Origin of the sequence: Bacillus cereus group sp. MYBK245-2 (genome assembly GCF_051916145.1) — a bacterium.
GTDB lineage: Bacteria > Bacillota > Bacilli > Bacillales > Bacillaceae_G > Bacillus_A > Bacillus_A pacificus.
The window spans coordinates 173,015-221,963 of the sequence record NZ_JBQAGB010000008.1; the positions used below are offsets into that span (position 1 = coordinate 173,015).

Below are 48,949 nucleotides of genomic sequence, written 5' to 3' on the forward strand. Positions count from 1 at the left end.
ATAAGACCGTTACCAATACCTGCACCTAATGCTGATAAACCAATTGCAATTGCAGCTGCGATTACACCTAAACTCATTTAATTTGTCCTCCTTTGTATTATAAAAAAATAAATTTTTTCTTACTTAAATTATATTAATGGTCATGACTTACTTTATGAGCCATATAAACCATCGTTAACATAACGAAAATAAATGCTTGGATTGATCCAACGAATACACTGAATCCCATCCATGCTAACATCGGTACAAGTGCACCTAATGCTCCAAGGAATGATGCTCCGCCCAACTTAGCAAGTAATCCTAATAAGATCTCACCTGCATAAATGTTACCAAATAAACGAAGACCTAACGTTAATGTGTTAGCAAACTCCTCAATAACCTTTAATGGGAATAAGAATTTCATAGGTTGGAAATAACCTTTTACGTATTCTTTCGTACCCTTCATCTTAATTCCATAATAATGGGTGAGGGTAACTACCATCACGGCTAATGTTAATGTAACTGCTGGATCAGACGTTGGTGATCTCCACCATGCAATATGTTCACCAGCTTCAGTTGCTGAATACATGAATGGTAAACCAAGGAAGTTCGATACGATGATAAACATGATAAGCGTAACGCCAAGCGTTAAGAAACGTCCACCTGTTTTCCAGTCCATCGTACTATTGATAATCCCTTTCACGAAGTCAAACACCCATTCCATGAAGTTTTGCATTCCTGTTGGGCGAAGGGCTAAGCTGCGAGTTCCGATAACAGCGATTAAGAAAACAATAACTGCTGCTACAGTAACCATCATAACTGATGACAAATCGAACGTTAAACCTAGAAATTCAACTAATTTACCGTGTTCCACTAGTAATTCACCTCTCTTCCCTGCTCTTATACTCTAAATAAAGAAAATCTATGATCATGACAAGGTATCCTGTCAGCAATCCTACACCTAAGCCCCACATCGCAATTAACTCTTGATATTTGGCTGCAAATAAAATTAATAACCCAATCGTGGCGAATCTTGAATATGTACTTACCGCTGTCGCCTTAAACTTCACGTTTTCTCCATTTGTCACGCGATCCAACAGCTTGTCTGTTCTACGTGCAATGATGCGCAAACTAAGAAAACTGAAAATCGTCCCGATAATCAGTCCAAGAAATACATCCTTGTAAGAGGTGAATCCCCATCCTAGCACTAGAAGCGCAAGCAAGTAGTACATATATTTCTTTTGTCTTTGGACAAGTCCATGTACGTCTATCATCATTGCTCTCCCGAATAGTAATGTCGAATGAGTCGAATCATTGCGTATACCCCTGTTCCTAATCCGAGTAATAACCCTATAATAAGAAACAATGGAAACGTTCCAACCTTATTATCAATCCACTGCCCACCAAAGATCCCAACAAGAATAGAACCGACTAACTGAGCAAGAATACCTGACATTAAAGCATAAGCTTTTATATGGCTGCGATCGTTTTTTTGCAAGGATTCATCCCTCCAATATGTAACCCTCATTCACGATGTGTTAATAATAACTCATTTTTTTGCATAAATCCTATACAAAATAAAAAGTTTACATTTTCGTCACGGAATAGATGTATTTTTGTCACTGAAAGCCCTACCATCTATCCCCGTTGTTAGCATACAATAGGGTATTAACAGTGTCAACGAGAAATCGTAAAAAATCAAAAAATTTGAGTATTAGTCATTTCCTCCCAAAAATGAAAACGTTCCCCTTCTAAATACTGGTTAGAGATATGCAATTTCTAACAGTTTTCTCTTTATAATAGAAGGAAATGTTCACAAGTTTGTCACTATTATATTTTTACGATATAACGCTTTCCTTCCATAATATAGTGCTCTTTAGACGTAAGACTTCTATATTATATGTGATGTGTATGCAACTTATGTTGTATATACTATGTATATTTATCCTCTCCCCTCCCCCTACTTGCTTACATCAAAAAAAGACGAGCTGAGGAATCCCCCTGCTCGTCAGTTGTCTTACTTCGTTCCGAATAAACGGTCACCAGCATCACCAAGACCTGGTACTACATATCCGTGGTCATTTAATTTCTCATCTAATGCTGCTACATAAATATCAACATCAGGATGTTCTTCTTGTACTACTTTTACTCCTTCTGGAGCTGCAACGATACACATTAATTTAATTTGTTTTGCGCCGCGCTTTTTCAGAGAGTTAATTGCTTCAGCTGCAGAACCACCTGTTGCTAGCATCGGATCTAGTACGATAAAGTCACGCTCTTCTACATCCGTTGGAAGTTTCACATAGTATTCTACCGGTTGCAATGTTTTAGGGTCGCGGTATAAGCCAACGTGTCCTACTTTTGCTGCTGGAATTAATTTCAGAATTCCATCAACCATTCCTAAACCTGCACGTAAAATCGGAATTAAACCAAGTTTTTTACCAGCGATCACTTTTGTTGTCGCTTTGCTTACAGGCGTCTCAATTTCAATGTCTTTAAGTGGAAGGTCGCGAGTAATTTCAAAAGCCATTAAGCTTGCTACTTCGTCCACTAATTCACGAAAATCTTTCGTACCTGTATTCTTGTCGCGAATATATGTAATCTTATGTTGAATTAACGGGTGATCAAATACATACAGTTTTCCCATGTGAATCTCTCCTTTAGATGATATTCATGCGTTTGCACGCTTTTTTACACTATTTACGATTGTAAAGAAAACGCTACTAATATTCAAGGGCAAATTTGGAAAAGTCATGATTTCCGATGAATCTATCTAGTATCTTTACCAATTATGGGAGCTGTATCCTTCATTATATCGCCAAAATTTATTCATCATTTGTATACATACTTAAAGAACAATATATGTCCACAAAAAAGACTGCTAAAACAATTATGTCTCAGCAGCCTTCTTCAATCTATTATAGATCTGTGTACATTGGGAATTTGCTCGTTAACGCTTCTACACGCTTACGTGCTTCTTCTAATGCAGCTTCATTTTCATGATTTTTTAATGTGTAAGCAATAAGTGACGCAATTTCATCCATTTCTTCTAAACCGAAACCACGAGATGTTACAGCTGCTGTACCGATACGTACACCACTTGTTACAAATGGGCTTGCTGTTTCAAATGGAATTGTATTTTTGTTCACTGTAATACCAACTTCGTCCAATACGTGCTCTGCTACTTTACCTGTGATTTCTAGGTTACGAACATCAATTAGGATTAAGTGATTGTCTGTTCCACCAGAAACAAGTGTAAGTCCTTCTTTTTGAAGACCTTCAGCTAAGCGGTTCGCATTGTTAATGATATTTTGTGCATATGTTTTGAAATCATCTTGAAGTGCTTCACCAAACGCAACAGCTTTTGCAGCGATTACGTGCATAAGTGGACCACCTTGAATACCAGGGAAGATTGATTTATCAATTTGTTTTGCAAATTGCTCTTCACATAAAATCATACCACCACGTGGACCACGTAATGTTTTATGTGTTGTTGTTGTAACGAAATGTGCATGTGGCACTGGATTTGGATGTAAACCAGCCGCTACTAAACCTGCGATATGTGCCATATCAACCATTAAGTATGCGCCCACTTCATCTGCAATCTCACGGAATCGTTTGAAATCGATAACACGAGGGTATGCACTTGCACCTGCAACGATTAATTTTGGTTTATGTTCTTTCGCTTTTGCTAATACATCATCGTAATTAATACGGTGAGATTCAGCATCCACGCCATACTCTACGAAATTATATTGTACTCCACTGAAGTTAACAGGGCTTCCGTGTGTTAAGTGACCACCATGAGATAAATTCATACCAAGTACTGTATCGCCTTGCTCTAAAATCGTGAAGTATACTGCCATGTTCGCTTGTGCACCAGAATGCGGTTGAACATTTACGTGCTCTGCGCCGAAAATTTCTTTCACGCGATCACGTGCGATATCTTCTACTACGTCTACATGTTCACAACCACCATAGTAACGTTTCCCAGGATATCCTTCAGCATACTTATTCGTTAAAACAGAACCTTGCGCCTCCATTACTGCTTCACTTACGAAGTTTTCCGAAGCAATTAACTCAATCTTCGAACGCTGTCTTCCTAGTTCTGCCTCAATTGCAGCAAATACCTTTTCATCTTGACGTTTTAAATGATCCACCAAAATCCCCCTTTTCTGAACGAATTACATCGATTCCCAACAGTTTTTTCTTATTTATTCAGAAAAAACGAAAATTCAGGTTGTAATTCTTTCGAACCTTCATGTTTTCAACTACATTCTAACATGACTTTCTATATCATAAAAGAAAAAAAAGACCGAAAATCGGTCTTTTCTTTCTTCTATAATAAAGTCAGACAACATACCTTATTCATAACTTTAACGGCAAGTGATAGTCTCTTCCTTCGCCGCATAAACAGCACGTGCTCCACCAATTAGCTTTCCACGTGTTGTTGCCATCGTTACATGTGCACTTCCAATTTCCTTCACACTAGTACGAACCGGAACAGCTACGTGCTTTAAATGCATACCGATAAATGTATCACCAATATCCATTCCCGCATCTGCTTTAATAAACTCAATTACTACCGGATCTTTCAAATTGTGATAAGCATATGTTGCTAATGCACCACCTGCTGATCTAACAGGCGTAACTGTTACAATTTCAAATTGATATTTCATCGCCAACTCTTTCTCAACTACTAAAGCACGGTTTAAATGCTCACAACATTGAAACGCCAACTCAATACCTGTTTGTTCTTGAAATTGTTTTAACTCAGAAAAAATCGCCTCTGCTACTTCCATCGTTCCTGATGTCCCAATTCTTTCTCCTAGCACTTCGCTCGTACTACACCCCACTACAAAAATTTGACCACTTTGTAATGAAGCTTGTTCTTGGAAATCAGAAAGCGAAATTTGTAGCTGTTCTCTTACCTTTACGATTTCTGTCATTACGCCTCTTCCTTTCACAGGTTGGTTCACCAAATTATATTTCCTACTGCTTCTAGTTAGAATCTATTACTTTGCTTCGTATGTTTTAATTTTTCCTACGCGGTTTTCGTGACGGCCGCCTTCAAATTCAGTTGTTAACCAAATTTTTGCGATGTCACGTGCTAGACCAGCACCAATTACACGCTCGCCCATTGCTAACATGTTTGTATCGTTATGCTCTCTCGTTGCTCTCGCACTGAAAGTATCATGAACTAACGCACAACGAATACCATTTACTTTGTTTGCAGCAATTGACATACCGATGCCTGTCCCACAAACTAAAATACCACGATCTACTTCGCCATTTGCTACCATTTCCGCTGCTGGAAACGCAAAATCAGGGTAATCAACAGAACCAGCTTCACATTCACAACCTAAATCAATATATTCAATATTTAACTCTTCTAATAAACTTACAAGTTCTTTACGGATATTCATACCGCCGTGATCAGATGCTACTACTACTTTCATTTTTACCCCTCCAAAGTTTCAATCCATTATCTTCATTCTCACTTAATCCTTTAATGGGACGAAGTGATCTCCAATATCGTATTATACACGAAACATCAACCTTCTGAATGTTTTTTCAGTAAAGTTTGTACAAGTTTTTCCATCTCTTCTAATGTTTCTTTATAAATAGAGAGAGATCCGCCGAATGGATCTGAAATATCCTTACTCATCCCCTCAGTTAGTCCATATAATGTATCTACTTTCCCTTCAACACTCGGATAATGCCCAAGGATAATTTCCTTATGGTTTTCCGTCATTGTTACTATAATATCTGCCCAATCAATTAAGGCTTCGTTTACCTGCTGTGAAGCATGATCGATTGCAATTCCCTTTTCAGCTAAAGCTTCTTTTGCATGTACCGACGCATCACTTCCAGGATAGGCGAAAACACCAGCAGATTGCACTTCAAACTTACCTTCTCCATAATGGCGCAGTAACGCCTCAGCCATCGGACTACGGCATGTATTTCCAGTGCAAACAAATAATACTCGTTTCATCTAAACCCACCCCTTTTCTCTATTTCCTTCCTTTTATCATAGCGTACATTACAATAGAACAAAAGAAATGTGAATATACGAAAGGCGCATTTCTCTTATATTTTTTCTAAGAAAAATGCGCCTTATCCACATATATGTGAAACCCTATTTCCAAGTGCCCAAAGTATTTTACCATATATAAGGAACAGACTACAAAACAAAATAAGGAATCCATTTCATACGAAACGGATTCCTTTCATGTGATAATTATTTCATTGTAACTTTCATTACTTCTGTTGAACCTTTTGTAGCAGTTACACCTACAGTTGTCTTAATAGACTCAGCTGCATCTGTGTTTGTAATAACGATTGGAGTAATTGTGCTTTTCGCTTTTTCACGAATTAATTCTAAGTCGAATGAGATTAATTTATCTCCAGCTTTTACAGCTTGTCCTTCAGAAACGTGAGCTTCGAAACCTTCACCTTCCATTTTTACAGTTTCTAATCCAACGTGGATTAAAATTTCTGTACCGTTTTTCGCTTTAATTCCAATTGCATGTTTCGTGTGGAATAATTGTACGATTTCGCCATCAACTGGAGATACAACTACACCTTCAGTAGGATCGATTGCAACACCGTCACCCATCATACGACCAGCGAATACTGGATCTGGTACTTCTTCAATATTTTTCACTGCTCCAGTTAATGGAGCTACGATTGTTTCTTCATTTGTTTTTGAACCAAGACCGAATAATTTTTTAAACATAGGATAGTCCTCCTTATAATTTACCTAAAAGTTTATAGGGCAATCTCTATTAAAGATCAGAATAAACGTAAGACCTCATACTTCGAATATTATACTGTAAAAACGCTTTCGAAATAAATTACGTCATTACTACTAGACTCTTATTGTAGCGTCTCACAAAATTCCAGTCAATTCTGATTGTCTGAATAACAATAAGAAGTTAACTTCTACTTATATTTTCTCTTTTTTTACCCAACTTGTCTAGAGGTCTTTACTACATTTTATTTTTTGTTGTTAATTTGTAAAATTTTTTTCAAACTTTTTTCGAAATCCACTTGACTAAAGTAAGTAACTATTTTATTATTACTTACGTAAGGTAAGTTAATAACTTTTAGGAGGTTTTCAAAAATGATGGATTTCGGTCTTCTTATTATTCGTCTTATTATAGGTATTACATTCATGGGTCATGGTGCTCAAAAATTATTTGGTTGGTTCGGCGGTTACGGTTTAAAAGGAACAGGTGGCTGGATGGAATCAATCGGTTTACGCCCTGGTGTATTTATGGCATTTATGGCTGGCGCAACTGAATTATTAGGTGGTTTCTTATTCGCATCAGGTATTTTCACTGCAATCGGTTCATTATTTATCGTTGGAACAATGTTAATGGCGATATTCACTGTTCATGGAAAAAACGGTTACTGGGTAACTCAAAATGGATATGAATATAACTTAATGTTAATCGCTGTTGCTATCGGTGTAGCTTTAATCGGTCCTGGCGCATACGTTTTACTATAATTTTTATCTTGAATTCGAGATTATTTAGGTGGAACTTACTTCATTGTGGTTGAAGTAAGTTCTTTTTATGTAATAAAAATATTATTTTCAGCAGGAGTTTTCCACTAACATCTTGTAAACAAACAATAAGTCGTCATATTTAGAAAGGGGATTTCAATCATGTTATCCATTAATCCAAATGAACAATCGGAAAAAGAGAATTACAAATTATTAACGGGAAGTATCATCCCACGCCCTGTCGCATTTGTTACTTCTGTAACAAAAGACGGCGTATTAAACGGCGCACCATATAGTTACTTCAACATCGTTGCTGCAAATCCACCACTTATTTCAGTTTCTGTACAACGAAAAGCTGGAGAAAGAAAGGACACTTCCCGAAACGCAATTGAAAAAGGGGAATTTGTCGTACATATCTCTGATGAATCATACGTAGCGGCAATTAACGAAACAGCAGCTAATCTCCCTCCAAATGAAAGTGAAATTGAACTAGCAAAATTAACACCAATTGAAAGTGATGTCATCTCCGTTCCAGGTGTAAAAGAAGCAAATATTCGAATGGAATGCGTACTAGAACGCGCAATCCCTCTCGGCGGAACAGAAGACTCACCGGCTTGCGATCTACTAATCGGACGCGTCGTTCGTTTCCACGTCGCAGACCACCTATACGAAAATGGACGCATTCATGCAGAAGGACTAAAACCAGTAAGCCGCCTAGCAGGACACAACTACGCAAAACTAGGAGAACAATTTGAATTAGTGAGGCCAGTTTAAAAGCGGAAGCGGCTCGCTCAGAATCGCAGGACATTAGAACTCTCGACCTTGAAGCGCTTTTTGCTTCGAGCGAGAGAGTGAAATGGCCGGAGATTCTAGCCGCTGGAGCTGGATAATAGCTAAAAGTGGAGGCGACTCGTTCAGCTCTGACCAGTTAAGGTTCTTAGATGCGAAGATCTGGCCACTGGAACTGGATAGGAAGCGTCCCCTCAGAATGGAAGTAACAATAATATAAAAAGGTGTACCAAATTAATTTGGTACACCCCTTTCATAGAAGAAGAAAAATAATTTTTCAGTATTGGTCATCGACCTCTTTTACCATTATTGGTCATCGGTAAAAAGTAACAGTGTGATCGGTTATTGGATGATTGGTTGTCCTTTGGCCATCACAAATCTCATTTTTACAAAAGTGGTCTTCTTCTATGCCTTGAAGCAGAGTCTCACCACTTCAAGGTTTAAAAGTATTTTTCACCATCAAAGTCTAGTTCAATGGCATAGTTTTTCGCATTAATTAAGTTAGATAACCTATTAGCTTGTCTCTCTAACTCTAAACCTTTTACACGATATACTTCTGGATCAAACATGGCTACTTTTACAAGCGATGATGTTTCACCGTAAGAATATACATGTTCTTCTTTCTTACTCACGCCAAACTCTTTACACTTTCGAGCTTTTGCACGTAACTGCGTTGCAAGTTCTATCGCTTCAACAATCGTTATATTCTCTCCGTTGAAATTCACTTCATTTCGGATATTTGCTTCATACATTAATTTATCTAAAAGACGAAAATCAGCGCGAACTTCATCAAGTTCCTGTTCAACTTGTACCAATGTACGCGTCTGTTTTGGAAGTATATCACCTTTTTCAATTTCAACAAATCCAATTTGGTTCATCTCTTCTTCTAATTCATGTATTCTTTTCGATAATACACTTTTTAATTTTACAGCTTCTGCCAAAGAAATGTTAGACATAGTATCCCCCTTATATCTCTTCTTTCTGCTCCTCTAAAGTAGGTACTTTCTCTTTTTTCGGTTTCCCAAGCTTAATTACGAAGAAGTAAAGGGAAAGCAATGTAATAAGAAAAACAATTAAAAACGGGTATGGAGAATAAAAAGCACGCGCTGCCTCCGTTTTCCCCGCAACAAACTTCAATGACTCAATATCTAAAAACTCAGCAAACATTTGTACACCGAGCATACTAAACCAAAAAACAAAAAAACTAATAATAACACCAAAAACTTGCTTCAACCTCGTCATCCATCTCATCCTTTCTATATTGTAATTTTTTAGCGCAATCAGTATAGTACAAACAAAACTATGCACAGAAAGGAACTATCCTATCATTCGCGAATTAATTTAATCCAACCTAAAACTGAAATTTGTAAAATAATACCCCAAATAATAAGCAGTCGTAACCATCTCGGAAAAAAAGTTACAAATCGAATATACCATTCCAATAACTTGTTCATAACGCCCTCCCCCTAAAATTATATAGGAAAAAGGAGATATAATCCAAATCCAACCAAAATGATACCACCTACTATCTCGCCATATGTACCGAGCATATCTTTCGCATGTCTCCCAATGAATAGACCAATCCACGCTAATAACATACTAACAAATCCAAAAAGTAATATCGTAATAATTGTCTGCGCCCCATAAATACCAAGACTAAGACCTACTGAAAAACTGTCTATACTAACCCCAAATGCAAATACGAATAAACTAATTCCAATAGGGGCCGTTCGAGTCTCTTCATTCTCCAAGATAGATGAATATACAATATAAAATCCTAATCCGATTAATAAAATAGCACCAGCAAAATGTGCAATGTCTCCATACTGTTCTGATAAAAAACGACCTAATACCATCCCTATAAATGGCATGATAATATGAAATATCCCTATCGTCACACCGATATACAGGATTTGTCTTATCTTTAAGGTCATCATTCCCATCCCAAGACTTACCGAGAACGCATCCATCCCTAAGGCGAATGCCATAATTATTAAAGGTATTAGCTGTTCAAACGTCATTCATGTCCCTCCTCGGACGTGCTACTTCAAAATATGCTTATCCGAGGAGAAATATTCTGTTTGCTAATCGTACCTTATCATTCGGTAATAATTTGATGTCCTGCCGCTTTTGTTAATCGATTCATAATAGCATTCCCTATTCCTTCATTCGGGAATGATTCACTAAAAATAACATCCACTTCACTTGCATCAAACGTTCTAAGTACATCATATAATTTAGTCGCAACGCTAGCTAAATCGCTTCGAACACCACAAGACAATACAACATCCGCGTTATATACGTGCTGATACTCTTCTGTCGTTAATACACCGACTTTGAATCCTTCTTCCTTCTTCTCATCCGCAAGGCGTTGAATAAATTCACGTGAACCTTCAACAATACTTAGCGGCGCTTTCGGTGCATAATGTGTATATTTCATTCCAGGTGATTTCGGTTTTTCCTTCTCATCCTTTAAAGCCGGATCTAAAGAAACCGTGCCGATTACCGATTCTAATTGTTCTTTCGTAATCCCACCTGGGCGTAATATCGTTGGAACAGCGCTCGTACAATCAATTACAGTCGATTCAACACCTACTCCGGTTGCACCACCATCTACAATACCTGCGATTTTCTCATTTAAATCTTCATATACGTGAGATGCTAACGTCGGACTTGGACGACCTGAACGATTTGCACTAGGTGCTGCAACAGGTACATTTGCCTCTTCAATAAGAGCAAGGGCTACTGGATGATCAGGCATTCTTACTCCAACCGTATTAAGTCCTGCCGTTACCTTCTCTGAAATTCCTTCTTTTCTAGGTAAAATAATTGTTAAAGGGCCCGGCCAAAAATGCTCCATTAACGTTTCTGCAACTGGCGGAATTTCCTTCACAATCCCATCTAACTGCGATTTTGTACCGATGTGGACAATAAGTGGATTATCACTCGGTCTTCCTTTCGCCTCAAAAATTTTCGCAATCGCTTCATCATTCATCGCGTTTGCACCTAGTCCATATACCGTTTCTGTAGGGAAGGCAATCGCCTCATTTTCCCTTAATAATTTTGCTGCTTCTTGTAACTGTGGATAATATTTTTTTCTTTCCACAACATTATCCACAACCCACATATTTGTATGCATTTTTTCCCACGTCCTTTTCTACCCTGAAATACTTGTCTATTTTTAGTTTACTATGAGATTTATCCAAAAGACAAACAAGGTTTATCCACAAAATGTGGATAAACCTAATTAATCCGTGGATAACTTTGTGAATAGCTGACAATTTAGTATTATTGCATTTGGCTCTTTTATATTTTTACAAAAGTGTTCTAACTGTCGAATTCCCTCTGGTACGTTCTCTTTCTCTATCGTAACAAAGTCAAAAAACTGAAAGATCGTTATAGATTGTGGATGATTTGTTAGTAAGTACAATTGTCGAATATTTTTTTCTTTCATATACTGCAAAAACATTTCAAAAAAATATAAGAAAGTCTGTTTATCCACATTAGGTGTGAATAAACAAGAACGAATCAGTGCGTTTTCTTCACTTTGTTCATATCCAATGACTGCCCGTATTTCTTCCGCCTCTTCCAAAATCATAAACTGCGCGTACAACTCATTTATTTTATCATCTTTTTTATTAGCTTGTCCGAAAAAAGAATGCAATCTTTCCACATCTGCCTTCGTCGCAAAATATACCTTCTTCATAATAAATCCCTCCTCTTTTTTATATATGAGAAGGGATTTACAAATAGTACTATTTAGAGAATAAAGATGTAAAAGCTTCTACAATAAATAACTTAACTTCCGGCTTTTCTTCTTCCTCCTCTACTTTTACATACTCATTTCGCTTTTCTTGTTTTTGTTCCACAGGTTTCTCCACTTTTTCCACAGTTTTTGTTTCCTCTTTACTTACAGGTTGTTCTTCTACTTTCGTTTCATTTTTTACTACTTTCTTTTCAGAAGCTGTTACTTTTTTTGCGACTTCCTGCTTTACAACTTTCTTTTCCTTCACCTCATCTCCTTTTTTCTCTTCTGCATTTACTACTTCTTCATCATCTATTTGTTTCACTTGCTCCTCTTCAGGAGATTCAGCCTTCACAACATGTTCTTCTTTCCTTACAGCTGTACCACTTGAAAAATCTAAGAAACACATCGGTGGAAATAGTACACACCACCAGTTTGCCCCTTCACCTTCCCCAATTGTAATTAAGACTGCTTCATATTCCCCTGCCGGATAAATAAAATTCCCATATACCTTTGTAGGAAACTTTACATTTTTACTGAATTTCACTTGAAATGAATCTTTACTTCCTTCTTTTTTCAACGTATTTGCTACTGTTTTTTCGATTTCTGGAATATGACTTTGAATGACCTTGCGTGCCTCTTCAAATGAAGTTAAATCAGCTACCCATCCATCAATTTGTGCTTTTACTTCATCACGCACTTTACGCTTTAACGCCTGGTCTTTATCTGAATCACTATTTGCTAAAATCCGTAATCGAACGGCCTCTTTCGGAATAACTGAAGGCCCTTTCGCATCAGCTTTCATATATCCAAACTGCACAAGTAACTGTGCACCAATTAATAATAGAAGAAGATAAGCAATAACTTGTTTTTTCATTTCCTCCACCGTCCCTTCTACAAACAGTGTGGACAGACTTTCATCTTTCTAAACTATTAAATTCAAAATCTATATGAATTTTTCCACAAAAAAATAGAGTAAGGTGTAAACCTTACTCCATCTCCGCAAATACCATACGATCTTTTCCATTAATATCAAAAACAACCTCAACATGAGCATGTGGAAATGCTTGTTGTAACAGCCCTTTCACGTCCTCACCTTGCCCTACTCCAATTTCAAATGCGACAATTGCTTTCTTCTGCAACACATTCGGCAACTCTTCCATAAAGCGGCGATAGAAATCTAGTCCGTCTTCACCACCAACAAGCGCTCTCTTTGGCTCATGCTCTTTCACCACGGGAGAAAGACCACGCCAATCTTCTTCCGGTATATATGGAGGATTTGAAACAACAACATCTAACTTTTGACCCGTTTCATAAAATGGTGATAATAAATCACCATGATAGAACGTTACTTCTGCGCCCAAAGTTTTCGCATTTTCTTGTGCAACTTCAATCGACTCCTGCGCAATATCTACCGTATACACATGAAGATTTTTATTTTCCAAAGCAAGCGTAATCGAAATCGCTCCACTACCTGTACCGATATCTGCTACATGTAGTTTCTCATCACCAAAATGACGCTCGATTCTTTCTAACACTCCTACTATAAGCTCTTCTGTTTCCGGTCTTGGTATTAATACTTCTTCATTCACAAAGAACGATCTTCCATAAAACATTTCATGACCAATCATATATTGAATAGGAATACCTTCTACATGCTTGTGGATAAACTCTGTAAAACTTTTTTCTTGTTCCGCAGTTATTTCTTCACGCATGTTCATCAATAATCCTGTTCTATTCGTCTTTAATACATGACAAAGGACAATTTCTCCCGCATTTTCATCTCGTCCATTCTCCTGTAAAAAAGAAGAAGCCCATTTCAGGGCTTCATAGACACGCATTACTCAGCTGCCTCCATCCTTTGAGCCTGATCTTCCATTACTAAGGCATTGATGAAATCATCTAACTTACCTTGTAAGATTTGATCTAACTTTTGAATCGTTAAACCGATTCGATGGTCTGTAACACGGTTTTGCGGGAAGTTATACGTACGAATACGCTCTGAACGATCACCCGTACCAACAGCTTGTTTACGGTTTTGATCATACTCAGCTTGTGCTTCTTGTCTAAACTTATCATAAACACGTGCGCGTAATACTTTCATCGCTTTTTCTTTATTCTTAATTTGTGATTTCTCATCCTGACATGATACAACTACACCAGTCGGTAAATGCGTTAAACGTACCGCTGACATCGTTGTATTAACGCTCTGTCCACCAGGTCCACTAGAAGCGAATGTATCAACACGAACATCTTTCTCATGAATATCAATTTCTACTTCTTCTGCCTCTGGTAATACAGCTACAGTTGCTGTAGATGTATGGATACGTCCACCAGATTCCGTTTCAGGAACACGTTGTACACGGTGAGCGCCATTCTCGAATTTCAGCTTCGCGAAAGCACCTTTACCGTTAATCATAAAGATAATCTCTTTATATCCACCTAACTCTGTATAGCTAGCCTCGATAATCTCCGTTTTCCAACCTTGCACCTCAGCGTAACGGCTATACATACGGTATAAGTCACCAGCAAATAAAGCGGCCTCGTCGCCACCAGCAGCTCCACGAACCTCAACGATAACGTTCTTATCATCGTTAGGGTCTTTTGGTACAAGTAAAATTTTCAGACGCTCTGATAATGTTTTTTCTTGTGATTCTAACTCAGAAACCTCTTCTTTTACCATTTCACGCATTTCTGCGTCTAACTTATCTTCTAACATTGCTTTCGCATCTTTTAATTGCTCACGAACATCCTTATACTCACGATACACCTCTACCGTTTCCTGTATATCAGACTGTTCCTTTGAATATTCACGAAGCTTATTTGAATCACTAATAATTGCTGGGTCGCTTAGCAATTCATTTAACTTCTCATAACGATTTTCTACAGCTTGCAAACGATCTAACACATCATTCACCTCTACATCCTAGTATCTAATACAAATAGTATATGGTACTTACTCAAAAAAACGCAAATTATATTTAAAAGTGGTGGTAGCTCATTCAGCTCTGACCAGCTAAGGTTCTTTCGACCTAACGGTGCTTTTTACCTTTCGGGCGGAAGGTTCTTAGCTGCGAAGAGCTAGCCGCTGGAGCTAGATATCACAACTTAAAGCGTAGGCAGCTCACACCACTCACACTCTCTATTCTGAAAAAAACCCGCCTTGCGCAGCGAGTTTTACTTATCTTTGTTTGTAGGAACTGCATGACAATGACGACAGCGTGGTTCATACGATTCTGAAGCACCAACTAAAATAATCGGATCATCAAATGCCGCTGGTTCTCCATCAATTAATCGTTGTGTACGACTTGCCGGAGATCCACATGCAGAACATACTGCTTGTAGTTTTGTTACATGTTCAGCAATCGCCATCAGCTGAGGAACTTGTCCAAATGGTAGACCACGGAAATCTTGGTCTAAACCAGCTACAATGACACGATAGCCACGATTTGCCAATACTTGCACCACTTCCACAATGTCCCCATCAAAGAATTGCACCTCATCGATTGCAATTACATCCATTTCTTCAGTGATATGTTCAAATATATCTTTTGAAGCTGAAACAGGAACTGCTTTTACCTTTAATCCGTTATGTGATACAACGTCTTCTTCACTATAGCGATTATCAATACATGGTTTAAATACAATTGCATGTTGTTTCGCAAATTGCGTACGACGCACACGGCGGATAAGCTCTTCTGATTTACCAGAAAACATACTACCGCAAATCACTTCAATCCAACCGTTCTGATTTATTAAGTACATGAAGCTCTCCTTTCATCTACTTTTTAATTAAAAGTAGGGTAAAGGTATAATATTTTCGCAAAAAAAACAGACAAGCGAATAGATACACTTGCCTGTTTTATGTTTTTATTACTTAAGACCGTATTTCTTATTGAAGCGGTCAACGCGTCCGTCTGCAGTAGCAAACTTCTGACGTCCAGTGTAGAATGGGTGAGAATCAGAACTGATCTCAACTTTTAGTAATGGATAAGTGTTACCATCTTCCCACTCAACAGTTTCGTTAGATCCTCTAGTAGATCCGCTTAAGAATTTGAAGCCTGTGTTTGTGTCCATGAATACAACTTTCTTGTAATCTGGGTGAATTCCTGCTTTCATTCTTTTCATCTCCTTCCGCCCTGAATCATTTTCGAAACAGAGTTTTTCATCTTCAGCTGCATACACAACTATATTGATGAAACACATATGATGAAATTATAACAAGGCTAACTTCATTTTGCAACTACCTGTTTTTGTCTTTTTAATTTTAAAAGTAGAAGCGGCTCGCTCAGAATCGCAGGCTATTTAGAACTCTCGACCTTGAAGCGCTTTTTGCTTCGAGCGAGAGAGTGAAATGACCGGAGATTCTAGCCGCTGGAGCTGGATAACACCTTAAAGTGGAGGCAACTCATCCAACTAGAACCAACTAATGCCCTTCCACTCATCTCTCTTTAAGATCACCTAAAAAACATAAAAAACTCGCTTACCATAAAATAAGCGAGTCCCAATCTTTTCCCTTTACTTCGTTGTTACATATCTTTTCGAATCTGCAACAATGTTTTGTAAAAATTCTTCATTTGTCTTTGTTTGACGAAGTTTACGTAAGAAACCTTCAACAAAGTCTGGTGTATCACGCATTGTTTTACGAATACCCCATAGCTTGTCTAAATGTTCTTTCGGAATTAATAGATCCTCTTTACGTGTACCAGAACGGCGAATATCAATTGCCGGGAAGATACGACGCTCAGCTAATGAACGATCTAAGTGAAGTTCCATATTTCCAGTTCCTTTAAATTCTTCGTAAATTACATCGTCCATACGAGATCCTGTATCAACAAGCGCTGTTGCTAAAATCGTTAAGCTACCGCCTTCTTCAATATTACGTGCAGCTCCAAAGAAACGCTTCGGTCTATGGAAGGCAGCTGGGTCGATACCACCCGATAATGTTCTACCACTTGGCGGAATAACAAGGTTGTAAGCTCGCGCTAAACGGGTAATACTATCCATTAAAATGATAACATCTTTTTTGTGCTCTACAAGACGCATTGCACGTTCTAACACAAGTTCCGCTACTTTAATATGATTTTCTGGTACTTCATCAAAAGTAGAGCTTACAACATCTCCTTTAACAGAACGTTCAATATCTGTTACTTCCTCTGGACGCTCATCAATTAAAAGGACAATTAATTCAGCTTCCGGATGATTTGTTGTAACACTGTGTGCGATTTCTTTTAATAGACTAGTTTTACCAGCCTTTGGAGGCGCGACAATTAAACCACGTTGTCCAAATCCAACTGGTGCAATTAAATCCATGATGCGTGTCGGTAACTTTTTCGGTTCCGTTTCCAATTTCATTTGGCGATCTGGGTATAATGGTGTTAATGCAGGGAAATGCACACGCTCTTTTGCTGACTCTGGATCATCTCCGTTTACAGCTTCAACTTGTAATAATCCAAAGTAGCGTTCATTTTCTTTCGGAGGTCGTACTTTACCAGAAACCTTGTCTCCATTACGTAAATCGAAACGACGAATTTGCGAAGCTGAGATATAAATATCTTCTGAGCTTGGAGAGTAGTTGATAGGACGTAGGAATCCAAATCCTTCTGATTGAATAATTTCTAATACGCCTTCCATGAAGAAGAAACCTTCTTTTTCTGCTCGAGCTTTTAAAATGGCGAAGATTAACTCTTTTTTCGTTAATTTGCTATAATACGAAATTTTAAATTCTTTCGCAAGCTCGTATAACTCTTTTAATTTCATGTTTTCTAATGCTGCAATTGACAAATTCATTCAGACACCACACTTTAACGTTATTCTCTTTTCACATGGGTAAAGGGAAAAAATACGGAAGGCAAATAATTAATAATGAAAGGCAATAAGTTCAAGTAGGGTAATATTCACTATTGTAACCCTTTTATCTAGTTTTAATCAATACGTTGAAACACAAATACAAGAAGCGAAGACAAGAAAATTTGTCTTCGCTTTTTATTTAATCTAGTTTCATCAGCTAGAATGGTCGGTGGCTTCACTTCTTCCCCCTCCCATTCTGAGCGAGCCGCTTCCACTTTTTATTTAATAACCAAGTTCGGTTTTTTATTTAAGCTGTGACGTCCGTCTACGAAGCGTACTGTGCCTGATTTTGCGCGCATAACAAGGGATTGTGTTGTTCCTACGCTACCTTTAAATTGAACGCCGCGTAATAGTTCTCCGTCTGTTACACCTGTTGCTGCGAAGATTGCATCGTCACCTTTTACTAAGTCCTCCATGCGAAGGATGCGGTTGATGTCGTCTATACCCATCTTTTTGCAACGCGCCAATTCAGCTTCGTTTTGTGGTAATAATTTCCCGTGAATTTCTCCACCTAAACATTTTAATGCAACTGCCGCTAACACACCCTCAGGCGCACCACCAGAGCCGAATAAAATATCTACACCTGTACGATCAAATGCTGTGTTGATTGCGCCAGCTACGTCTCCATCATTAATCAATTTAATGCGAGCACCAGCTTTACGAATTTCTTCAATAATTGCTTGATGACGTGGACGGTTTAAAACTGTCGCTACAACATCTTCAATATCTTTGTTTTTCGCTTTCGCAACTGCACGTAAGTTATCGATAATAGGCGCATCAATATCGACCGCCCCAACCGCTTCTGGGCCAACCGCGATTTTATCCATGTACATGTCAGGAGCATGTAACAAATTACCATGATCTGCAATTGCAATAACAGCAAGAGCATTCCATCCACCAGCTGCTACAATGTTTGTCCCTTCTAAAGGATCAACTGCAACGTCTACACGCGGACCATATCCTGTACCTAATTTTTCTCCGATATATAGCATTGGTGCTTCATCCATTTCACCTTCACCAATTACAACTGTACCTTTCATCGGAATTGTATCAAATACATCACGCATAGCTGATGTTGCTGCACCGTCTGCCTCATCCTTTTTCCCGCGTCCCATCCAACGCGCTGATGATAAAGCTGCAGCCTCTGTTACACGTACTAACTCCATAGATAAACTTCTTTCCACGATAATCCCTCTCCTTTAAGCCTTTATATTTCTGCCGTATTTTGTGAACCGTGTTTTTCTATAAAGTGTACTTCCGCCAGTAGTGATGCTTCGCTTCCCCCTCGCGGAAGTATCACTTATGCGTTCTTCATTTCTTCAATTTCTTGCTTTGTCATTTGTTCTCGCCAAATGTTTGCACCAAGCCCTTTAAGCTTGTCTACTATATTTTCATAGCCACGATCAATATGCTCAAGTCCGGTTACTTCTGTAATTCCATCCGCCATCAATCCTGCAATAACAAGGGCTGCTCCAGCTCGCAAATCACTCGCTTTCACTTTTGCACCTTGTAATAAAACAGGACCAGTTACGATAGCTGACCGACCTTCTACTTTAATTTGCGCATTCATACGACGTAATTCATCAATATGTTTAAAACGTGCGCCATAAATCGTATCCGTTACAACACCCGTTCCATGCGCCTTTGTTAAAAGCGTTGTAAACGGCTGTTGTAAATCTGTTGGGAAACCTGGATATACAAGCGTTTTTATATCAACGACTTTTAATCTTCTATCACCGTTCACTGTAATTTGGTCATCATTCGTTTCAACTTGGACACCAGCTTCTCTTAATTTTGCGGTAACTGACTCCAAATGCTGAGGAATAACATTATCAACTGTTACTTCTCCTCCTGACGCAGCACCTAAAATCATATACGTACCCGCTTCAATACGATCTGGAATGATCGTATGATGACAACCGTGCAGTGAATCCACACCATCAATTCGGATTACATCTGTACCAGCACCTTTAATACGTGCTCCCATGCTAGTTAACAGTGTAGCTACATCAATAATCTCTGGTTCTTTCGCTGCGTTTTCAATAACAGTTCTACCTTTCGCTCGTACAGCTGCTAGCATAATATTAATCGTAGCTCCTACACTAACAACATCTAAATAAATACGTGCCCCTCGTAGTTCATCTGCTCTTAAATAGATAGCACCTTGTTCATTCGTAACATGTGCACCTAACGCTTCAAACCCTTTAATGTGCTGATCAATTGGCCTCGGTCCTAAGTGACATCCACCTGGAAGCCCAATAACAGCTTTTTTAAAACGGCCAAGCATCGCACCCATTAAATAATAAGAAGCACGCAATTTTTTCACTTTTCCATTTGGTAAAGGCATTGCAACCATGTTAGAAGGATCGACTACCATCTCTTCCTCCTGTCCATAAGTCACTCTCCCTCCAATTTCCTCTAGTAAGTCTCCTAACATTTTCACGTCCGAAATATTAGGGACACCACCAATAGTTACTGGAGTATCTGCTAAAATTGTCGCTGGAATTAGTGCAACGGCGCTGTTCTTTGCACCACTCACGCGAATTGTTCCATTTAAAGCTCTTCCGCCTTCAATTAGCAATTTTTCCATATTGAGCTCCCTTCTTGTGAATGTATTTACTTTCTATATTTTTATAGAAAGCTCCCCCTTAAGAATCTCAATTACTTTTCCATCCCAAAACTCAATAAATAGGAAACCATTATCTTCATTTCTCCTGTAATACAAAAAGATAAAGATTAACTATTTATCGAATTTACTTTATCAATTTAGATACGTTATCACATTTATTAATAGGACTATGCACATTATTTTCTATTTCAAAAACAAAATGATAAAATCTTTAGACTTGTTCACGCTTTCATTATACAACGAAAGGAAACCGTCTAAAAGAGTAGACGGTTTCCAAAACGGAATTTTATTCTTACGCTTTACCGTTAGAACCGAATTCGCGAATTTTACCAATAACAGTTGCTTTGATAGCGTCGCGGCCAGGTCCGATAAATTTACGAGGATCGTAAACTTCTTGGTCTTTGTTTAATACTTCACGAACAGCTTTTGTAAACTCAATTTGGTTCTCAGTGTTTACGTTGATTTTTGAAGTACCTAAAGAGATAGCTTTTTCGATATCAGCAGTTGGGATACCAGTACCACCGTGTAATACTAAAGGTACGCCAGTGAAGTCACGAACTTGTTCCATTTCAGCGAATCCTAAGTTAGGCTCACCTTTGTAAGGACCGTGTACAGAACCTAAAGCTGGAGCTAGGCAATCGATACCTGTTGCTTCAACAAGGTGCTTACACTCAGCTGGGTCAGCGTAAATTACGCCTTCAGCGATTACGTCGTCTTCTTGTCCGCCAACTGTTCCAAGCTCAGCTTCAACAGATACGTTACGAGCGTGTGCGTATTCTACTACTTTTTTAGTAGTTTCTACGTTTTCTTCGAATGGGTGGTGAGAAGCGTCGATCATTACAGATGTGAAACCTGCATCGATTGCTTCTTTACATTTTTCGAAGCTTGAACCATGGTCAAGGTGAATCGCTACAGGAACAGTGATGTTCATTTCTTCGATTAAAGCTTTAACCATAGCTACAACTGTTTTGAAACCAGTCATATGACGAGCTGCACCCTCAGATACACCTAGGATTACAGGAGATTTTTCTTCTTCCGCAGCAGCTAAGATAGCTTGAGTCCACTCTAAGTTGTTCATGTTGAATTGACCAACTGCGTATTTTCCTTCTAGTGCTTTGTTTAGCATTTCTTTCATAGAAACTAAAGGCATGGTGAATCCTCCTAAAAAACGTTTTTTGTATCCGATAAGTTCTTATCGCTGGTAGTATGACCAGAATAAGGTAAAATATGTATATCTACATACCGGACTTTTTTCTACACTCAATAGGATAACAACTTGTACTCAAAAACTCAACCGTATTCACCTGCACAATAGTCCATGTAAACGCTTTTTTCCATATTTTTTATAAAAAATTCATTTTTAAGCCTCTACAGCGAGCTCATTTCTCACCGCTTGACGAATTTCATCAATATCAAATGGTTTAGCAAAATGCATTAAAGCACCTAAATCTTTTGCTTCTTGGATCATATCAAGCTCTCCATAAGCAGTCATTAAAATCACTTTAATACTCTCATCAATTTCTTTTACATGCTTTAAAATCTCTATACCATCCATACCTGGAATTTTCATATCTAACACAACTAAATCTGGATTATCTTTTTTCACGATATCTAAAGCTTGAAATCCATTCGCTGCTTGGAATGTCTGATAACCTTCTTTTTGGAACACTTCATGTAATAACACACGAATGCCATATTGATCATCAACGATTAAAATTTTCCCTTCCATAACTCCCAACCTTTCTATGTAAGTACAAGATTTAAAGCTTCTTATATCTTAACGATTAATTTTCGCTATTCTTTACCAAATTCCTTCCTATTTCTTTCTTATTTTACCGTTTCCCATTTTGTTATGCCACCTTCGATTTCACCTTTCTAAAAAAATAAACTATAATGAAAGCCGGTAAACACGTACGAAGGGAGTAACATTATGTTAAAAATTTTTTCAACCCAATTAAGCGGTTATTTCTCCAGAGTTTCTCAAAAAGAGGAAATGAATATAGAAGATAGCGCCCGTCTACTTGCTCAAGCATTAGTTGGCGAAGGTTTCATTTATTTACATGGTACAAATGAAATGGAGGGCGTTGTTGCTGAAGCGCTATTCGGTGCTGAACCAATGAAGCAAGCAAAACGACTATTTGAAAATGGTAAGGAAGTAGAAGTAACTTCTGCAGATCGTGTACTTCTTATTAGCCGTTTTTCAACAGATGAAGAAGTTGTAGCAATAGCAAAAAAACTTCAAGCAGATGGACACTCTATTGTCGGCATTTCTGCTATTCAAGAAGGCAATGAATCACTAGAACAATATACAGATGTACATATTGATACGAAATTGTTAAAAGGGCTTATTCCAGACGATGAAGGTAATCGCTACGGATTCCCAAGCTTAATGATAGCTTTATTTGCATATCACGGAATCAAATTTACAATCGATGAAATGTTAAATGAATATTAAAAAAAGCGCCCTATTTCAGGCGCTTTTTTATTACTTGCTCTCTTTATTCGTAATAGACGCTCTTACGAAGTCATGGAACAATGGTTGTGGACGGTTTGGACGAGAAACAAGTTCTGGGTGGAACTGTGCTGCTACGAACCAAGGGTGATCTTTCAATTCAACGATTTCAACTAAACGGCCGTCTGGGCTTGTACCAGAGAATACAAATCCTGCTTTTTCCATATCCGGACGGAATTGATTGTTGAACTCATAACGATGACGATGACGCTCATATACAACCGGCTCATTGTAAGCGTTGTAAGCATTTGTTTCTTCAGCAAGCTTACATGGGTATAGACCAAGACGAAGTGTACCACCTAAGTCTTCTACATCTTTTTGTTCTGGTAATAAGTCGATGATTGCATAAGGTGTGTCAGGGTTGATTTCAGAAGAGTTAGCTCCTTCTAATCCTAATACGTTACGTGCGAATTCGATTGATGCAAGTTGCATACCTAAGCAAATTCCTAGGAATGGAACTTTGTTTTCACGAGCATATTGAATTGCAACGATTTTACCTTCTACACCACGATCACCGAAGCCACCTGGTACAAGGATACCATCTGTGTCTCCTACTAATTCTTGTACGTTCTCTGCTGTTACGTGCTCAGCATTTACCCATTTCACTTCTACATCTGTGTCGAAAGAGTAACCTGCATGACGAAGTGCTTCTACAACAGAAATGTATGCATCTTGAAGCTCTACGTACTTACCAACAAGAGCGATTTTTGTTTTCTTAGAAAGGTTACGCACTTTTTCAACTAGCGCAGTCCACTCTGTCATATCTGCAGCTGGATTGTCTAATTTTAAGTGATCGCAAACGATTTGGTCCATATTTTGCTCTTGAAGAGATAATGGAACTGCATATAAAGTATCTGCATCGCGTGCTTCAATAACTGCTTTTGTATCAATGTCACAGAATAATGCAAGCTTGTCTTTCATATCTTGAGAAACAGGCATTTCTGTACGAACAACGATAATATTTGGTTGAATACCTAAACTGCGAAGCTCTTTAACGCTATGTTGCGTTGGTTTTGTTTTCATTTCACCCGCTGCTTTTAAGTACGGGATTAACGTACAGTGAATGTACATTACATTGTCACGACCGATGTCGCTCTTAATTTGACGGATTGCTTCTAAGAATGGTAGAGACTCAATGTCACCAACAGTTCCACCGATTTCTGTAATAACAACGTCCGCGTTTGTTTCGCGACCAGAACGGTATACGCGCTCTTTAATTTCGTTAGTAATGTGAGGAATAACTTGAACTGTTCCTCCTAGGTATTCACCACGACGCTCTTTTTGAAGAACTGAAGAGTAAATTTTACCTGTTGTTACGTTGCTGTATTTATTTAAATTGATGTCGATGAAACGCTCATAGTGACCAAGGTCTAAGTCAGTTTCTGCACCATCATCTGTTACGAATACCTCACCGTGTTGGTATGGGCTCATAGTCCCTGGGTCTACGTTAATGTATGGATCAAACTTTTGAATCGTTACGTTTAAACCACGATTTTTTAAAAGTCTTCCAAGAGATGCTGCTGTAATACCTTTTCCTAGAGACGATACTACACCGCCTGTTACAAAAATATACTTAGTCATGAAAAAGCTCCCTTCTATTTTGCTGTTATATAATCACCGTTGCAAAGCGCAACGTATGTAGATAACACTGTATCCATCTTATTGTTAGACTCTTTTTATTTTCTAAACAAAAAACAAAAAAGAAAATTGCTCCCCTCATCACATAAAGTAATAAGTAGGGAGCAATTTTCTTTTATATTTACACTTTAAAAGTATTATCGTCCTTTTTTAAAGAGCCCAAAAATGATTCTACATGGACGATAATGAAAAGTCAAGAACTACAGTTCTTCCTCTTCTTCTTCTTCAGTTTCATCATACTCAAGTTCTTCTTCAGCGAAGTCATCTTCATCTTCGTCTAAATCATCAAGATCATCGTCGTCTCCGTCTTCGTCTTCAAGAACCTTGTCCAAATCTTCTACATCATCATCTTCGTCTTCATTTCCGTCTACATCATCAAAGTCATCTTCATCTTCGTCAATGTAGTCGTCAAAACCGTCTTCTTCAACTTTACGTTTCTTCTTCGGTTTTGGTTGAGGCAAGATTTCTTCATCAATTTGCTCGTATGGGTACCAGCTGCGTAGACCCCAACGATTTTCTCCTAAATTAATGAAACGTCCATCGATGTTTAAGTCTGTATAAAATTGTGCGATTTTCGCATTAACTTGCTCTTGAGATAGTCCCAGCACTTGAGCGATTTCTTGAACCAACTCGTTGAATGTCGTTGCTTGTTTTTTATCCCCTAAAACGCTATGTACAACTTCAATCATTGAACATTCTTTTAGCTCTTCTGGTGAATATTGCTTAAAATCCACTTATGCGGCACTTCCTTTCATCAAATATAACCTTATATATAACGGCCTGCTTAAAAAAATCCATACTATTCATTATAAACAAAAGTCGCACAAATATGCTACAAAAAAAACGGGAAACTTTTATAGGGTAGTATACATTCCTTATTTCGGAAGCATATGGGCCCCTTGTAATACATACCTAATTTGCATGTCTGTATATTCTTCGAGCGTATATAGCTTTTGCAGCGCCCAACGTCGAAATCCCCACATCTGTCCTTGTATAAAAATATTATGCGCAAGAAGCTGTATTTCTTTTTTATTTAATGTAAATGTTCCGTTTTCCGTACACTGTTCTAAAATATTCTCAAACATTCCTACCATTTGAAACTCCTTTTCTAATACGTACGGGAGTGATTCTTTCGGTAAGAAGCGTACCTCTTGATACATTATTAATACTTCTTCCTGCAATTCGTCCATCACTTTAAAATAATTCGTTATTGCTATCTTTAAACTTTCTACACTTCCTTTTTCCGTACAAACTACTTCCTCTAATCTTTCTTTTACATGTTCATAAATACTATCACAAACTAAATACAAAACATCATCTTTTGTACGAATGTATTCATAAAGCGTTCCAATACTAAATCCAGCTGCCTTTGCAATCTCTCTCGTTGTTGTACGCGGAAATCCTTTTTGTTTAAACAGTTGCACTGCACCTTTAATCATTTGTTCACGCCTTAACGCGACTAATTTTTCATCTTTCACTGATGCATGCACATTATGTTTAACCATCCCCTTCACCTCTCTATTATTTTTTGGAAGGAAAAAGCGTAGGAAAATACCTACGCCTTTGATCCTACTTCGTTAACATACGAGAAATTACGAGCCTTTGAATCTCTTGTGTTCCTTCATATATCTGTGTAATCTTTGCATCTCGCATGTATCGCTCTACCGGATAATCTTTCGTATAACCGTAACCACCAAATACTTGTACCGCTTCAGTCGTCACCTTCATCGCGGCATCGCCTGCAAATACTTTTGACATCGCCGACTCTTTCCCATAAGGAAGTCCTTCCGATTCCAGCCAAGCTGCTTGATATGTTAGAAGACGCGCCGCCTCCACATCCGTTGCCATATCTGCAAGTTTAAAGCCAATCCCTTGCTGCACCGCAATCGGCTTCCCAAACTGATGACGCTCTCTTGCATATTCTACGGAAGCATCTAAAGCCCCTTGTGCAATACCAACCGCTTGCGCCGCAATACCGTTACGGCCACCATCTAATGTTTGCATCGCTATCTTAAACCCTTGTCCTTCTTCCCCTAGTAAATTCTCTACAGGAATACGGCAATCTTCGAACATAATTTCAGTTGTTGGTGAAGAGCGAATCCCTAATTTACTCTCCTTCTTCCCAACTGAAAATCCTGGTGTATCACTTTCCACTATAAATGCACTCGTGCCACGCTGCTTCGATTCAGGATCAGTTAATGCGAAAACAACATAAATATCAGCAATACCACCATTAGTGATAAATATTTTTGATCCATTTAATACATAATGGTCTCCATCTCTTTTGGCGATTGTCTTCATTCCACCAGCATCCGATCCAGATCCTGGCTCCGTTAAGCCGTATGCACCAATTTTCTTTCCTTCAGCCATCGGTCGTAAAAATGTTTGCTTTTGCTCTTCTGTTCCAAATTTAAAAATTGGCCAACCAGCAAGTGAAGTATGTGCAGACAATGTTACACCTGTAGAAGCACATACGCGTGATAATTCTTCAATAGCAATTACATACGCCAAGTAATCGCTTCCAATTCCGCCGTATTCTTCAGGCCACGGAATTCCGGTTAAACCAAGCTCTGCCATTTGATCAAATAGCGCACGATCAAACCTCTCTTCTTCATCACGTTCAGCTGCTGTCGGTGCTACTTCGTTCTTAGCAAAGTCCCGAACCATTTTTCTTATCATTTCATGTTCTTCTGATAGTTTAAAATGCATGCCCGTCTCCCCCTTGTGCTTTTATAAAGCCCGGCTAATAACAAGTTTCTGTATTTCACTCGTTCCTTCATATATTTGCGTGATTTTCGCATCACGGAAAAATCTTTCTACTGGATAATCTTTCGTATAACCGTAACCACCAAATACTTGCACTGCTTCAATCGCAACTTCAACAGCCGTTTTAGAAGCGAATAATTTCGCAATAGATGCTTCTTTACCACATGGTAATCCTTGCGCTCTTAGCGATGCCGCCCTATATACAAGTAATCGCGCCGCTTCTACGCTAGTTGCCATATCTGCAAGTTTGAAGCCAATCCCTTGCTGCGCCGCAATTGGCTTTCCGAATTGCTCACGTTCTTTCGCATAATCAATCGCACATGCAAGCGCCGCTTCAGCAATACCTAATGCTTGCGCCCCAATTCCAATTCGTCCAACATCTAAATTCGCCATCGCTACCTTAAATCCTTGTCCTTCTTCACCAAGTAAATTCTCAGCCGGTACCTTCATATCCTCGAACGTAAGTTGTACAGTGCGAGAACCGAGCAGTCCCATTTTATGCTCATCTTTACCGATAATTAAGCCTGGTGTATCTTTCTCTACTATGAATGCAGAAATCCCACTCTTTCCTGCCTCTGGATTTGTAGAAGCGAATACAATATATGTACTTGCTTCACCACCATTTGTAATGAACACCTTCGATCCATTAATAATGTAATGATCGCCTTTCTTCACAGCTCTTGATTTCAAACTTCCTGCATCCGATCCTGCATTTGGTTCTGTTAATGCAAATGCACCTAAATATTCACCAGTCGCAAGTTTAGAAACGTATTTCTCTTTCTGTTCTTCTGTTCCGAAATATAAAATCGGGTTCATTCCAACTGACGTATGTACAGCTAAAATTACACCAACCGTTGCGCTTACCTTCGAAATTTCTTCAATTGCTAAAATGTAAGAAATAAAATCCATTTCTGCACCACCGTATTTTGCAGGCGCTGGAATTCCCATTAATCCAAGCTCACCCATCTTCTGCAAAATCTCTTTTGGGAACACCCCTTGTTCCATACTAGGAACAAAGGGAGCAATTTCCTTCTGTGCAAAATCTCGAACCATTTTCCTCATCATTTGCTGCTCTTCATTAAAACGAAAGTTCATATACTCCGCCTCCATTTGCTATATAACCTTTTAACAATTTGGTAAGACCACTATTTTGTAACAAAGGGGGATTTATTCGTAAACGTAGAAACCACGACCTGTTTTACGTCCTAACCATCCTGCATTTACGTACTTACGTAGCAATGGACATGGGCGATATTTACTATCACCTAAACCTTCATGCAACACTTCCATAATGTATAAACATGTGTCTAAACCGATAAAATCAGCGAGCGTTAAAGGGCCCATCGGGTGATTCATACCAAGTTTCATTACTTCATCAATTGCTTCTTTCGTCGCTACACCTTCATATAACGTATAAATTGCTTCGTTAATCATCGGTAATAAAATACGGTTCGATACAAATCCTGGGAAATCATTTACTTCAACTGGTACTTTGCCAATTTTCTTCGTAATATTCTCAATTGTTTCGTATACCGCATCATCTGTAGCCAAACCACGAATAATTTCAACAAGTTTCATAACCGGAACTGGATTCATAAAGTGCATACCGATTACTTTTTCCGGACGTTTCGTTACCGCGGCAATTTCTGTAATTGGCAAAGATGACGTATTTGTCGCTAAAATTGCGTGTTCTGGAGCAATTTCATCTAAATTCGCAAAGATTTTCTTTTTAATATCCATTTTCTCGACAGCTGCTTCGATAATAAGATCCGCTTCCTTCACACAATCTAAATCAAGCGTTACTGCAAGACGGTTTAATGTCGCTTCCTTTTCTTCTTCCTTCATGCGCCCCTTTTCTACTTGGCGTGCTAAGTTTTTCGTAATAATAGCCAATCCTCTATCTAATTGCTCCTGTTTTAAATCTTGTACCTTCACATCGTATCCTGCCATTGCACATACTTGTGCAATTCCTGATCCCATTTGTCCTGCACCAATTACAACAATTTTTTGTACACTCATTTCTTCTTCCCCCTTAATTTTCAATAAACTATATACCGTCTAATCTTAATTAGTGAACTTCAATCATCACTGCATCACCTTGACCACCACCGCTACAAATCGAAGCAATTCCAATTCCGCCGCCGCGTTGCTTCAGTGCATGGATTAGTGTAACGATAATGCGCGCTCCGCTTGCTCCAATCGGATGCCCCATCGCCACTGCGCCGCCATTTACATTCAATTTTTCTGGATCAATTCCCGCAATCTCTGTACTTGCAATTGCTACTGCTGCAAATGCTTCATTAATCTCGAATAAATCGATGTCTTCAATTGTCTTTCCTGTTTTTTCAAGCAATGCGTTAATTGCATAACCTGGCGTTCTCGGGAAATCTTTAGACTCCACTGCAATTGCTGTATGTGCCAAAATTGTCGCTAACGGCTTTCTTCCTTCTTGCTTCGCTCTGTCTTCGCTCATTAATACAAGTGCAGCACCACCATCGTTTAAGCCTGGTGCATTACCAGCTGTCACTGTCGCTGTTTTATCAAATACAGGTTTTAATTTTGCTAACTTTTCAATTGTTGTATCCGCGCGTGGCGCCTCATCCTTTGCAACGACAATAGGATCGCCTTTTCTTTGCGGAATCGTTACTGGCACGATTTCCTCTTCAAAACGTCCTTCATTATGTGCTGAAACCGCACGTTGGTGGCTACGATATGCCCATTCATCTTGCGCTTCGCGAGAAATTCCATCTTCCTTCGCAACTTCTCCGCCATAAACACCCATGTGTATACCAGAAAATGCGCATGTTAAACCGTCAGCAATGTTTAAATCAACGACTTCGTTGTTGCCCATTCTGTATCCCCATCTTGCTCCTCGTAAAATGTAAGGACTGTTACTCATCGACTCCATACCACCAGCTACAATCAATGATTGATCGCCAGTACGAATAATTTGATCCGCTAACGTAACCGCACGAAGCCCCGACGCACAAACTTTATTCACTGTTTCCGTCTGCACTTCCCAAGGGATTCCAGCAGCCCTCGCCGCTTGGCGTGATGGAATTTGTCCCTGTCCACCTTGAATAACCGTTCCGAATATAACTTCCTCAACATCACTAGCAGAAACATTTGCTCTTTCAAGCGCCGCTTTAATTGCAATCCCTCCAAGTTCTGTTGCTTTTACATCTTTTAAAGACCCTCCAAATTTCCCAACTGGTGTTCTTGCAGCACTTAAAATAACTGTTTTACTCATGTTTCTTTCCCCCATTTCTTTTTATCACTGAGCGTGCGCTCGGTGTTCCTACGTTGAGAAGAGGTGCAATAATTGCACCTCTTTCTAAAGTTGTATGCATTCCTACAAACTAGATTGCTTCTTTCTTCTGTCCAATCACTGAGCGTTCTAAAATCTCTGTTACATCGAGAGTTTGAACTTTCTCTTCAACTTCTTTCGCTTTCGTCCCATCACTAATCATCGTTAAGCAATAAGGACATCCTGTACCGATAATGGATGGCTGTACAGCTAATGCTTGTTCTGTACGAGCAACGTTAATGCGTGAACCTGTTGTTTCCTCCATCCACATTAAGCCACCACCTGCTCCACAGCACATTCCCGTTTCACGGTTACGTGCCATTTCTACAAGGTTCACACCAGGAATCGCTTTCAAAATGTCTCGTGGCGCTTCGTATACTTCGTTGTATCTCCCTAAGTAGCAGGAATCATGGTACGTAACTGTTTCCTCAATAGCGTGAACCGGTTTTAAGCGTCCTTCTTTCACCCACTGAGCTAACAGTTCTGTATGATGATAGACTTCTGCTTGCAAGCCAAAGTCCGGATACTCATTTTTAAATGTGTTATAAGCATGAGGGTCAATCGTAACGATTTTCTTCACTCCTGCTTTTTCAAATTCCTCAATATTTTTTGTCGCCATCTCTTGGAAGACAAATTCATTTCCAAGGCGGCGCGGTGTATCTCCAGAGTTCTTCTCCTTATTACCGAGTATTGCAAATGAAATGCCTGCTTCGTTCATCAACTTCGCAAACGATATCGCAATCTTCTGACTACGATTATCATATGATCCCATTGAACCAACCCAGAATAAATATTCGAACTCCTCGCCAGCTTTCGATTTTTCTTTTACAGTTGGAACCGTTACTTCATCATCACCTTGGCGCCAAGTTTCACGCTCTTTACGGTTTAGACCCCACGGATTCCCTTGACGCTCGATGTTTGTCATCGCACGTTGCGCTTCCGCATCCATCTTTCCTTCTGTTAAAACGAGATAGCGGCGTAAATCAATAATTTTATCAACGTGCTCATTCATAACCGGACACTGATCCTCACAGTTACGACACGTTGTACAAGCCCAAATCTCTTCTTCTGTAATAACATCTCCAATTAAACTCGGATCGTAAGCGAGTGTTGTGGCTGCAGATTCTTGTTGTCCTTTCCCCGCTGCCATCATCGCTAACTGATTTCCTTGTGTATTATTAAAAGCAACTACCGGAACCCACGGTGCTTTTGATGTCACTGCAGCTCCTTTATCAGTTAAATGATCGCGAAGTTTTAAAATCAAATCCATCGGCGATAACATTTTCCCTGTTCCTGTTGCCGGACACATATTTGTACAACGACCACACTCTACGCAAGCGTATAAATCAATAAGCTGATTTTGTCTAAAGTCTTCGATTTTACCAACACCAAATGTTTCTTGTGTTTCATCTTCAAAGTCAATCTTTTCAAGTTTCCCTGGATTTGAAAGACGGCCGAAGAAAACGTTAGCTGGTCCCGCAATTAAATGCGCGTGTTTCGATTGTGGAACATAAACTAAAAACGTTAACAAAATTAGTAAATGCACCCACCAAGAGAAATAGAACAGAGAAATGGCTGCGGTTTCATTTATCCCTGAGAAAACGTAAGCGATTGCAGAAGCGATTGGCTCACTCCATGAAAGCTCCTCGCCATGCCATATAATTCCCATCCCATTACCGAGTAGCACAGAAATCATTAAGCCACCGATGAAGATAAGAACAAGGCCTGATTTGAAATTACGTTTTAAACGAACTAGCTTCTCAACATAACGTCGATGAAAAGCCCAAAAGACTGCAATTAAAATAACAAGTGTGACAATTTCCTGGAAGAATGTAAATGCAGGGTATAGTGGTCCAAGTGGAAGATGTGATCCTGGTGCGAGTCCTTTCCAAACGAAGTCAATTGCTCCAAATTGGACAAGAATAAATCCGTAAAAGAACATAACGTGAATAATGCCGCTCTTTTTATCTTTCAGCAGCTTTTTCTGACCGAAAACATTGACCTTAAGGAGATCCCAACGCTCTTTAAAACGACGGTCAAATTCAATCTTTTTTCCTAACTGTATGTAGGCCATCCTCGTTCGTATAAGATACACAAACAAATATCCCGCATAAGCAATAACAGCAATGGCAGCCAGCCAATTCATGATCAGTAAGCTATTCATTTTTATGCTACCCCTCTCTTTGTAAGCCCTCTTTCTTTTTTAGAATCTTCAAAAACATATAATTTTCTGAATTTTATCCCCTACCTTCATTATATAATGAGTGAGCATTCAGTCAACAGTTTTTTGTTATACAACAACATATTTTTTAATAAAGCTGTTTATTTCGGTGAAACTATAAAGTGAAACTTTAATCAGTAGAAGTTATTTACTCCCTACTAATTATTAGCCCACAAATAACAGGATAAAATGAATGTTTGATTTATAAAAAACGAATGGTGGAAAGACCGTGAAGGAGGGAATTTACTCATGTTCTTCTTATCTCTCTTATTAATAGGTAGCACTCTCTGGATTGTAATTGATCTTTCTTATGGGAGAATTGTTCATTTAAAGCGTGTACGTTCTCGTTCTTTCCCTTTACGCCAAAGTGATTTTCACCTTTATACATACGGAAAAGATTTGTATGACGCTCTATTTACTGATATAAAACAGGCGAAACACCATGTGCACGTTTTGTTCTTCATTGTAAAAAACGATAAAATCAGCCGGGAATTTTTAAAGTTACTTATTGACAAGGCAAAGGAAGGAATTGAAGTAAGACTTCTACTCGATCGATTGGGAAGCCATCATTTATCAAATGAGGCCATTCGCTCCCTACAAAAACATGGTGTCTCTTTTTCATTTTGTCACAAAGTAAAGTTTCCTTTTCCTTTCTTTTCTGCAAATCAAAGAAACCATAGAAAAATTACAGTTATCGACGGGAAAATTGGTTATATTGGTGGATTTAATATTGGAGAAGAATATTTAGGGCATAATCAAAAATTAGGATTATGGCGCGATTATCATTTACGTCTTACAGGAGAAGGAATACAAGATTTACAAAGGCAATTTTTACATGATTGGCTGGACGATACAGACCAAAATTTATTAGAGGCATCTCTTTATTTTCCTAAGCAACAACCAGGAACCATTCTGCATCGTTTTATCCCTACTGATGGGGCCTACTTGCAAAATACATTTTTATATTTAATTGAAAGCGCAGAAAAAGAACTCTTTATCGGTACACCATATTTCATTCCTGGAAGAAAAATTATGAATGCATTATTAGAAGCACGAAAACGCGGGGTTCAAATCACAATTCTCGTTCCAGAAAAAGCGGATCACCCCCTTGTTCGAGAAGCAAAATTCCCATATTGCCGAAAGTTAATACAAGCTGGCTGTAATATTTACGCATTTCAACAAGGTTTTTTTCACGCTAAAGTTATTATAGTTGATGACTACATCTGTGATATCGGAACTGCAAACTTTGATATGAGAAGTTTATATATTAACCATGAAATCAACTGCCTTTTATATGATGAACATTTTATACAAACAGTAAAAAATAAATTCCACGAAGATCTAGAAAATGCTTCATTACTTTCCTTGAAAGATGTTAGTCCGAATTCTCTCATTAATAGAGGCAAAGAATGGATAGGAACAATACTTGCTTTCTTTCTATAGGAAAGATAATGTATAAAGGAGATGTATTCATTATGATTATGCGTTTCGGATATGTCTCACATGCAATGGCACTCTGGGACTGTTCTCCGGCTAAAACGATGACATTTACAAGCTTTCAAAAGCTTAGTAAACAAGAACGAGAAGATAAATTATACGATGTTACGCGACAGAATCTTGAGCATACAATACGTATTCTTCATTACAATATAGCGCATGAAATTCCATTATATCGCTTATCTTCTTCCATCGTCCCACTTGCAACACATCCCGAAGTCGAGTTTGATTACATCAGGTTGTTCACACCGCTTTGGCGTACAATTGGGGCATTAATTAAAGAACATAATTTACGAGTAAGTTTTCATCCAAATCAATTTACGCTATTTACAAGCGATAAGCCACACATTACAACTAACGCTATTACAGATATGACTTATCACTATAAAGTATTAGATGCAATAGGAATTGCAGATTCTTCTTATATTAACATCCATGTAGGTGGTGCCTACGGAAATAAAGAAAAAGCGGTTGAACGTTTCCATGAAAACATAAAAAAACTTCCTGCACATATAAAGAGGCAAATGACACTTGAAAATGATGATAAAACATATACAACTGCTGAAACTTTATCTATTTGCCAAAAAGAAAAGATTCCATTTGTATTTGATTATCATCATCACATGGCAAATCTTTGCGAAGAACCGTTAGAAGAGTTACTTCCTGCAATTTTTGAAACTTGGGCACATACAAATATCCTTCCTAAAGTTCATATTTCCTCCCCTAAATCAAAAAAAGAATTTAGGGCTCACGCGGAATATATTGATTTAGAGTTTATTAAACCTTTCTTACACGTTGCAAAAAAAATCAATCATAATTTCGATATTATGATTGAAAGTAAACAGAAAGATTTAGCGATGCTGCAATTCATACATGAATTATCCGCTATAAGAGGAATAAAAAGAATAAATAGCTCAACATTACAATGGTAAATTGTAATGTTGAGCTATTTTTTTCAAAAAAAGTAATTTTTTTAGTAAAAAACACCCTATTTTATATGCTATGATTGGAATTAGCATTTTCCACCTGTGATTCAACTTTATTGAAACGGAGTCATAATATGATTAATCAAAAAAAATATGTACACTTTGTTATGATATATATAATTATATTTTCTCTTTGGATATTTCTTATTCCTAAGAACTTGAATATAAAAGAAATTGGAATTCTCTTCTTATTTTGTTTTGCTGCACTCTTTTCTTGCTATTGCTTATATAAAGCTATTAAGAAAATGAAGCGCGGTGATAAATTATTTTGGGTTTTATTACTATGCACTTGCCTATGTGGATTGACAATGGAGATAACTTTATTTCTTCATTCACTTTCTATATATGACCAAGTCATATTCTCATATACGGCATTACCCTTTTTTATCGTACAATATATTTTGCTCTTTTCTGGCTTTGCTATAAAGTTCATAAAACATTACTCTATTAGAGGCCTAGCTCAATTTTCATTCGATAGCATCTTTATCATTATTATGAATATTTATTTTACCTTAACTTTTATTTTAGACCGTTCAAGCTTTCGTATGTTAACAACAGATCATTGGGTTTTAATTGGATACTTTATTGCACAATCATTAGTCATTTACGCCGTTATTAGTCTATATAGACGAGAACAATATTCTGCTAGTAGAATCTCATTAATTATCGGCTTTACTATCATACTTGTATACGGATATATACATCTCTTTCAATTAAACGCAGGGATGAAAACTTCTTCTGAAGTCTCTTACTTAATACATACTGCTTCGATTTTATTAATTGGTTTGTCATCCATACTATATATTTTAGATAAACCAATGCAGCATGAAACGAAAACAAAATATTATCGGTTTGATTATGTGCGCTTTATATTACCTTATTTTAGTATAATCATTACTTTTTCTTTTATTATCTTTCAACCTTGGGATGATAAGTTCATGTTGATCGGTCTAGTATTATCTCTCATCTTATTGTTCTTACGACAACTTTATATGTGGAAAGATAATCAGGCACTAATCGATACATACGAGCAGTTGACTACACAACTAGAAGACAAAGTAGAAGAAGGTGCATCTGCGTTATCAAAAAGTGAACAACGTTATAAATCTTTATTCGAAGATCACCCGGATGCTGTTTTCTCTTTAAATATGTATGGTATTTTCCAACAGTCTAATACAGCTTGCGAAAGCTTATTTACTGCCTACTATTGTGAAGTAGAAAGCTATTCCCTTTTACACTTTATTGACTCAAAAGACCATGATTTACTAAAGAAAGCTTTACAACTAACGAAAAAAGGTAGACCACAAACTTTAGAAGTTCGCACAAAAGAAAAAGAAGGCTATTACTATTACCTTCACATTACACTCATCCCTACTTTCATAAACAAAGAAGTTGTTGGGATGTTCGGCATAGCACGTGATATTACAACTTTATATGAAAAGCAAAAACAAGTAGAACATTTAGCCTTTCATGATGCACTTACTGGATTACCAAATCGCCGAAAGTTTGAAAAAGATTTAAAAAACATTTTAAATACAGCTCAAACTAGCGCGAATGATGTTGCCGTCATGTTCCTTGATTTAGATAGATTCAAAAAAATTAACGATAGACTTGGTCACGATGTCGGAGATCTATTATTAATTGAAGTAGCAAAACGATTACGCAGTTGCCTACGTTCAAAGGATGTCGTTGCTCGCCAAGGCGGAGATGAGTTTACAATTCTATTACCAGATATGTACTCAGAAAAAAGTGCGGCTTTTATTGCTGAACAGATTTTAAATATTTTAAACAAACCATTCTTCATTCAAGGCGAAGAACTGTCTATTACACCGAGTATCGGAATTGCAATGTACCCTGATTATGGAACCGATGTTACTGAATTAATGAAAAACGCTGATATGGCTATGTATCGCGCGAAGGCAAATGGAAAAAATCGATTTGTTTTCTTCTCAAAAGAAATAAGTATCGCACAAAATGAAATCCAATTTTTAGAAGGCGAACTTGCAAAAGCATTACAACAAAATGAATTTTTCCTGGAATATCAGCCACAAGTAAGCACAAAAACAAAACAAATTATCGGTTTTGAAGCATTAATTCGTTGGAAGCATCCAAAACTTGGTATCGTATCGCCTGCTCAATTCATTCCTCTAGCAGAGGAAACCGGATTTATTATTGAGCTTGGAAATTGGATTTTACGTACCGCCTGCTTAGAGGCAAAAAGGTGGCATAATCAAGGTTTTTCTCACTTGAAAGTTGGTGTGAATTTATCTGTTGTTCAATTTAACCATACAAATTTAATTCCAACCATTTCAAAAGTGTTAGAAGAAACAGAACTAAAACCAGAAGCACTAGATATTGAAATTACGGAAAGCATTGCAATTAATCAAAATCAATCTGTAGTTGCAAAACTAGAACAGCTTCAAAATCTCGGTATTCAAATTTCAATCGATGACTTTGGAACTGGTTATAGTTCTTTAGCTTATTTAACAAAATATCCAATTAATACATTAAAAATTGCTCGGGAATTTATTTGCGGCATTACAACTAGTCCTTTAGAAGAGGCGATTATCTCTTCCATTATTACACTATCAAAAGAACTAAATTTAGAAGTGATTGCAGAAGGTGTAGAGACCGAAGAACAATGGAAGTTTTTATATGAGCAAAACTGTGACAACATTCAAGGATTCTTTATTAGCAAGCCCGTTTCTAGTAAAGACGTTTGGAGGTTACTCCACAAAAAAACAACCGTCTAAGTAAGACGGTTGTTTTTTTAATATTCAAAAGGTACATCTGAAGCTAATTGTACTTCTTGATCATTATGAGAAATTACTTGGTTTTTCTCTAAAGCTGTATCTCCTAATGAAATACCCCATGCCATTGCTAACGTTAACAGACTACCAATAAGTAGTTTTTTCATATTCCATCACCCGCATTTTTTTCTTTAAATATATCATGAAAATCCATCCATATCTTATGCAATTATGCATATTTACTTTTTAAATCTTGTTTATTTCTTCATTCTTTTTATAATTGATTCTTTTAATGTATGGTTTCCTAATATATCGAAAAAGAAGTAAGCTTTTTCGCAAGCATCTTCAATTTCTGCTCTATCACACTCTAACTTTTCTAGGCATTCAACTTTTCGATAGTATAACTGCCCAATCAATGTCATACTATTAATTTGACACGATAATTCAATGGCTTTATTTGCATGACAAAGTGCTTCTTCGTATTGATTGTCCAAGTATAATGCTTTTGCATGATTATGTCTCACCTTTACATCAAACTCTTTATTATCATGTAATACTTCTAATTGTTTTAATATATTTTCATATAACTCAATACTCTTCTTAAAATGGCCATTTTCAGCGTAAATGTTTGCAATTGCGTTTTCAATATAAAGGTTCTGATATACGTCTATCCCTGCCAATTGTTGATTGAGCAATTTCTTTAATTCTGAAATACAATATTCGTAATCAATTTTTTTCAATATGTAAGCAGCTACATGATATTGCCATTGAAGAAACTGCTGAAGCTCAGGATGATATTCTTCCTTTTTCAACTCATTCCATACTTTATTATAAATTTCTTTATATTTCTTTTCCTTACAGAGCATAATAATTCGGTCTTTTAACTGCTTATTCCTTTCCATGTCAGAATAAATAAGTACCTCATAAAAATGGATAATGGGAACTTGTAACTTTGCTGCAATACCTTGCAATATATCCATACTTGGGTATACCGCGCCCGATTCAATTCGGCTCACTTCCGATTGATGACATATATTCTCGGATAACTGTTTTTGTGTTAATCCCCGCATCATCCTAATTTTCTTAATTTCACTTCCTAATTTTTCTGCGTGCATACTTACTCACCATCCCACTATAACAATCTAATTTTTCGAGTTGTCATACCACTACAATAATGTGAATTCGACAATTTTTGATATGAAATAATGCATAATATATATAAAATTCGGCAAATTTTTCATACAATTCATCTCACATACAATAATAGATTAGGAGTATTATAGATAAATTGCAGACAACTTGCCCATGCTTCCATTACACTCGGTCTTTTTTATCCTTTATCGGCAAAAGCTACCCACACCTAAGAATTAGGCAAAATGAACTAAAAGTTGAAATTGCTCAGCCTAGCTTAACAATTTAGAAATTAACACAACCTCAAAATGATATAAAAGAAAATATTGCAAAAAAGTATTTAAAAGGTGAGGTAAATGGGGCTAAGGCTCAACAAGAGCAAGTAACAACTGAAAAAATGTAGAATTTCAACCTACCGATAAAGAAAACCAAACCGAATTTTATCTTGCACAAACTTATAAAAACTATAAAGTATATGATCAAGATCTCATTATAAAAGTAGATAAAAATGGAGTAATCACAACTGTTAGTGGTAAAGTTATCCAGAATTTAGACCAATAACCTAATCCTACTATAACAAATTTTTTGTCGAAAAATGAAGTAAAATCTACATGACGCAATCCCTCTCTAATTCCAGACTATATAACTGAGACGGAATTACAAAAAAAGAAGTTTACCACTCATAGGTAAACTTCTTTTCATATCCATCCCTTTTCTTCTGCAATTGTAATTGCCTCAATTCTATTTTTTGCATCCAGCTTCGTTAATACTTCAGAAATATAATTACGTACTGTACCAGGTGAAAGATAAAGTGTCTTTGCAATTTCATTTGCTGTCTTTCCTTCTTTCGCAAGTAGCAATACTTCTTTTTCGCGATCTGATAACGGATTTTGCTCCTGCCATAAGCCGAACATTAAATCTTGAGAGATCTCTCGTTTACCTTTCATTACGTTGCGAATCGATGCCGCTAAATCCTCGCTTGGGCTATCTTTTAATAAATATCCGTGCACACCAGCTTTCATTGCTCGCTCAAAATATCCAGGGCGCGCAAATGTTGTTAAAATCATTACTTTACATGCCGATTTTTCTTTCTTCAACGTTTCTGCAACATCTAACCCGCTTTGAATTGGCATTTCAATATCCATAATGCTTACATCAGGTTTTAACGATTCGATTAGTTTTAGCGCCTCTTCTCCGTTCGCTGCTTGCCCAATTACTTCAATATCATCTTCTAGATCAAGCAGGGCTCCTAACGCACCACGAAGCATCCGTTGATCTTCTGCAATAATGATACGAATCATGCCTTCACCTCATCTTTTCCTGTTCTAATAACAACTGGAACTTTTACTGTTAATAGTGTTCCTGGATTAATCGTACCCAGTTCAACAAACCCATCAATAAGAGCGATTCGCTCCTTCATACCACGAATACCATTCCCATCGTGGTTTTGGTCCGCTAAACCGATTCCGTTATCTTCTACTGTCAAAATCAATTCACCTTGTGATTCTCGTACAGAAACCGTGCAACGTGTCGCCTTACTATGCTTTACAACATTCGTAACAGCTTCACGTAAACACATCCCTAAAATATTTTGTTCAATGGGTGATAACGAACTTGCACTCGTTTCTTGTTTTATCTCTAATTCAATATTAGCAGCTTGTAAGATCGCTTTTATTTGCTCAAGCTCTTCTTCTACTGTAATCATGCGCATATCAGAAATTAATTCTCTTAGCTGCTTTAAAGCGGTACGAGATGTTTGTGTAATTTCTTTCGCTTCCGCACTTGCGCGCTCTGGATTTTTCACAATTAATTTCTCAACGAGCTGACTTTTTAACGTAATAAGAGATAGCGTATGCCCTAACGTATCATGAAGATCTCTTGCGATTCGCTGCCGCTCTTCACGTTTCACCAAATCTTTAATTTGCTCATTCGCTTCGTTTAATTGATTTCTTAACATCTTTTTCTGATTAAAGTTGCGCATACCAAATGGTGTAAGAAGCATTAAAATAAACATTGGAACGACATTTACTAAACTTGTCGGTGTTAGTTGATTCATATTTACAAATACAAATGCTCCAAGCATTACAACTAACAAACATAGTAATATCCGAAATACTTTCTTACTTGGTGCAAATCCCATCGCACTTGCCGTGAAAAAGCCAAAGAATATCATGAAGGGATTATAAAATAAAGCAAATAAATAGATGAGCACCATCTGTATACATGCCCACAAAACAAACGTCTTCTGAACAAAATAAAGTTGACGGTATGTGATAATAAAAAGTATCAACATACCGCTCCCTAGCACAAACTTCCATCCTGACACTTGCGCTAAATGGTAAATTGGAAATAATAAATACACAAGAAACATATACGGAAAGAATCCCATATGTTTCGGAAAAATCTCAATCCTCTTCTTCTCTATCATTTATACCGCTTCCTGTCTTTTTCTTATATATATTGATACTACAACAAATATAAGGAAATAGCCTCCTAATACCGCGATATTTTCCCAACCAATTGATTTTCCAGCTACAATATCCCATGCACCGCTTCCAAAATGATATGTTGGTGTCCATTCACTAATAGATCTTAATATTTTCGGGAATACTTCGATCGGCATCCATAGACCACCAAGAATTGCTAAACACATATTTAAAATATTCGCTAAGCCCGCAGCAGCATCCGCCTTCTTAATAGAACCTATTACTGTTCCTAACGCTAAAAATGGTGTCACACCTAACAACAACCATAATCCAGCACCAATCCATTGCCCTACTGTTAACTCAACATGATTAATTAATATTCCTGCGATAAAGATAACTAAGATTGAAAAAGCATTCACTACAGTTTGAGCGATAATCTTCGCTGTTATATACGCTCCCTCTGGAAGTGGTGTAATTTTTAAAAGATGTGTCCAACCCTGCCCTTTTTCTTGAGAAATTCTCACACCGAAACTAAAAAGTGCTGTCCCTACAATACTGAACGTTGCCATTGAGATTAAATAATGTGCTTTCCACGCATCTCCGTTTTGTGGCACTTGAACCACATTTGTGAAAATGTAATAAAACATAACTGGCATTAATAATGAGAAAAAGATAAACAATTTATTACGAAACGTACGTAAAATTTCTATTTTGCATTGCATCCATAAAGCTCTCATGCGATTTCCCCCTCCTGATTTGTGATAAATTGTTCAAATGCTTCATCAAGGCTTCCACGTTCAACAGAAACATCTGTTACAGGTAAGTTCTTTTCATAAATTGCTCTTAACGTTGCATCTGTATCTTCTGTTGCTAAAGTGAAGTGTCCTTCTTTTGATTGTACTTCTGTTACGTTTGGTAATTCTTTTAGTAATTTTGCAGGAATACTTTCCTTCGAATAAAACGTGATTGTTTTTCGTGAAATCGTCGCTTTCATCTCATCTGGCGTACCGTCTGCGATAATCTTTCCATTCGCAAATAATAAAATACGATTTGCTAATGCATCTGCTTCTTCTAAATAGTGCGTTGTTAAAATAATCGTTTTCCCTTCACTTGCTAACTTTCGAATTGTTTCCCAAAATGTTCTTCGAGACGTAATGTCCATTCCAACTGTCGGCTCATCTAAAAATAACAAATCTGGATTTCCTGCAAGTGCGAGTGCAAAATTTAACCTTCTCTTTTGACCTCCTGATAATTTCTCACATCTTTGCTTTCTCTCTGATTTTAAATTCGATAACTGTAGCAACGTTTCTTTCGCTACCGGGTTCGTATAATAGCTACGGAATAACTCAATTGCCTCTTCCACTGTAATGCTATCGATGACACTTACTTCTTGTAACATCGCACCGAGGCTATTACGAACATCTCTATGCTTTGGACTCTTTCCGAATATAGAAACCGTTCCTTCCGTCGGATCCTTTAATCCAAGCATCATCGACATCATCGTCGTTTTCCCTGCACCATTCGGTCCAAGCAATGCTACGATTTCTCCTTTATTCACATGAAATGAAACGTTATTTACTGCTTTTTTATGTTTAAATGTTTTAGAAACACTACTTACTTCAATAATCTTTTCCATCTCTCCACCCCCGCTGTTTCTTATATTTACATTGTATTCCTTGGAAAACTTAGGAAACAGTATGATGCGTCATGATATCGATATGACAATTGTCATGTATTCTTTATGAGAGGAATCAATCCGCCATACTGCAAGCGAGTAGCAGGACGAAAATAAACATGATACAATCGGGTAAGATATATATTCGAGGAAGGACAGTGGTTTTCATGATTATTCGTAATGAACAAGATTTAGAAGGCTTACGAAAAATCGGCCGCATCGTTGCGCTTGCACGTGAAGAAATGAAAAAAGAAGCGAAGCCAGGCATGACAACGAAAGAGCTTGATTTGATCGGTAAAAAAGTATTAGATGAGCATGGTGCTATTTCTGCACCTGAAAAAGAATATGATTTCCCTGGCGTAACTTGCATCAGTGTAAACGAAGAAGTTGCTCACGGTATTCCAGGTGATCGTGTATTAAAAGAAGGCGACCTTGTAAATGTCGACGTATCTGCAGCACTTGATGGTTATTATGCAGATACAGGTATTTCATTTGTACTTGGAGAAGATGAAGCAAAAGAAAAGCTTTGCCAAGCAGCTGTTGATGCCTTTTGGGCAGCAATGAAAAAGGTGAAAGCTGGTTCAAAACAAAACCAAATTGGTCGTGCCGTTTCAAACTTTGCACATAAAAATGGATACAATGTTATTCAAAACTTAACTGGTCACGGTATTGGTCTTAGCTTACATGAAGCACCAAACCACATTTTAAGCTATTTTGATCCAATGGATAATGCGCTTCTAAAAGACGGTCTTGTTATCGCTGTAGAGCCATTCATTTCTATGAAAGCTGATCATATTATCGAACGTGGCGATGATGGTTGGACATTCGTTACACCTGATAAAAGCCTTGTTGCACAATGTGAACATACAGTTGTCGTAACACGCGGCGAACCGATAATTTTAACAGAAATATAAAAAAGGAACCGCTTCTTAGTAGGTGAACTGTCCCCCGAATCATGGACACTTAAAAAAAGCCCCATGATTCGGGGTTTTTGTGTATTTTTATCAAAAAACCTCGTTATAATGGAATCAACGATAGAAATGAGGTACGGAGAATGAGTAAAATTATTTTTAACGAGATTCAAATGAAACAGCTAGAAAAAAATAAAAATGTATTAAAAGCGTCGGAACGTTCGATTAGCTATTGTCCTGATTTCAAAATAAGAGCGGTAAAAGAAAATCAACAAGGAAAAGGTCCTAGCCAAATCTTTTTAGAGAATGGGTTTGACTTAGCTGTGATTGGTGAGAAGAAACCAAAACAATGCTTGAAACGCTGGCGAAGAACCTTTGAACAATTTGGTGAAGAGGGCTTTTATACAGAACGCCGCGGGAAAGGAAGCACGGGACGCCCTTCGGAAAAAGCTCTCTCTTCTGATGAAAAATTAAAAAAAGCGGAAGCACGTATTGCGTTTTTAGAAGCGGAATTGACATTCCTAAAAAAGTTAGACGAACTCGAAAGGCAGGCGTTACAGAAGAAGCGTTAACACCACGAGAAACATACGCACTGATTGAACAAACCATACGTCGCTTCCAATTCCCACGTATGGTGCGTTACCTTTGTACACTGGCTGGGGTAAGTCGGAGTGGATACTATGCGTGGCTTCATCAGTCAGATAAACATCTAGAAAAAGAACGTAATGATGAAACAGATTATGAATGGATCCAAGAAATTTTTAATCGAAAAGGAAAAATATGTGGTGGTCGTTCTATCAAAATGGTGTTGGAAAAGACAAAAGGAATTTGTATGAATCTCAAGCGTATTTACCGTATTATGCGTAAATATAATCTTGTGACAAAGATTCGCCGAGCAAATCCTTATAAACACATCGCAAAAGCGACACAAGAACATAAAACATGTCCGAACCTTTTAAATCGCCAATTCAATCAAGAAGAGCCTGAAAAAAGTATGTTAACCGATATTACCTATTTATTTTATGGACAAGGAAAGAAGGCTTATTTATCATGTGTAAAAGACAGTACAACACGAGAGATTTTAGCCTATCATGTCTCCTCTTCTTTACAAATGGATATCGTCTATCAAACATTAGATAACTTGAAAGAGAGATTAGGAGAAGTCATCCATCCTGAAGCGCTTCTACATTCAGACCAAGGTATTCATTATACACACCCTGAATTTCAGAAACGTGTAAGAGAAATGGGGATCAAACAATCTATGTCCCGTAGGGGCAATTGTTTAGACAATGCCCCAATGGAATCCTTCTTTGGTCATATGAAAGATGAATTAGATTACAAAGATTGTCAAACCTTTGAATCCCTTGAGCTCAACATAAAGGATTATATGGAAGAGTATAATTATAATCGTTATCAGTGGACATTAAAAAAGATGGCTCTGATCGAATATCGGAACCATCTTTTAAGTGCTTGATTTTTCAGGGCTTGATTTTTCAGGGCTTTTTTATTAAACTGTCCATTTTATAGGGTACAGTTCATAGGAAGCGGTTCTTTTTTAGGCTGTAGAAAAGATTTTCTCCACAGCCTGAAAAAGGGCGATACATAAAGTATCGTCCTTTTAACGGGGTGAGGCTGTCCAAAAGTACGGAAAACCTTTGAACAGCCTCGTATTTTCATATGGATGCCTTACATATATCACTGATAATAAGTATGAAATGCGGAAACATATTTATCATCACATGATTCAAACATGAGAAAAGAAACCCTACAGTGGATTCTTTTCTCTACATAATCTAAAGTTTGGGTACACTAGATTCATGCAATGTAGGAGCTTTCCAAGCAGAAAGCGAACCTTCATTTAAAATGATAGCATACATGTCTCCATCAAAAATATGCAAATATGCATACATCGTTTTTTATTTCTCAATGTCAGAATATTGAAAATAAACAAGAGTAAAGGTAAAATGAAGTCGTTATCCGTCTTCTTTTGTCAGTCAGAGAGAATAGAAGAATAGGAGAGGAAAAAATGAAAAAATCTTTGAAACAAAAAATAGTAAGCTCTTTGCTTGCTGTATCACTCGCTGTTAGCATAGCTCCAGTCGGACAAGCCAAAGCTGATTCCACGTCAGAAATCACACAAACTTCACCTATCACAAAACAAGTTGATGCAAGCCGCGCCATCGAACACATCCGTTTCTTATCCGAAACAATTGGTCCTCGCCCTGGTGGGACAAAATCAGAAGAATGGGCTTCTCGCTACGTTGGTATGCAGCTTAAATCAATGGGCTATGAAGTAGAATATCAACCATTTCAAGTACCTGATCAATACGTTGGATTTATAGAATCACCATTATCCACAAAGCGTAATTGGCAAGCTGGTGCTGCTCCTAACGCGCTAATTTCTACAGAAGCTGTTACAGCCCCTCTTATCTTTGTTCAAGGTGGAACAAAATTAGAGGATATCCCAAATGAAGTAAACGGAAAAATAGTTCTATTTGAAAGAGGAACAACAGTTGCTGACTATAATAAACAAGTTGAAAATGCTGTTAGTAAAGGAGCAAAAGGAGTTCTTTTATACAGTTTAATTGGCGGACGCGGAAATTATGGACAAACCTTCAATCCTCGCCTAACGAAAAAGCAATCTATCCCTGTCTTTGGTCTTGCTTATGCGCAAGGAAATGCATTTAAAGAGGAAATTGCTAAAAAAGGGACAACAATTCTTTCCCTAAAAGCAAGACATGAATCTAATTTAACATCATTAAACGTCATCGCTAAAAAGAAACCTAAAAATAGTACAGGTAATGAAAAAGCTGTCGTTGTAAGTTCGCACTATGATAGCGTAGTAGGAGCACCTGGAGCAAATGACAATGCTTCTGGTACAGGGTTAGTATTAGAGCTAGCACGCGCTTTTCAAAATGTAGAAACTGATAAAGAAATTCGTTTTATTGCTTTTGGTTCTGAAGAGACTGGCTTACTTGGCTCCGATTATTACGTTAATAGTCTGCCCCAAAAAGAACGCAATCGAATTTTAGGTGTCTTTAATGCAGACATGGTTGCAACAAATTATGATAAAGCGAAGAATTTATATGCTATGACTCCTAATGGTTCTCCAAACCTTGTAACAGATGCAGCCTTACAAGCTGGTAAACAATTAAATAATGAACTGGTTCTACAAGGGAAATTTGGCTCTAGTGATCACGTACCTTTTGCTGAAGTTGGTATTCCGGCCGCCCTATTCATATGGATGGGTGTCGATAGTTGGAATCCATTAATCTATCATATTGAGAAGGTATATCACACACCTCAAGATAACGTATTAGAAAACATTTCGCTAGAACGTATGAAAATGGCATTAGAGGTCATTGGTACTGGTGTCTATAACAGCCTTCATTCCACCGTAAAAACAGGACAAAAAGCCGCTTAATACTATTTCAAGCCACCGATTAATCGGTGGCTGTTTATTAAGAAAAAATAAATATGCATAAAAGCATATTTATTACATGGTATTATGGTGTATAGTTAAAAACGCAATATATAAATAAAATATATAAATCATATAGCATTATGTAGAATAAAAAATTTAAAATACTATTGATTACATCTAATGAGAAGATTTTTCGATTGTAAAAAGGTGCTCTTGCAGTTGTGTTAACTTGAACTTCAGAAACTAATACCTTCATTCCTAAAATAAACGTTACATCAGCTACTCAAGAACAAAGCTTTACAAAATGCTATTTCTAAATTAGCTATAAAAATGGCTATGCATTCATCCAAAACTTAATGAAACATAGCATTGACCTTAAATTACATGAGATACCACGCTCTAAGCTTATGGAACAATGATAATGGGCTTCTTAAAAACTATTTTGTTATCGTTTTAGAGCCACTGATTGAGTCCACCTTGAAATTGTTCCCTTTTTTCTATAAAAAAACCCTTCAGGCTGCATTCTTCCCTTCACCTTATTGTGAAGTGTTTTTGAATACTTACCTAAAGGGCACAATATCAATAGTAATTTTTTAATTTGTCAGCTACTCAGATTACAGTGTAATTAATAATCTAAGGCTTTTTTATTATTTAATTCGCTGACGAGCGAATAGGATTCCACCTAAAAGGAACAATACCATACCTCCAAGAATTGAACTCATTCCTGCTGATGTTCCTCCTGTGTTAGGAAGTAATGTTGGCTTATCATTTTCTGTAGTAGATGGAACTTTTGAATCGCTATTGTTATTTGTGTTTGTGTTTGGATCTTTTGGATCTGTACTTGGATCTTTTGGATCGTCCTTGATTTTTGTATTTGTGATGTCATAACCATTTATTTCGGACTTGTATCCCGCTACTGGTTGTTCCTTCACTTCATACTTATACGCTACTCCATTTGCATCGTATACTCGTAGTTTTTCGAACGTGTACTTCCAGTTTGTTGCCACACTTACTTCTTTCGTGTCAATAACTTTTCCATTTTGTAATAAGTCTACTTTGATGGATAGCGGACGATCTATTGCATTGTTATCATCCCAGACTTTCTTACCACTTACTTCGGTTTTGTCTGTATTTTTGTATGTGTTCGTAATTGTCGTTCCTTCTACTTTTGTCTCGTAGCCGTCTACTTTCACTTCACTTACT

Annotated in this window: 50 protein-coding genes and 2 pseudogenes (1 of these 52 only partly in view); 10 read left to right on the forward strand and 42 right to left on the reverse strand. The window is 37.5% G+C overall.

The window, feature by feature from the left end:
• From atpE to ACTFRN_RS15480, 11 genes are all read right to left on the reverse strand, one after another.
• On the reverse strand, window positions 1–77 hold the 5' end (the start) of the coding sequence (atpE, locus tag ACTFRN_RS15430) for a F0F1 ATP synthase subunit C (protein ID WP_000052064.1). It extends 142 nt beyond the left edge of the window; 77 of the gene's 219 nt are visible here — the first part of the coding sequence; it begins with the start codon at window positions 75–77; the stop codon falls past the left edge of the window.
• Between the two features lie 56 nt (window positions 78–133).
• Window positions 134–853: a F0F1 ATP synthase subunit A gene (gene atpB, locus ACTFRN_RS15435; RefSeq protein ID WP_000399870.1), complete on the reverse strand. Its 720-nt coding sequence runs from the start codon at window positions 851–853 to the stop codon at window positions 134–136.
• A 7-nt stretch (window positions 854–860) separates the two neighbouring features.
• A complete protein-coding gene (locus tag ACTFRN_RS15440; protein WP_000567600.1) occupies window positions 861–1,253 on the reverse strand; it encodes an ATP synthase subunit I in 393 nt (130 codons plus the stop codon).
• A complete protein-coding gene (locus tag ACTFRN_RS15445) occupies window positions 1,253–1,477 on the reverse strand; it encodes an AtpZ/AtpI family protein (RefSeq protein WP_001171223.1) in 225 nt (74 codons plus the stop codon). Before ACTFRN_RS15445 ends, ACTFRN_RS15440 begins: the two co-directional genes overlap by 1 nt.
• A gap of 26 nt (window positions 1,478–1,503) precedes the next feature.
• The gene (locus ACTFRN_RS15450) at window positions 1,504–1,617 is read right to left on the reverse strand and encodes a DUF4024 domain-containing protein (protein ID WP_000232961.1); all 114 of its coding nucleotides are present in this window, start codon (window positions 1,615–1,617) and stop codon (window positions 1,504–1,506) included.
• A gap of 379 nt (window positions 1,618–1,996) precedes the next feature.
• Complete coding sequence (gene upp / locus ACTFRN_RS15455) at window positions 1,997–2,626, reverse strand: uracil phosphoribosyltransferase (RefSeq protein ID WP_000517539.1); 630 nt, start codon at window positions 2,624–2,626, stop codon at window positions 1,997–1,999.
• A 271-nt stretch (window positions 2,627–2,897) separates the two neighbouring features.
• Window positions 2,898–4,139 carry a serine hydroxymethyltransferase gene (gene glyA, locus ACTFRN_RS15460; RefSeq protein ID WP_000349818.1) on the reverse strand — a complete coding sequence of 414 codons (1,242 nt, stop codon included), beginning with the start codon at window positions 4,137–4,139 and terminating at the stop codon, window positions 2,898–2,900.
• Between the two features lie 216 nt (window positions 4,140–4,355).
• Window positions 4,356–4,928, reverse strand: a complete 573-nt coding sequence (locus tag ACTFRN_RS15465) for a TIGR01440 family protein (protein ID WP_000136362.1) — start codon at window positions 4,926–4,928, stop codon at window positions 4,356–4,358.
• Window positions 4,929–4,994: 66 nt separating this feature from the next.
• Window positions 4,995–5,438 (reverse strand): ribose 5-phosphate isomerase B, encoded by a 444-nt coding sequence (gene rpiB / locus ACTFRN_RS15470; protein ID WP_000869919.1) that lies wholly within the window; start codon window positions 5,436–5,438, stop codon window positions 4,995–4,997.
• A 95-nt stretch (window positions 5,439–5,533) separates the two neighbouring features.
• A complete protein-coding gene (locus ACTFRN_RS15475) occupies window positions 5,534–5,974 on the reverse strand; it encodes a low molecular weight protein arginine phosphatase (protein ID WP_000832382.1) in 441 nt (146 codons plus the stop codon).
• A 246-nt stretch (window positions 5,975–6,220) separates the two neighbouring features.
• Window positions 6,221–6,718 carry a PTS sugar transporter subunit IIA gene (locus ACTFRN_RS15480; protein ID WP_000473666.1) on the reverse strand — a complete coding sequence of 166 codons (498 nt, stop codon included), beginning with the start codon at window positions 6,716–6,718 and terminating at the stop codon, window positions 6,221–6,223.
• 387 nt (window positions 6,719–7,105) lie between these two features.
• Between ACTFRN_RS15480 and ACTFRN_RS15485 the strand changes: the two genes are divergently transcribed.
• Both ACTFRN_RS15485 and ACTFRN_RS15490 read left to right on the forward strand, forming a co-directional pair.
• Window positions 7,106–7,492 carry a DoxX family protein gene (locus ACTFRN_RS15485; protein WP_000968618.1) on the forward strand — a complete coding sequence of 129 codons (387 nt, stop codon included), beginning with the start codon at window positions 7,106–7,108 and terminating at the stop codon, window positions 7,490–7,492.
• A 159-nt stretch (window positions 7,493–7,651) separates the two neighbouring features.
• Window positions 7,652–8,263, forward strand: coding sequence for a flavin reductase family protein (locus ACTFRN_RS15490; RefSeq protein ID WP_014893403.1), 612 nt, complete (start codon window positions 7,652–7,654; stop codon window positions 8,261–8,263).
• Between the two features lie 455 nt (window positions 8,264–8,718).
• Here the strand turns inward: ACTFRN_RS15490 and ACTFRN_RS15495 are convergent, their stop codons facing one another.
• The 16 genes from ACTFRN_RS15495 to spo0F all read right to left on the reverse strand — a co-directional run bounded on the left by ACTFRN_RS15495 (window position 8,719) and on the right by spo0F (window position 22,231).
• Window positions 8,719–9,234: a hypothetical protein gene (locus ACTFRN_RS15495; protein ID WP_049113811.1), complete on the reverse strand. Its 516-nt coding sequence runs from the start codon at window positions 9,232–9,234 to the stop codon at window positions 8,719–8,721.
• 10 nt (window positions 9,235–9,244) lie between these two features.
• Window positions 9,245–9,520, reverse strand: a complete 276-nt coding sequence (locus tag ACTFRN_RS15500) for a DUF3935 domain-containing protein (RefSeq protein ID WP_000197488.1) — start codon at window positions 9,518–9,520, stop codon at window positions 9,245–9,247.
• 83 nt (window positions 9,521–9,603) lie between these two features.
• Window positions 9,604–9,732, reverse strand: coding sequence for a hypothetical protein (locus ACTFRN_RS15505; RefSeq protein WP_001037627.1), 129 nt, complete (start codon window positions 9,730–9,732; stop codon window positions 9,604–9,606).
• An 18-nt stretch (window positions 9,733–9,750) separates the two neighbouring features.
• Window positions 9,751–10,299, reverse strand: a complete 549-nt coding sequence (locus ACTFRN_RS15510; RefSeq protein WP_000142479.1) for a manganese efflux pump MntP — start codon at window positions 10,297–10,299, stop codon at window positions 9,751–9,753.
• A 77-nt stretch (window positions 10,300–10,376) separates the two neighbouring features.
• Window positions 10,377–11,417 (reverse strand): L-threonylcarbamoyladenylate synthase, encoded by a 1,041-nt coding sequence (locus tag ACTFRN_RS15515; protein ID WP_000557348.1) that lies wholly within the window; start codon window positions 11,415–11,417, stop codon window positions 10,377–10,379.
• Between the two features lie 108 nt (window positions 11,418–11,525).
• Window positions 11,526–11,984, reverse strand: coding sequence for a mechanosensitive ion channel protein (locus ACTFRN_RS15520; protein WP_000758435.1), 459 nt, complete (start codon window positions 11,982–11,984; stop codon window positions 11,526–11,528).
• 49 nt (window positions 11,985–12,033) lie between these two features.
• A complete protein-coding gene (gene spoIIR, locus ACTFRN_RS15525; RefSeq protein WP_041184559.1) occupies window positions 12,034–12,900 on the reverse strand; it encodes a stage II sporulation protein R in 867 nt (288 codons plus the stop codon).
• Window positions 12,901–13,012: 112 nt separating this feature from the next.
• Complete coding sequence (gene prmC / locus ACTFRN_RS15530; RefSeq protein ID WP_001267034.1) at window positions 13,013–13,864, reverse strand: peptide chain release factor N(5)-glutamine methyltransferase; 852 nt, start codon at window positions 13,862–13,864, stop codon at window positions 13,013–13,015.
• Window positions 13,864–14,931, reverse strand: a complete 1,068-nt coding sequence (gene prfA, locus ACTFRN_RS15535; protein WP_000887065.1) for a peptide chain release factor 1 — start codon at window positions 14,929–14,931, stop codon at window positions 13,864–13,866. Before prfA ends, prmC begins: the two co-directional genes overlap by 1 nt.
• A gap of 269 nt (window positions 14,932–15,200) precedes the next feature.
• A complete protein-coding gene (locus ACTFRN_RS15540; protein WP_000280862.1) occupies window positions 15,201–15,788 on the reverse strand; it encodes a thymidine kinase in 588 nt (195 codons plus the stop codon).
• Between the two features lie 108 nt (window positions 15,789–15,896).
• A complete protein-coding gene (locus ACTFRN_RS15545) occupies window positions 15,897–16,142 on the reverse strand; it encodes a type B 50S ribosomal protein L31 (RefSeq protein ID WP_000643437.1) in 246 nt (81 codons plus the stop codon).
• 399 nt (window positions 16,143–16,541) lie between these two features.
• On the reverse strand, window positions 16,542–17,813 hold the full coding sequence (rho, locus tag ACTFRN_RS15550) for a transcription termination factor Rho (RefSeq protein ID WP_001053898.1): 1,272 nt from the start codon (window positions 17,811–17,813) through the stop codon (window positions 16,542–16,544).
• 278 nt (window positions 17,814–18,091) lie between these two features.
• Window positions 18,092–19,057: a class II fructose-bisphosphatase gene (gene glpX, locus ACTFRN_RS15555; RefSeq protein WP_000442334.1), complete on the reverse strand. Its 966-nt coding sequence runs from the start codon at window positions 19,055–19,057 to the stop codon at window positions 18,092–18,094.
• Window positions 19,058–19,173: 116 nt separating this feature from the next.
• Complete coding sequence (gene murA / locus ACTFRN_RS15560) at window positions 19,174–20,463, reverse strand: UDP-N-acetylglucosamine 1-carboxyvinyltransferase (protein WP_000413260.1); 1,290 nt, start codon at window positions 20,461–20,463, stop codon at window positions 19,174–19,176.
• Window positions 20,464–20,794: 331 nt separating this feature from the next.
• The gene (locus tag ACTFRN_RS15565) at window positions 20,795–21,652 is read right to left on the reverse strand and encodes a class II fructose-bisphosphate aldolase (RefSeq protein WP_001131850.1); all 858 of its coding nucleotides are present in this window, start codon (window positions 21,650–21,652) and stop codon (window positions 20,795–20,797) included.
• Window positions 21,653–21,862: 210 nt separating this feature from the next.
• Entirely contained in the window at window positions 21,863–22,231 is a 369-nt protein-coding gene (spo0F, locus tag ACTFRN_RS15570; RefSeq protein ID WP_000398594.1) for a sporulation initiation phosphotransferase Spo0F, read from the reverse strand.
• A 201-nt stretch (window positions 22,232–22,432) separates the two neighbouring features.
• Here spo0F and ACTFRN_RS15575 point away from each other — a divergent pair, with 201 nt between their 5' ends.
• Window positions 22,433–22,957: a DUF2529 domain-containing protein gene (locus tag ACTFRN_RS15575; RefSeq protein WP_000912422.1), complete on the forward strand. Its 525-nt coding sequence runs from the start codon at window positions 22,433–22,435 to the stop codon at window positions 22,955–22,957.
• A 30-nt stretch (window positions 22,958–22,987) separates the two neighbouring features.
• Here ACTFRN_RS15575 and pyrG read toward each other — a convergent pair whose 3' ends face one another.
• The 8 genes and pseudogenes from pyrG to ACTFRN_RS15615 all read right to left on the reverse strand — a co-directional run bounded on the left by pyrG (window position 22,988) and on the right by ACTFRN_RS15615 (window position 32,889).
• On the reverse strand, window positions 22,988–24,595 hold the full coding sequence (gene pyrG / locus ACTFRN_RS15580; RefSeq protein WP_000170453.1) for a CTP synthase: 1,608 nt from the start codon (window positions 24,593–24,595) through the stop codon (window positions 22,988–22,990).
• A gap of 257 nt (window positions 24,596–24,852) precedes the next feature.
• Window positions 24,853–25,386: a DNA-directed RNA polymerase subunit delta gene (gene rpoE / locus ACTFRN_RS15585; protein WP_000346275.1), complete on the reverse strand. Its 534-nt coding sequence runs from the start codon at window positions 25,384–25,386 to the stop codon at window positions 24,853–24,855.
• Between the two features lie 141 nt (window positions 25,387–25,527).
• A complete protein-coding gene (locus ACTFRN_RS15590) occupies window positions 25,528–26,157 on the reverse strand; it encodes a TetR/AcrR family transcriptional regulator (protein WP_000238604.1) in 630 nt (209 codons plus the stop codon).
• 64 nt (window positions 26,158–26,221) lie between these two features.
• Window positions 26,222–27,361, reverse strand: a complete 1,140-nt coding sequence (gene acdA / locus ACTFRN_RS15595) for an acyl-CoA dehydrogenase AcdA (protein WP_000545534.1) — start codon at window positions 27,359–27,361, stop codon at window positions 26,222–26,224.
• A gap of 21 nt (window positions 27,362–27,382) precedes the next feature.
• A complete protein-coding gene (locus ACTFRN_RS15600; RefSeq protein ID WP_001011168.1) occupies window positions 27,383–28,513 on the reverse strand; it encodes an acyl-CoA dehydrogenase in 1,131 nt (376 codons plus the stop codon).
• A 72-nt stretch (window positions 28,514–28,585) separates the two neighbouring features.
• Window positions 28,586–29,437 (reverse strand): 3-hydroxybutyryl-CoA dehydrogenase, encoded by an 852-nt coding sequence (locus ACTFRN_RS15605; protein ID WP_088106307.1) that lies wholly within the window; start codon window positions 29,435–29,437, stop codon window positions 28,586–28,588.
• A 49-nt stretch (window positions 29,438–29,486) separates the two neighbouring features.
• Window positions 29,487–30,768: pseudogene (locus ACTFRN_RS15610) on the reverse strand (acetyl-CoA C-acetyltransferase).
• 9 nt (window positions 30,769–30,777) lie between these two features.
• Window positions 30,778–32,889 (reverse strand): heterodisulfide reductase-related iron-sulfur binding cluster, encoded by a 2,112-nt coding sequence (locus ACTFRN_RS15615; RefSeq protein WP_001086785.1) that lies wholly within the window; start codon window positions 32,887–32,889, stop codon window positions 30,778–30,780.
• A gap of 306 nt (window positions 32,890–33,195) precedes the next feature.
• Between ACTFRN_RS15615 and cls the strand changes: the two genes are divergently transcribed.
• The 3 genes from cls to ACTFRN_RS15630 all read left to right on the forward strand — a co-directional run bounded on the left by cls (window position 33,196) and on the right by ACTFRN_RS15630 (window position 38,182).
• Window positions 33,196–34,389 carry a cardiolipin synthase gene (gene cls / locus ACTFRN_RS15620; protein WP_000465821.1) on the forward strand — a complete coding sequence of 398 codons (1,194 nt, stop codon included), beginning with the start codon at window positions 33,196–33,198 and terminating at the stop codon, window positions 34,387–34,389.
• Window positions 34,390–34,421: 32 nt separating this feature from the next.
• Complete coding sequence (gene uvsE, locus ACTFRN_RS15625; RefSeq protein WP_014893402.1) at window positions 34,422–35,375, forward strand: UV DNA damage repair endonuclease UvsE; 954 nt, start codon at window positions 34,422–34,424, stop codon at window positions 35,373–35,375.
• Window positions 35,376–35,503: 128 nt separating this feature from the next.
• The gene (locus tag ACTFRN_RS15630) at window positions 35,504–38,182 is read left to right on the forward strand and encodes a DUF4084 domain-containing protein (RefSeq protein ID WP_000609936.1); all 2,679 of its coding nucleotides are present in this window, start codon (window positions 35,504–35,506) and stop codon (window positions 38,180–38,182) included.
• Window positions 38,183–38,199: 17 nt separating this feature from the next.
• On the opposite strand, the gene papR is transcribed toward ACTFRN_RS15630, so the two are convergent.
• Together papR and plcR are read right to left on the reverse strand one after the other, a co-directional pair.
• Window positions 38,200–38,346 (reverse strand): quorum-sensing peptide PapR, encoded by a 147-nt coding sequence (gene papR / locus ACTFRN_RS15635; RefSeq protein WP_000734728.1) that lies wholly within the window; start codon window positions 38,344–38,346, stop codon window positions 38,200–38,202.
• A 90-nt stretch (window positions 38,347–38,436) separates the two neighbouring features.
• Window positions 38,437–39,294: a transcriptional regulator PlcR gene (gene plcR, locus ACTFRN_RS15640; protein ID WP_000542905.1), complete on the reverse strand. Its 858-nt coding sequence runs from the start codon at window positions 39,292–39,294 to the stop codon at window positions 38,437–38,439.
• Between the two features lie 168 nt (window positions 39,295–39,462).
• On the opposite strand from plcR, the pseudogene ACTFRN_RS15645 reads away from it, so the two are divergent.
• Window positions 39,463–39,922: pseudogene (locus ACTFRN_RS15645) on the forward strand (M4 family metallopeptidase); the annotation flags it as partial.
• 86 nt (window positions 39,923–40,008) lie between these two features.
• Here ACTFRN_RS15645 and ACTFRN_RS15650 read toward each other — a convergent pair.
• Genes ACTFRN_RS15650 through ACTFRN_RS15665 form a run of 4 tightly spaced genes read right to left on the reverse strand, consistent with a single transcriptional unit; the run spans window position 40,009 to window position 43,372 of the window.
• Complete coding sequence (locus tag ACTFRN_RS15650) at window positions 40,009–40,611, reverse strand: response regulator transcription factor (RefSeq protein WP_000619255.1); 603 nt, start codon at window positions 40,609–40,611, stop codon at window positions 40,009–40,011.
• Complete coding sequence (locus tag ACTFRN_RS15655; RefSeq protein ID WP_000570603.1) at window positions 40,608–41,738, reverse strand: sensor histidine kinase; 1,131 nt, start codon at window positions 41,736–41,738, stop codon at window positions 40,608–40,610. The genes ACTFRN_RS15650 and ACTFRN_RS15655 overlap by 4 nt, the downstream gene beginning before the upstream one ends.
• The gene (locus ACTFRN_RS15660) at window positions 41,739–42,473 is read right to left on the reverse strand and encodes an ABC transporter permease (protein ID WP_001202426.1); all 735 of its coding nucleotides are present in this window, start codon (window positions 42,471–42,473) and stop codon (window positions 41,739–41,741) included.
• Window positions 42,470–43,372, reverse strand: a complete 903-nt coding sequence (locus ACTFRN_RS15665) for an ABC transporter ATP-binding protein (protein ID WP_088106306.1) — start codon at window positions 43,370–43,372, stop codon at window positions 42,470–42,472. The genes ACTFRN_RS15660 and ACTFRN_RS15665 overlap by 4 nt, the downstream gene beginning before the upstream one ends.
• Window positions 43,373–43,530: 158 nt before the next feature.
• Here ACTFRN_RS15665 and map point away from each other — a divergent pair, with 158 nt between their 5' ends.
• The 3 genes from map to ACTFRN_RS15680 all read left to right on the forward strand — a co-directional run bounded on the left by map (window position 43,531) and on the right by ACTFRN_RS15680 (window position 47,746).
• A complete protein-coding gene (map, locus tag ACTFRN_RS15670) occupies window positions 43,531–44,325 on the forward strand; it encodes a type I methionyl aminopeptidase (protein WP_002096176.1) in 795 nt (264 codons plus the stop codon).
• Between the two features lie 140 nt (window positions 44,326–44,465).
• Window positions 44,466–45,796 (forward strand): IS3 family transposase gene (locus ACTFRN_RS15675; RefSeq protein ID WP_088106305.1). Its coding sequence is split into 2 segments (ribosomal slippage): window positions 44,466–44,853 and window positions 44,853–45,796, totalling 1,332 coding nucleotides; the frame shifts between segments, so codons are not numbered across the junction.
• Between the two features lie 552 nt (window positions 45,797–46,348).
• A complete protein-coding gene (locus tag ACTFRN_RS15680; protein WP_074567942.1) occupies window positions 46,349–47,746 on the forward strand; it encodes a M28 family metallopeptidase in 1,398 nt (465 codons plus the stop codon).
• Between the two features lie 647 nt (window positions 47,747–48,393).
• On the opposite strand, the gene ACTFRN_RS15685 is transcribed toward ACTFRN_RS15680, so the two are convergent.
• A partial coding sequence (locus ACTFRN_RS15685; protein WP_440038237.1) for a Cna B-type domain-containing protein occupies window positions 48,394–48,949 on the reverse strand: 556 nt, incomplete at its 5' end.

Excerpts from the sequence above, each read along its gene's own strand:
- ACTFRN_RS15440 (WP_000567600.1), bottom strand. The coding sequence starts at position 1,253 with ATGATAGACGTACATGGACTTGTCCAAAGACAAAAGAAATATATGTAC.
- ACTFRN_RS15450 (WP_000232961.1), bottom strand. The coding sequence starts at position 1,617 with ATGGTAGGGCTTTCAGTGACAAAAATACATCTATTCCGTGACGAAAAT.
- upp (WP_000517539.1), bottom strand. The coding sequence starts at position 2,626 with ATGGGAAAACTGTATGTATTTGATCACCCGTTAATTCAACATAAGATT.
- ACTFRN_RS15465 (WP_000136362.1), bottom strand. The coding sequence starts at position 4,928 with ATGACAGAAATCGTAAAGGTAAGAGAACAGCTACAAATTTCGCTTTCT.
- rpiB (WP_000869919.1), bottom strand. The coding sequence starts at position 5,438 with ATGAAAGTAGTAGTAGCATCTGATCACGGCGGTATGAATATCCGTAAA.
- ACTFRN_RS15475 (WP_000832382.1), bottom strand. The coding sequence starts at position 5,974 with ATGAAACGAGTATTATTTGTTTGCACTGGAAATACATGCCGTAGTCCG.
- ACTFRN_RS15480 (WP_000473666.1), bottom strand. The coding sequence starts at position 6,718 with ATGTTTAAAAAATTATTCGGTCTTGGTTCAAAAACAAATGAAGAAACA.
- ACTFRN_RS15485 (WP_000968618.1), top strand. The coding sequence starts at position 7,106 with ATGATGGATTTCGGTCTTCTTATTATTCGTCTTATTATAGGTATTACA.
- ACTFRN_RS15490 (WP_014893403.1), top strand. The coding sequence starts at position 7,652 with ATGTTATCCATTAATCCAAATGAACAATCGGAAAAAGAGAATTACAAA.
- ACTFRN_RS15495 (WP_049113811.1), bottom strand. The coding sequence starts at position 9,234 with ATGTCTAACATTTCTTTGGCAGAAGCTGTAAAATTAAAAAGTGTATTA.
- ACTFRN_RS15500 (WP_000197488.1), bottom strand. The coding sequence starts at position 9,520 with ATGACGAGGTTGAAGCAAGTTTTTGGTGTTATTATTAGTTTTTTTGTT.
- ACTFRN_RS15505 (WP_001037627.1), bottom strand. The coding sequence starts at position 9,732 with ATGAACAAGTTATTGGAATGGTATATTCGATTTGTAACTTTTTTTCCG.
- ACTFRN_RS15510 (WP_000142479.1), bottom strand. The coding sequence starts at position 10,299 with ATGACGTTTGAACAGCTAATACCTTTAATAATTATGGCATTCGCCTTA.
- ACTFRN_RS15515 (WP_000557348.1), bottom strand. The coding sequence starts at position 11,417 with ATGCATACAAATATGTGGGTTGTGGATAATGTTGTGGAAAGAAAAAAA.
- ACTFRN_RS15520 (WP_000758435.1), bottom strand. The coding sequence starts at position 11,984 with ATGAAGAAGGTATATTTTGCGACGAAGGCAGATGTGGAAAGATTGCAT.
- spoIIR (WP_041184559.1), bottom strand. The coding sequence starts at position 12,900 with ATGAAAAAACAAGTTATTGCTTATCTTCTTCTATTATTAATTGGTGCA.
- prmC (WP_001267034.1), bottom strand. The coding sequence starts at position 13,864 with ATGCGTGTCTATGAAGCCCTGAAATGGGCTTCTTCTTTTTTACAGGAG.
- ACTFRN_RS15540 (WP_000280862.1), bottom strand. The coding sequence starts at position 15,788 with ATGTACTTAATAAATCAGAACGGTTGGATTGAAGTGATTTGCGGTAGT.
- ACTFRN_RS15545 (WP_000643437.1), bottom strand. The coding sequence starts at position 16,142 with ATGAAAGCAGGAATTCACCCAGATTACAAGAAAGTTGTATTCATGGAC.
- rho (WP_001053898.1), bottom strand. The coding sequence starts at position 17,813 with ATGAATTTGTCAATTGCAGCATTAGAAAACATGAAATTAAAAGAGTTA.
- murA (WP_000413260.1), bottom strand. The coding sequence starts at position 20,463 with ATGGAAAAATTGCTAATTGAAGGCGGAAGAGCTTTAAATGGAACAATT.
- ACTFRN_RS15565 (WP_001131850.1), bottom strand. The coding sequence starts at position 21,652 with ATGCCTTTAGTTTCTATGAAAGAAATGCTAAACAAAGCACTAGAAGGA.
- spo0F (WP_000398594.1), bottom strand. The coding sequence starts at position 22,231 with ATGGAAGGGAAAATTTTAATCGTTGATGATCAATATGGCATTCGTGTG.
- ACTFRN_RS15575 (WP_000912422.1), top strand. The coding sequence starts at position 22,433 with ATGTTAAAAATTTTTTCAACCCAATTAAGCGGTTATTTCTCCAGAGTT.
- pyrG (WP_000170453.1), bottom strand. The coding sequence starts at position 24,595 with ATGACTAAGTATATTTTTGTAACAGGCGGTGTAGTATCGTCTCTAGGA.
- ACTFRN_RS15590 (WP_000238604.1), bottom strand. The coding sequence starts at position 26,157 with ATGGTTAAACATAATGTGCATGCATCAGTGAAAGATGAAAAATTAGTC.
- acdA (WP_000545534.1), bottom strand. The coding sequence starts at position 27,361 with ATGCATTTTAAACTATCAGAAGAACATGAAATGATAAGAAAAATGGTT.
- ACTFRN_RS15600 (WP_001011168.1), bottom strand. The coding sequence starts at position 28,513 with ATGAACTTTCGTTTTAATGAAGAGCAGCAAATGATGAGGAAAATGGTT.
- ACTFRN_RS15605 (WP_088106307.1), bottom strand. The coding sequence starts at position 29,437 with ATGAGTGTACAAAAAATTGTTGTAATTGGTGCAGGACAAATGGGATCA.
- ACTFRN_RS15615 (WP_001086785.1), bottom strand. The coding sequence starts at position 32,889 with ATGAATAGCTTACTGATCATGAATTGGCTGGCTGCCATTGCTGTTATT.
- cls (WP_000465821.1), top strand. The coding sequence starts at position 33,196 with ATGTTCTTCTTATCTCTCTTATTAATAGGTAGCACTCTCTGGATTGTA.
- uvsE (WP_014893402.1), top strand. The coding sequence starts at position 34,422 with ATGATTATGCGTTTCGGATATGTCTCACATGCAATGGCACTCTGGGAC.
- ACTFRN_RS15630 (WP_000609936.1), top strand. The coding sequence starts at position 35,504 with ATGATTAATCAAAAAAAATATGTACACTTTGTTATGATATATATAATT.
- papR (WP_000734728.1), bottom strand. The coding sequence starts at position 38,346 with ATGAAAAAACTACTTATTGGTAGTCTGTTAACGTTAGCAATGGCATGG.
- plcR (WP_000542905.1), bottom strand. The coding sequence starts at position 39,294 with ATGCACGCAGAAAAATTAGGAAGTGAAATTAAGAAAATTAGGATGATG.
- ACTFRN_RS15650 (WP_000619255.1), bottom strand. The coding sequence starts at position 40,611 with ATGATTCGTATCATTATTGCAGAAGATCAACGGATGCTTCGTGGTGCG.
- ACTFRN_RS15655 (WP_000570603.1), bottom strand. The coding sequence starts at position 41,738 with ATGATAGAGAAGAAGAGGATTGAGATTTTTCCGAAACATATGGGATTC.
- ACTFRN_RS15660 (WP_001202426.1), bottom strand. The coding sequence starts at position 42,473 with ATGAGAGCTTTATGGATGCAATGCAAAATAGAAATTTTACGTACGTTT.
- ACTFRN_RS15665 (WP_088106306.1), bottom strand. The coding sequence starts at position 43,372 with ATGGAAAAGATTATTGAAGTAAGTAGTGTTTCTAAAACATTTAAACAT.
- map (WP_002096176.1), top strand. The coding sequence starts at position 43,531 with ATGATACAATCGGGTAAGATATATATTCGAGGAAGGACAGTGGTTTTC.
- ACTFRN_RS15680 (WP_074567942.1), top strand. The coding sequence starts at position 46,349 with ATGAAAAAATCTTTGAAACAAAAAATAGTAAGCTCTTTGCTTGCTGTA.